The 56,028-nt window shown below is 55.2% G+C and carries 57 protein-coding genes (2 of these 57 cut by a window edge); 38 read left to right on the forward strand and 19 right to left on the reverse strand.

Features of this window, described 5'->3' with window-relative positions; all coding sequences use genetic code 11:
- The 5 genes in view from L1I42_RS02740 to paaA are tightly spaced (at most 13 nt apart) and all read right to left on the reverse strand, a layout consistent with a single transcriptional unit that may run on beyond the window.
- Positions 1-669, reverse strand: partial view of a 2Fe-2S iron-sulfur cluster-binding protein gene (locus tag L1I42_RS02740; RefSeq protein WP_236112970.1) — the 5' portion only. The gene continues 411 nt to the left of window position 1, outside the view; the window shows 669 of its 1,080 coding nt (coding positions 1-669); its start codon is at positions 667-669; its stop codon lies beyond the left edge, outside the window.
- A 13-nt stretch (positions 670-682) separates the two neighbouring features.
- Positions 683-1,195, reverse strand: a complete 513-nt coding sequence (gene paaD, locus L1I42_RS02745; protein ID WP_236112971.1) for a 1,2-phenylacetyl-CoA epoxidase subunit PaaD — start codon at positions 1,193-1,195, stop codon at positions 683-685.
- Between the two features lie 5 nt (positions 1,196-1,200).
- A complete protein-coding gene (gene paaC / locus L1I42_RS02750) occupies positions 1,201-1,953 on the reverse strand; it encodes a 1,2-phenylacetyl-CoA epoxidase subunit PaaC (protein ID WP_236112972.1) in 753 nt (250 codons plus the stop codon).
- On the reverse strand, positions 1,953-2,237 hold the full coding sequence (gene paaB, locus L1I42_RS02755; RefSeq protein WP_027834018.1) for a 1,2-phenylacetyl-CoA epoxidase subunit PaaB: 285 nt from the start codon (positions 2,235-2,237) through the stop codon (positions 1,953-1,955). The genes paaC and paaB overlap by 1 nt, the downstream gene beginning before the upstream one ends.
- 12 nt (positions 2,238-2,249) lie before the next feature.
- The gene (gene paaA, locus L1I42_RS02760) at positions 2,250-3,251 is read right to left on the reverse strand and encodes a 1,2-phenylacetyl-CoA epoxidase subunit PaaA (protein WP_236112973.1); all 1,002 of its coding nucleotides are present in this window, start codon (positions 3,249-3,251) and stop codon (positions 2,250-2,252) included.
- Between the two features lie 111 nt (positions 3,252-3,362).
- Here paaA and L1I42_RS02765 point away from each other — a divergent pair, with 111 nt between their 5' ends.
- On the forward strand, positions 3,363-3,797 hold the full coding sequence (locus tag L1I42_RS02765) for a PaaI family thioesterase (RefSeq protein WP_236112974.1): 435 nt from the start codon (positions 3,363-3,365) through the stop codon (positions 3,795-3,797).
- A 672-nt stretch (positions 3,798-4,469) separates the two neighbouring features.
- Here L1I42_RS02765 and L1I42_RS02770 read toward each other — a convergent pair.
- Genes L1I42_RS02770 through L1I42_RS02785 form a run of 4 tightly spaced genes read right to left on the reverse strand, consistent with a single transcriptional unit; the run spans position 4,470 to position 10,637 of the window.
- Positions 4,470-5,333, reverse strand: coding sequence for a PaaX family transcriptional regulator (locus L1I42_RS02770; RefSeq protein ID WP_236112975.1), 864 nt, complete (start codon positions 5,331-5,333; stop codon positions 4,470-4,472).
- Between the two features lie 5 nt (positions 5,334-5,338).
- Positions 5,339-7,378, reverse strand: coding sequence for a phenylacetic acid degradation bifunctional protein PaaZ (gene paaZ, locus L1I42_RS02775; protein WP_236112976.1), 2,040 nt, complete (start codon positions 7,376-7,378; stop codon positions 5,339-5,341).
- Between the two features lie 11 nt (positions 7,379-7,389).
- Positions 7,390-8,607, reverse strand: a complete 1,218-nt coding sequence (locus tag L1I42_RS02780; protein WP_236112977.1) for a cytochrome P450 — start codon at positions 8,605-8,607, stop codon at positions 7,390-7,392.
- The gene (locus tag L1I42_RS02785) at positions 8,604-10,637 is read right to left on the reverse strand and encodes an FAD-dependent oxidoreductase (protein ID WP_236112978.1); all 2,034 of its coding nucleotides are present in this window, start codon (positions 10,635-10,637) and stop codon (positions 8,604-8,606) included. The genes L1I42_RS02780 and L1I42_RS02785 overlap by 4 nt, the downstream gene beginning before the upstream one ends.
- A gap of 136 nt (positions 10,638-10,773) precedes the next feature.
- On the opposite strand from L1I42_RS02785, the gene paaG reads away from it, so the two are divergent.
- The 8 genes from paaG (at position 10,774) to L1I42_RS02825 (ending at position 18,117) form a co-directional block, all read left to right on the forward strand.
- A complete protein-coding gene (paaG, locus tag L1I42_RS02790; protein WP_236112979.1) occupies positions 10,774-11,565 on the forward strand; it encodes a 2-(1,2-epoxy-1,2-dihydrophenyl)acetyl-CoA isomerase PaaG in 792 nt (263 codons plus the stop codon).
- Entirely contained in the window at positions 11,565-11,999 is a 435-nt protein-coding gene (paaI, locus tag L1I42_RS02795) for a hydroxyphenylacetyl-CoA thioesterase PaaI (protein WP_236112980.1), read from the forward strand. Before paaG ends, paaI begins: the two co-directional genes overlap by 1 nt.
- Positions 11,996-13,198, forward strand: a complete 1,203-nt coding sequence (pcaF, locus tag L1I42_RS02800; RefSeq protein ID WP_236112981.1) for a 3-oxoadipyl-CoA thiolase — start codon at positions 11,996-11,998, stop codon at positions 13,196-13,198. The genes paaI and pcaF overlap by 4 nt, the downstream gene beginning before the upstream one ends.
- Before the next feature lie 20 nt (positions 13,199-13,218).
- A complete protein-coding gene (gene paaK, locus L1I42_RS02805) occupies positions 13,219-14,529 on the forward strand; it encodes a phenylacetate--CoA ligase PaaK (protein WP_236112982.1) in 1,311 nt (436 codons plus the stop codon).
- Between the two features lie 4 nt (positions 14,530-14,533).
- On the forward strand, positions 14,534-15,136 hold the full coding sequence (locus tag L1I42_RS02810) for a TetR/AcrR family transcriptional regulator (RefSeq protein ID WP_236112983.1): 603 nt from the start codon (positions 14,534-14,536) through the stop codon (positions 15,134-15,136).
- Positions 15,137-15,206: 70 nt separating this feature from the next.
- On the forward strand, positions 15,207-16,223 hold the full coding sequence (locus tag L1I42_RS02815) for a TRAP transporter substrate-binding protein (protein ID WP_236112984.1): 1,017 nt from the start codon (positions 15,207-15,209) through the stop codon (positions 16,221-16,223).
- 81 nt (positions 16,224-16,304) lie between these two features.
- The gene (locus tag L1I42_RS02820; RefSeq protein WP_236112985.1) at positions 16,305-16,811 is read left to right on the forward strand and encodes a TRAP transporter small permease; all 507 of its coding nucleotides are present in this window, start codon (positions 16,305-16,307) and stop codon (positions 16,809-16,811) included.
- A complete protein-coding gene (locus tag L1I42_RS02825; protein WP_236112986.1) occupies positions 16,804-18,117 on the forward strand; it encodes a TRAP transporter large permease in 1,314 nt (437 codons plus the stop codon). Before L1I42_RS02820 ends, L1I42_RS02825 begins: the two co-directional genes overlap by 8 nt.
- 31 nt (positions 18,118-18,148) lie before the next feature.
- Here the strand turns inward: L1I42_RS02825 and L1I42_RS02830 are convergent, their stop codons facing one another.
- Positions 18,149-18,883 carry an HAD family hydrolase gene (locus tag L1I42_RS02830; RefSeq protein ID WP_236112987.1) on the reverse strand — a complete coding sequence of 245 codons (735 nt, stop codon included), beginning with the start codon at positions 18,881-18,883 and terminating at the stop codon, positions 18,149-18,151.
- Positions 18,884-18,913: 30 nt separating this feature from the next.
- On the opposite strand from L1I42_RS02830, the gene L1I42_RS02835 reads away from it, so the two are divergent.
- The 3 genes from L1I42_RS02835 to L1I42_RS02845 all read left to right on the forward strand — a co-directional run bounded on the left by L1I42_RS02835 (position 18,914) and on the right by L1I42_RS02845 (position 20,520).
- The gene (locus L1I42_RS02835) at positions 18,914-19,450 is read left to right on the forward strand and encodes a DUF1697 domain-containing protein (RefSeq protein ID WP_236112988.1); all 537 of its coding nucleotides are present in this window, start codon (positions 18,914-18,916) and stop codon (positions 19,448-19,450) included.
- A 98-nt stretch (positions 19,451-19,548) separates the two neighbouring features.
- Positions 19,549-19,968 (forward strand): MerR family transcriptional regulator, encoded by a 420-nt coding sequence (locus tag L1I42_RS02840; RefSeq protein WP_236112989.1) that lies wholly within the window; start codon positions 19,549-19,551, stop codon positions 19,966-19,968.
- Positions 19,969-19,989: 21 nt separating this feature from the next.
- Positions 19,990-20,520 carry a hypothetical protein gene (locus L1I42_RS02845; RefSeq protein WP_236112990.1) on the forward strand — a complete coding sequence of 177 codons (531 nt, stop codon included), beginning with the start codon at positions 19,990-19,992 and terminating at the stop codon, positions 20,518-20,520.
- A 3-nt stretch (positions 20,521-20,523) separates the two neighbouring features.
- Here L1I42_RS02845 and L1I42_RS02850 read toward each other — a convergent pair whose 3' ends face one another.
- Complete coding sequence (locus tag L1I42_RS02850) at positions 20,524-21,294, reverse strand: GGDEF domain-containing protein (RefSeq protein ID WP_236112991.1); 771 nt, start codon at positions 21,292-21,294, stop codon at positions 20,524-20,526.
- A 281-nt stretch (positions 21,295-21,575) separates the two neighbouring features.
- On the opposite strand from L1I42_RS02850, the gene L1I42_RS02855 reads away from it, so the two are divergent.
- From L1I42_RS02855 to cobM, 7 genes are read left to right on the forward strand one after another with little or no spacing between them, the layout of a single operon-like run.
- Positions 21,576-21,764 carry a DUF6732 family protein gene (locus tag L1I42_RS02855; protein WP_236112992.1) on the forward strand — a complete coding sequence of 63 codons (189 nt, stop codon included), beginning with the start codon at positions 21,576-21,578 and terminating at the stop codon, positions 21,762-21,764.
- Positions 21,764-22,894: a sirohydrochlorin chelatase gene (locus L1I42_RS02860; protein ID WP_236112993.1), complete on the forward strand. Its 1,131-nt coding sequence runs from the start codon at positions 21,764-21,766 to the stop codon at positions 22,892-22,894. The genes L1I42_RS02855 and L1I42_RS02860 overlap by 1 nt, the downstream gene beginning before the upstream one ends.
- Positions 22,894-23,523, forward strand: a complete 630-nt coding sequence (locus L1I42_RS02865) for a precorrin-8X methylmutase (protein ID WP_236112994.1) — start codon at positions 22,894-22,896, stop codon at positions 23,521-23,523. The genes L1I42_RS02860 and L1I42_RS02865 overlap by 1 nt, the downstream gene beginning before the upstream one ends.
- Entirely contained in the window at positions 23,520-24,737 is a 1,218-nt protein-coding gene (gene cbiE / locus L1I42_RS02870; protein ID WP_236112995.1) for a precorrin-6y C5,15-methyltransferase (decarboxylating) subunit CbiE, read from the forward strand. Before L1I42_RS02865 ends, cbiE begins: the two co-directional genes overlap by 4 nt.
- On the forward strand, positions 24,734-25,438 hold the full coding sequence (gene cobI, locus L1I42_RS02875; RefSeq protein ID WP_236112996.1) for a precorrin-2 C(20)-methyltransferase: 705 nt from the start codon (positions 24,734-24,736) through the stop codon (positions 25,436-25,438). Before cbiE ends, cobI begins: the two co-directional genes overlap by 4 nt.
- Positions 25,426-27,222, forward strand: coding sequence for a bifunctional cobalt-precorrin 5A hydrolase/precorrin-3B C(17)-methyltransferase (locus tag L1I42_RS02880; protein ID WP_236112997.1), 1,797 nt, complete (start codon positions 25,426-25,428; stop codon positions 27,220-27,222). The genes cobI and L1I42_RS02880 overlap by 13 nt, the downstream gene beginning before the upstream one ends.
- Positions 27,219-28,025, forward strand: coding sequence for a precorrin-4 C(11)-methyltransferase (cobM, locus tag L1I42_RS02885; RefSeq protein WP_236112998.1), 807 nt, complete (start codon positions 27,219-27,221; stop codon positions 28,023-28,025). Before L1I42_RS02880 ends, cobM begins: the two co-directional genes overlap by 4 nt.
- Here cobM and L1I42_RS02890 read toward each other — a convergent pair.
- Both L1I42_RS02890 and L1I42_RS02895 read right to left on the reverse strand, forming a co-directional pair.
- On the reverse strand, positions 28,004-28,744 hold the full coding sequence (locus tag L1I42_RS02890; protein WP_236112999.1) for a cobalt-precorrin-6A reductase: 741 nt from the start codon (positions 28,742-28,744) through the stop codon (positions 28,004-28,006). The two genes, cobM and L1I42_RS02890, sit on opposite strands and share 22 nt — an antisense overlap.
- Before the next feature lie 21 nt (positions 28,745-28,765).
- On the reverse strand, positions 28,766-29,869 hold the full coding sequence (locus tag L1I42_RS02895; protein ID WP_236113000.1) for a cobalt-precorrin-5B (C(1))-methyltransferase: 1,104 nt from the start codon (positions 29,867-29,869) through the stop codon (positions 28,766-28,768).
- A 46-nt stretch (positions 29,870-29,915) separates the two neighbouring features.
- On the opposite strand from L1I42_RS02895, the gene cobA reads away from it, so the two are divergent.
- Genes cobA through cbiB form a run of 4 tightly spaced genes read left to right on the forward strand, consistent with a single transcriptional unit; the run spans position 29,916 to position 34,490 of the window.
- On the forward strand, positions 29,916-30,746 hold the full coding sequence (cobA, locus tag L1I42_RS02900; RefSeq protein WP_236113001.1) for a uroporphyrinogen-III C-methyltransferase: 831 nt from the start codon (positions 29,916-29,918) through the stop codon (positions 30,744-30,746).
- Positions 30,746-32,035, forward strand: a complete 1,290-nt coding sequence (locus L1I42_RS02905; protein ID WP_236113002.1) for a cobyrinic acid a,c-diamide synthase CobB — start codon at positions 30,746-30,748, stop codon at positions 32,033-32,035. Before cobA ends, L1I42_RS02905 begins: the two co-directional genes overlap by 1 nt.
- A 6-nt stretch (positions 32,036-32,041) precedes the next feature.
- Entirely contained in the window at positions 32,042-33,523 is a 1,482-nt protein-coding gene (locus tag L1I42_RS02910) for a cobyric acid synthase (RefSeq protein WP_236113003.1), read from the forward strand.
- Positions 33,524-33,533: 10 nt separating this feature from the next.
- Positions 33,534-34,490 carry an adenosylcobinamide-phosphate synthase CbiB gene (gene cbiB / locus L1I42_RS02915; RefSeq protein ID WP_236113004.1) on the forward strand — a complete coding sequence of 319 codons (957 nt, stop codon included), beginning with the start codon at positions 33,534-33,536 and terminating at the stop codon, positions 34,488-34,490.
- Between the two features lie 14 nt (positions 34,491-34,504).
- Here the strand turns inward: cbiB and cobU are convergent, their stop codons facing one another.
- A complete protein-coding gene (cobU, locus tag L1I42_RS02920; protein WP_236113005.1) occupies positions 34,505-35,029 on the reverse strand; it encodes a bifunctional adenosylcobinamide kinase/adenosylcobinamide-phosphate guanylyltransferase in 525 nt (174 codons plus the stop codon).
- Positions 35,022-35,411 (reverse strand): DUF1636 family protein, encoded by a 390-nt coding sequence (locus L1I42_RS02925; protein ID WP_236113006.1) that lies wholly within the window; start codon positions 35,409-35,411, stop codon positions 35,022-35,024. Before L1I42_RS02925 ends, cobU begins: the two co-directional genes overlap by 8 nt.
- Before the next feature lie 177 nt (positions 35,412-35,588).
- On the opposite strand from L1I42_RS02925, the gene L1I42_RS02930 reads away from it, so the two are divergent.
- The 5 genes from L1I42_RS02930 to L1I42_RS02950 all read left to right on the forward strand — a co-directional run bounded on the left by L1I42_RS02930 (position 35,589) and on the right by L1I42_RS02950 (position 41,226).
- A complete protein-coding gene (locus L1I42_RS02930; protein WP_236113007.1) occupies positions 35,589-36,455 on the forward strand; it encodes a glucosamine kinase nucleotide-binding domain-containing protein in 867 nt (288 codons plus the stop codon).
- Between the two features lie 45 nt (positions 36,456-36,500).
- Entirely contained in the window at positions 36,501-37,994 is a 1,494-nt protein-coding gene (gene zwf, locus L1I42_RS02935) for a glucose-6-phosphate dehydrogenase (RefSeq protein ID WP_236113008.1), read from the forward strand.
- 8 nt (positions 37,995-38,002) lie between these two features.
- The gene (gene pgl / locus L1I42_RS02940) at positions 38,003-38,704 is read left to right on the forward strand and encodes a 6-phosphogluconolactonase (protein ID WP_236113009.1); all 702 of its coding nucleotides are present in this window, start codon (positions 38,003-38,005) and stop codon (positions 38,702-38,704) included.
- A 51-nt stretch (positions 38,705-38,755) separates the two neighbouring features.
- Positions 38,756-40,582, forward strand: coding sequence for a phosphogluconate dehydratase (gene edd, locus L1I42_RS02945; RefSeq protein ID WP_236113010.1), 1,827 nt, complete (start codon positions 38,756-38,758; stop codon positions 40,580-40,582).
- A 62-nt stretch (positions 40,583-40,644) separates the two neighbouring features.
- Entirely contained in the window at positions 40,645-41,226 is a 582-nt protein-coding gene (locus tag L1I42_RS02950) for a hypothetical protein (RefSeq protein ID WP_236113011.1), read from the forward strand.
- A 5-nt stretch (positions 41,227-41,231) separates the two neighbouring features.
- Here the strand turns inward: L1I42_RS02950 and L1I42_RS02955 are convergent, their stop codons facing one another.
- Genes L1I42_RS02955 through L1I42_RS02970 form a run of 4 tightly spaced genes read right to left on the reverse strand, consistent with a single transcriptional unit; the run spans position 41,232 to position 45,639 of the window.
- On the reverse strand, positions 41,232-41,999 hold the full coding sequence (locus L1I42_RS02955; protein WP_236113012.1) for a class I SAM-dependent methyltransferase: 768 nt from the start codon (positions 41,997-41,999) through the stop codon (positions 41,232-41,234).
- Positions 42,000-42,002: 3 nt separating this feature from the next.
- Entirely contained in the window at positions 42,003-43,478 is a 1,476-nt protein-coding gene (locus L1I42_RS02960; RefSeq protein WP_236113013.1) for a hypothetical protein, read from the reverse strand.
- 9 nt (positions 43,479-43,487) lie between these two features.
- Complete coding sequence (locus L1I42_RS02965; RefSeq protein ID WP_236113014.1) at positions 43,488-44,417, reverse strand: DUF6384 family protein; 930 nt, start codon at positions 44,415-44,417, stop codon at positions 43,488-43,490.
- A gap of 34 nt (positions 44,418-44,451) precedes the next feature.
- Positions 44,452-45,639 carry a cell surface protein gene (locus L1I42_RS02970; protein WP_236113015.1) on the reverse strand — a complete coding sequence of 396 codons (1,188 nt, stop codon included), beginning with the start codon at positions 45,637-45,639 and terminating at the stop codon, positions 44,452-44,454.
- Between the two features lie 146 nt (positions 45,640-45,785).
- Between L1I42_RS02970 and L1I42_RS02975 the strand changes: the two genes are divergently transcribed.
- From L1I42_RS02975 to L1I42_RS03020, 10 genes are all read left to right on the forward strand, one after another.
- Positions 45,786-46,277 (forward strand): SRPBCC family protein, encoded by a 492-nt coding sequence (locus tag L1I42_RS02975; protein WP_236113016.1) that lies wholly within the window; start codon positions 45,786-45,788, stop codon positions 46,275-46,277.
- Positions 46,278-46,411: 134 nt separating this feature from the next.
- Positions 46,412-47,665, forward strand: a complete 1,254-nt coding sequence (locus L1I42_RS02980; RefSeq protein WP_236113017.1) for an ABC transporter substrate-binding protein — start codon at positions 46,412-46,414, stop codon at positions 47,663-47,665.
- Entirely contained in the window at positions 47,665-49,383 is a 1,719-nt protein-coding gene (locus tag L1I42_RS02985; protein WP_236113018.1) for an ABC transporter permease, read from the forward strand. Before L1I42_RS02980 ends, L1I42_RS02985 begins: the two co-directional genes overlap by 1 nt.
- Positions 49,384-50,028 carry an ATP-binding cassette domain-containing protein gene (locus tag L1I42_RS02990; RefSeq protein WP_236113019.1) on the forward strand — a complete coding sequence of 215 codons (645 nt, stop codon included), beginning with the start codon at positions 49,384-49,386 and terminating at the stop codon, positions 50,026-50,028. It abuts the gene before it with no gap.
- 208 nt (positions 50,029-50,236) lie between these two features.
- Positions 50,237-51,253 (forward strand): BMP family lipoprotein, encoded by a 1,017-nt coding sequence (locus tag L1I42_RS02995; protein WP_439651465.1) that lies wholly within the window; start codon positions 50,237-50,239, stop codon positions 51,251-51,253.
- A gap of 31 nt (positions 51,254-51,284) precedes the next feature.
- Entirely contained in the window at positions 51,285-52,862 is a 1,578-nt protein-coding gene (locus tag L1I42_RS03000) for an ABC transporter ATP-binding protein (RefSeq protein WP_236113020.1), read from the forward strand.
- Between the two features lie 23 nt (positions 52,863-52,885).
- Positions 52,886-54,004 carry an ABC transporter permease gene (locus L1I42_RS03005; protein WP_236113021.1) on the forward strand — a complete coding sequence of 373 codons (1,119 nt, stop codon included), beginning with the start codon at positions 52,886-52,888 and terminating at the stop codon, positions 54,002-54,004.
- A gap of 2 nt (positions 54,005-54,006) precedes the next feature.
- Positions 54,007-54,975: an ABC transporter permease gene (locus L1I42_RS03010; protein ID WP_236113022.1), complete on the forward strand. Its 969-nt coding sequence runs from the start codon at positions 54,007-54,009 to the stop codon at positions 54,973-54,975.
- Between the two features lies 1 nt (position 54,976).
- Positions 54,977-55,378 (forward strand): cytidine deaminase, encoded by a 402-nt coding sequence (locus tag L1I42_RS03015; RefSeq protein ID WP_236113023.1) that lies wholly within the window; start codon positions 54,977-54,979, stop codon positions 55,376-55,378.
- A 6-nt stretch (positions 55,379-55,384) separates the two neighbouring features.
- A protein-coding gene (locus tag L1I42_RS03020) for a purine-nucleoside phosphorylase (RefSeq protein ID WP_439651466.1) crosses the window boundary here: on the forward strand, positions 55,385-56,028 show its 5' portion. 157 nt of this gene lie beyond the right edge of the window; 644 of the gene's 801 nt are visible here — the first part of the coding sequence; its start codon is at positions 55,385-55,387; the stop codon falls past the right edge of the window.

Raw genomic sequence — 56,028 nt, forward strand, 5'->3', positions numbered from 1 at the left:
TTCAATCATTTCGCCCGGGCCGCACAAAAACACGCCATCAGCGGCTTTGGGATCGATCGCACCGGTGTTCACCAGCGCCTTGATTTTGTCCGCATCAATGCGGCCATTCAAAATCGGCACGTCCTGATCTTCACGGCTAAGAATATGGATCAGCGTAAAGCGGTCCATAAACCGGTCTTTCAAAAACTCAAGCTGCTCGCGGAACATGATGGTGCCGGTTTCCCGGTTGCCATAAACCAAGGTCACTTCGGCCTCGTCATCGCCTTCCAACAAGGATTGCGCAATGGACATCATTGGCGTGATGCCTGAACCGGCGGCAATCAACAGTGCGTTTTTCATGCCGCCAATATCGGCGACAAAACGTCCGTCCGGGGTCATCACCTCAAGCTGGTCGCCCACTTTCAGATCGTTGGCCGCGAAGCTGGAAAAAACACCGTCTTCCACCCGGCGAATGCCCACCGTCAGGTCGGTGCAACCAAGCGGTGAGGAAACGGAATAAGATCGCCGCACATCCTTGCCATCAATGGTGCTGCGCAGGGTCAAATATTGCCCCGGCTTGAACGCATAAGCCTCGCGTAAATCGTCATTAAGGGCAAAGCTGATGGCGCGTGCGTCTGGCGTCAGTTCTTCAATTTTCGAAATCGTCAGTGTGTGAAATTTAGGGGTCATCTTTTTAAGGCCCTCAAATGCATTTGAAATAATCGAAAGGTTCACTACAGCTCGTGCAGCGATAATGTGCTTTGCACGCGGTGGACCCAAATTCAGATAGCTTTTCCGTGTCGGTGCTGCCGCATTTGGGGCAGGCGACAATGGTTTCGCCAAATAGGGCCAGCTTGGAGTTGGAGCCATCAACCGGCGGCGCGATGCCATAGGCGCGCAATTTTTCGCGGCCTTCATCGCTGATCCAGTCTGTGGTCCAGGGCGGGGAGACAACGCGCTCAATTTTCGGGTCAAACCCGGCTTCACGCAGGGCCACCTCAATGGCCAATTCAATGGCCAACACGGCGGGACATCCGGTGTAAGTCGGCGTCACATAAGCCACCGCTTTGCCGTCTATCATTTGCACATCACGCAATATGCCAAGCTCGGCCACATTCACGCACGGCACCTCAGGGTCGGGCACCAGAGCGGCGGCCGCCCATGCCTTTTGCGCGTCGGCTGAGCGGGTTGGCTTAAGCTGATGTACGTCCGCCATTGCCCTTACCAGCTCATATTCGGATAGGCGCGCTGCATATATTGCAAGTCGCTGAGCAGATGGCCCATCTCTTCACCATGATGCCCGGTGCGGCCCCCCAATTGCGGGTACTCCACCTCTGGCATGGTCAATTTGGCCTGGTCAAACACATTGGAAACGGTGTTGGTCCATTGGGTGCGCATGGCTTCACGATCTGGCAACGCATCAGTGTCAGCCGCCGCTTGCGCATCGGAGGACATATGGAACTGCTCTTCCACATAGGGGTGCAAAGCTTCAACTGCCGCTTGCATGCGTTGTGCACTTTCCTCAGTGCCATCGCCAAGCCGCACCACCCATTCGCCCGCATGGCGAATATGGTAGGCCACTTCCTTGACCGATTTGCCGGCTATGCCGCGCACCGTCTCATCGCTGGAGTGCAGCGCCGCTTCCCAATAGGGGTGCATAAAGGCCGCAAAATAAAGCTGCTTGAGCATGGTGTGGGCAAAATCTTCATTTGGCCGTTCCACCAGCAGGCAGTTCTTATAGTCGCGGTCATAGCGCAAATAGGCGAGTTGATCCTCGTCGCGCCCTTCGCCTTCAAGTTCACCAGCATAGGTGTAAAGGCTGCGGGCGGCGCCGATCATATCAAGCGCCATATTTGGCATCGCCAAATCTTCTTCCAGCAAGGGGGCGTGGCCGCACCATTCTGAAACCCGATGGCCAAGGATCAAATGATCATCCGCCAGCTCGAGCAAAGCGTTGAACAAAGGCGCGCTCATTACATATGCCCCACTTCTTCTGGAATGTCATAAAAGGTGGGGTGGCGATAAACCTTGTCAACGCCGGGTTCAAAATTTTCAGCCGCCTGATCGGGATCAGACGCAAAAATGGCCTTTGAGGGCACAACCCAAATGGAAACGCCTTCGCCGCGGCGTGTGTAGGTGTCCCGTGCAGCTTGCAGCGCAAGCACTTCGTCAGCGGCGTGCAAAGAGCCGCAATGCTTGTGGGACAAACCGTTGCGTGGACGGATAAAAACTTCCCAAAGTGGTGTTTCGTTAGACATGAACATTTCTCCCTATTCGGCGGCCTGTTGGGTTCGGCGGGTGGCGCGTTTTTCAGCGTGCGCCAAGGCGGCTTCCCGCACCCATGCGCCATCGTCCCATGCTTTTTTCCGGGCTTTAATGCGGTCGACATTCATGCGGCCACCGCCCTTAACCACACGCCAGAATTCGTCCCAATCCAACGGGCCATGGTCATATCCGCCTTTGCCGCCATTCTTCTCCGGGTTCCACTTCAGTTCGGGATCCGGCACGGTCAGGCCCAGATATTCGGCTTGTGGCACGGTGGCATCGATAAATTTCTGCCGCAGTTCATCATTGGAAAAGCGTTTGATTTTCCATTTCATGCTCTGCTCAGAATGGCTGGACTCCGCATCATGTGGGCCAAACATCATCAAGGATGGCCACCACCAGCGATTGAGCGAATCTTGCGCCATTTGCTTTTGTTCTTCGGTGCCATTGCACAGTGAAATCAGAATTTCATAGCCTTGGCGCTGGTGGAAGCTCTCTTCCTTACACACGCGGATCATCGCGCGGGCGTAGGGGCCGTAAGAACAGCGGCACAGCGGAATCTGGTTCATAATCGCCGCGCCATCAACCAGCCAGCCAATGGTGCCAATGTCGGCCCAGGTTGGCGTGGGATAGTTGAAGATCGACGAATATTTTGCCTTGCCGGAAAGCAGTTCTTCGGTCATCTGTTCGCGGGTCACACCGAGCGTTTCGGCAGCGGAATAAAGATAAAGTCCGTGACCACCTTCATCCTGCACTTTCGCCAGCAACGCAGCCTTGCGGCGCAGGCTTGGCGCACGAGTGATCCAATTGCCCTCAGGCAACATGCCCACAATTTCTGAATGGGCGTGCTGGCCGATCTGGCGCACCAATGTTTTGCGATAGCCTTCCGGCATCGCATCATTGGGTTCGATCTTTTCTTCCCGATCAATGCGGGCCTGAAACTTGGCCAGAAACTCTTCAGTTTCTTCCGTCTTGCCGTCAGCGCCGATTAAACCTTGTGAATACATTTGAGCATCCTCCTACAGCATGCCTCTTGGCATCCCTCTCTCTCAGTGGTAATAATACGTCACGAAATTTCACATATCAAGTAATTTTCGTAACATATCGGAGAGATGGGGATGGAAAATCGTTTGGATGCAGCAGCGCTGGAAGCGCTGATTGTCGAAATTTGCGCGCCTTGGGTGCAAGAGCTTGGCATTGAGGTGCTGGACCTTGGGGAAAATGGCGCCCGATTCGTGATGCCAGCGACCGAAAAAATCTTGCGGCATAGGGGACCAAATGGTGGTTTGGTGAGTGGGCAGGCGCTGATGGCCGGGTCTGATACGGTCAGCTTTTTGGCGCTCAGTTACCTCAATGGCCGCTTCCGCAATTGCGTCACTGTGGATATGGCCACCAACTTTATGCGACCGCTGCCGGAAGGTAATGTGATTTTTGACGTCAAAGTCCTCTCCAACGGCAAACGCCTCGCCACCACCCGCATCGACATTATGGCCGAAGGCAGCGAAAAAGTGGCGACCACCTCGACAGGCGTGTTTGCTTATATTGAGGAGTGATGCATTAGGGGGCTGGAGAAGCCCACCACCCCGAACTTGATGCGGGGTCGGGTTGACGCATGATGAAGCCGGCTCGGGGCCGGGATGGTTTTGGCTGGTTGTGTAGGCGCTTAAGGACCCGGCTTCACCCCACCCCTAAATCCCTCCCCATCAAGGGGAGGGACTTTGTGGTTTGTAACGTTTCCAATGTACCGTCACAAACTCTCACGTCATTACCGGACCTGATCCGGTAATCCATTTCACGCCAGCCAAACGGCACGTGATTTAAGCTTTACGCTCTTCAGCAAGTGGACAGGTGGATTGGACCCCAAGATCAAGTCTTGGGGTGACGCAGTGCGTTGGTCGACTTTATGGCACACCATTGGCGTCAAAATGTCCCTCCACTTGATGGGGAGGGATTTAGGGTGGGGTGTGGCCTGCCTCTCCCCAGCCATAGTGCGTCCCCCGGACTCGATCCGGGGTCCAAGCAGGGGTGGAGGTTAGACACCTGCGCTATGACAGACGGAACGGCTGCATGGATTACCGGGGCAAGCCCGGTAATGACGTAAGAGTGGATTGTTGGAGGTGGAGAAAACCGAGGCGCATTTGCCGGTCTCTCTACACCACCCCGCATTTGATGCGGGGTCTTGCAACTTTTGGTCCCGGCTCAGGGCCGGGATGGTCTGCGTGAAACTAAAACCGCTCAGCTAACACCTTCCGCGCCGCAACGCCATTGCCGTTGGGCCACCAATTCTCAGAGGGTTCAATCAATTGCCGATAAAGCCCGCTCACCAGATGGTGGGCGGCAGCGCCGGGCCAGTTTTCAGGCAGTAAATGCGCGGGCAGGGGCGGTTGCTTCAAAATCAGCCGCCGCCACTCATGGATCAACAAAATGCGGGCGCATAGGGCATCGATCGGAGACAAGTCGGCCAGTTGTTCGGCCTGCTCACCCAGCGGCGTGAACCGATTGAGCAGGGCCTTATAATCGGCCTCGATTTCGGTCAGTTCCAATTTCTCCGCCACCCAATGCGGCAATTCGTTGAGGTCGGCATCGATCAGCAAAAGGTCGGCTTGCTGCAATTGATGCAGCAAATGCTCGCTTGGGTCAGCAAACAGCGCCACGCCGTTGCGCAGCGCCATGCCGCCAAATCCGGCAAGCAGCGCGTTCAGCTGTTCGCGGGCGGTGCCGATCACATCGGGGCCGACGGCAAAAACTAGCTTTTGCGGTGTCGGCGCATATTGGGCGCGGTAGATTTTTTCGGTGGCAGGGATAAAGCTTTTCAGCCCCGCTGGCGACAAGCGATAAAAGCTGTTGCGGCCCTGGCGCTCGCGCGTCACCCAGCCTTCTTTCGCCAGGCGCGACATGGCGGTGCGCAGGGCGCCATTTTCCACGCCCATATGACCCAATATATTTTGCAAATCAGCCATGGCCACCGTGCCCCCATGGGGCTGAACGGCATCACCAAAAATGGTGATGACCACGGACCAAACGCGCAATCGACCATCTGAATGCAGATGGTCGATCAAAGGTGAAATCAGTTTATGCGGTGCACTCATGCACCTTATGTACGCTCAAACGCCACCATGGTCAAAAGCTCATATTCGGCAACTTGTTCATCATCCTGATTGAACATATTCACGTGCCAGCGCACCTCGCCATATTCGTCGGTCCGCTTGGTTTTGCGCTTCACAGTCAGGGTTACGCGCACTTCATCGCCCGGGCTAACCGGCTTTTGGAAGCTGAGGCTGTTAAGGCCAGTATTGGCCAGAACAGGCCCGGGGTCAGGCTGCACAAACAGACCTGCCGCAAAGCTCAAGAGCAAATAGCCATGGGCGACGCGACCGGGGAAGAACGGATTGGCTTCCGCCGCTTCCTCATCCATATGGGCATAGAACGTGTCGCCGGTGAAATGGGCGAAATGCTCAATATCCTCAAGCGTCACGGTGCGTGATTTGGTTTGGATCGTTTCGCCAATTTCCAACTCGTGGAACGTGCGGGTGAACGGATGGGCCGGGCCTTCTTTAAAGCGCGCGCCTTTCACATAAGTGCCGCCAATGCCGGTCAACAGATCAGGGCTGCCTTGCACCGCGGTGCGCTGCATATAATGGGTGACGCCACGCACGCCGCCCAGCTCTTCGCCGCCGCCTGCGCGGCCCGGACCACCATGTACCATATGGGGCAGGGGAGAACCATGCCCGGTGGATTCTTTCATGCTGTCGCGGTTGTTGAAATACAACCGCCCATGCCACGCCGCCGCGCCCATGGTCATCTCGCGCGCCACATCGGCGTCGTGGGTGATGACCGACGCCACAAGCGAGCCGCCGCCCTTGTTCATCAATTCAATTGCATGGCCAAGATCACGATAGCCCATCACCGTAGCAACAGGGCCAAATGCTTCAGTGCTATGCACGATGGTGGCCTTGTCCGGGTCTTTACAATGGAACAACATCGGCGCAACAAAGGCACCATTTTCCAAACCTTCGCCGTTCAGTTGCAAATTGTCCTGATCGCCGAAAACAAGGTCGCACTCGGTGCCGATTTCGGCCGCTTTTTCCAACACATCTTTCTTCTGGTCCAACGACGCCAAAGCCCCCATACGCGTACCTTCAGCGGTGGGGTCACCAATCACATTTTTGGCCAGCTTGGCGCTCAAGGCATCAATCACATTCTGCACTTGCGCGTCCGGCACAATCATCCGGCGGATGGCGGTACATTTCTGGCCCGCCTTCGCGGTCATTTCGCGCAACACCTCTTTGACGAACAAGTCAAATTCTGGTGTCTCCGGCGTTACATCCGGCCCGAGCACAGACGCGTTCAAGCTGTCCTGCTCGGCGATAAAGCGCACGCCATTTTTCTGTATATTTTTATTAGATTTGAGGTAGGATGCTGTGGCGGCGGAGCCGGTAAAGCTCACCACATCCTGGCAATCCAAACGATCAAGCAAATCGCCCGTGCCGCCCATCACCAACTGGATCGCCCCTTCCGGCAAAATGCCACTTTCCACAATCATTTTCACGCACGCCTCGGTGACATATGAAGTGGAGGTGGCCGGTTTCACAATCGCTGGCACGCCCGCCAACAGGGTGGGGGCAAGCTTTTCCAACATGCCCCAGACCGGGAAGTTGAACGCATTGATATGCACCGCAACGCCCAGCAAAGGCGTGCAATAATGCTGGCCCAAAAACGTCCCATTGCGCGACAAGATTTCGAGATCGCCATCAGGATAAATATGCGCATCTGGCATTTCCCGGCGGCCTTTGGAGGCATAAACAAATACGGTGCCGATGCCGCCATCAATATCGATCTTATGGTCGGCCAGCGTTCCCCCTGTTTTATAGGACAATTCATAAAGCGGATCGCGGCGCTCATTCAGATAGGTTGCCAAAGCTTTGAGCATGCGCGCGCGATCATGAAAGGTCATTTTGCGCAGTGCCGGACCGCCCTTTTGTTTGGCAAAATCGATCATTTGCTGGAAGTCGAGTTTGTCAGAACCCGCTTCGGCGATCTCTTCGCCGGTCACAGCCGAATAAATCTTGCGCACCTTGCCGGAAGGTGCCACCCACTGGCCAGCCGCAAAGCTTTCTAATTGCATCAAAGTCATTTTAAACCCTTTTATTTTAATGTCGCAGGCAGTTTCGCATAGCCGCGGAAGCGGATGCGCCCGCCCAGCTCTGCTTCGCCCGTCAATTTGTAATCTAGATAGGCCTTGAGGAACCGATTGATCGCAATGCGGCCCTCCATCCGCGCCAATTGAAAGCCGACACAAAGGTGCGGCCCGCCCGCAAAGGCCAAGTGCCGATTTGGCTTGCGCGACAGGATCAATTGGTCTGGCTGATCAAACTGCGCCGGATCGCGATTGGCCGCGCCAATGCACAAATGCAGATTGGTGCCCTTGGGGAACTTGAACCCGTCGAGCTCAATATCTTCAGTGGTTTCCCGGTTGCCAAACTGGTTGGGCGACAGAAAACGCAAAAACTCATTAACCCCGGTTTTGATCAAATCCGGGTCCTGTTTCAGTGCCTGCATCTGCTCTGGAAAGTCATGCAGCACCGCCAAGGCATTGCCGATCAAATTGGTCGTGGTTTCGTGCCCGGCATTGAGAATGAAAATGCAGTTTTGCAGCAATTCTGTTTCAGACAATTGCCCTTCTTCGCTCTCAATCAAGCGGGTCAACACATCGGTTTCCGGATCGCCCGGATATTTGCGTCGATGGTCGGCAAGGTCTTTCAGATAAAGCTTAAAATCTTTGACCGATTGATTGCCCCACGCTTCTTGTTCTGGCGTGAGTGTCGGCTCCAACGCGCCCAGAATGGCCAAAGACCAGTCCCGCAGCGGCTCCCGATCTTCCATCGGCATATCGAACATATTGCCGATGATCTGGATGGGGATTTTGCTGGCAAAATCCTCGATCAAATCCACCTCATTGCGATCAGCCATCTCGGCCAACAACATATCGATGGTGTCGATCAGCCCTGGCTCCATATTGGCGATGGCGCGGGCATTAAGCGCGCCCACCATGATTTTTCGCACACGGGTGTGCAAAGGCGGGTCGTTAAACACCAGCGAGGTGGTGTGATGCTCATAAAGCGGTGCGTCGCCGCCGAATTTCGGCAGGAATGCCTGCTTCTTGTCCGACGAATAAAGCGTTGTGTCGCGATAGATGCGATCCAAATCGGCAAAGCGCGACAGGATAAAAGAGCCATCCGGCTGCGGCAAAACCGGTTGATGCGCCAGCATCGCGCGATAATAGGGAAACGGGTCTTGAATAAACCCGGCAGGGGGGTGGTTCAGATCAAACCCATCGATCAAATCACGTCCAATTTCACTCATGATAGCCTCCCTGCCACGCGCCAGCTATTGGGGCTTTGCGCCACCACATCGGCCATGGCCTGTTTCACCTTGTCCATGCCGATCTGTTCGCCATAATGCATGGGCCCGCCGCGCCAGCGCGGAAAGCCATAGCCATGGATTTTCACCAGATCGACATCTAGATCGCGCTCGGCAACCCCTTCTTCAACAATCAATGCGCCTTCATTGATCATCACCGCCATCAGTCGATCCACAATCTCCTGATCGGTAAAGTCGCGCCGCGTGACGCCTGCCTGCGCAGCTTCTTCCGTGATCAGGTCTGTCACAAACGGATCGTCCTGCGGTGTGCGGTCGCCATCTTCATATTGGTACCAGCCTTTTCGGCTGCGTTGGCCAAACCGCTCCGCCTCGCACAGCAAATCGCCAATGCGCACATAGCGCTCTTCAGCAGGGCGTGTCGCCGCTTGCCGCTTGCGGTTGGCCCAGGCAATTTGCAGCCCGGTCAAATCTTGAAGCTCATAAGGCCCCATAGGCATGCCAAAATCGCGCATGGCGCGGTCAATTTGGCGCGGGGTACAGCCATCCATCAGCAGATAATCGGCCTGCCGCCGATAAGCGGAAAGGATGCGGTTGCCGATAAAGCCGTCGCAAATGCCCGACAGCACGCCGACCTTACGCAGACGCTTGCCCAGATCAAAGCCCGTGGCCAGCACATCTTTTGATGTGGTGGGCAGTTGGACGATTTCCAGCAGCTTCATAATGTGCGCAGGCGAGAAGAAATGCAGGCCGATAAAACGGGCCGGATTTTCAATGCCCTCAAAGATTTGGGTCGGGTCCAGATAGGACGTGTTGGTGGCCAAAATCGCATCATCGCGCATATGCGCCGCCAGCGATTGGAATACGGCCTGCTTCACTGCCAAGTCTTCAAATACAGCTTCAATCGCCAAATCTGCCGGTGCCGACGCGGCATAATCTGATGATGCGGAGAGCGCTGTACGCAACTTCACCGCTTTTTCTTCTGAGATTTTGCCGCGCTTGATGCCGCCCTCGATCAGGCCCGCAATCCGGTCTTGCCCAGCTTTTGCAGCATCCTCATCCCGCTCAATCAAAACCACCTGATAGCCCGCTTGCAAACAGGCAAAGGCTATGCCTGCGCCCATCAGGCCGCCGCCGACCACACAGATTTTGTTGATCTCAGTCGGCGTGCCACCCTCGATGGCTTTTGGTTTGGTCACCGCGCGTTCCGCAAAAAACACATGCCGCAAGGCCTTGCTTTGGGCACTATCGCGCAAATCCAAATGCAATTGCCGCTCTTTGGGTTGACCCTCAGTAAAGGGCAGCGTGACCGCCCATTCAATGGCCGTCAGATTGTCGAGCGGCGACGATTGACCCTTGGCGCGTTTTTTGATCTCAGCCTGTTTTTGCGCGAAATAATCGCTGTCCACCGGCGCAACATTGCGAGCCCTGACCTTGGTTGGTCGCGCAGGCAAATCGGCGGCAAAAGCAAGGCCCGCTTCCAGCGGATCGCCTTCAAAAATGCCGTCTAAGCCACCCAGTTCTTGCAACTCGGCGGCATCAATCATTTTGCCTGTGGTCGCCAGGTCAATGGCGGCATCCACGCCAATCAAACGTGGCAAACGTTGTGAGCCGCCAGCGCCGGGCACAAGGCCCAAATTCACTTCCGGCAAGCCAAAGCGTGTGCCTTTTTGCGCCAACCGGAACGCGCAGGCCATGGCCAATTCAAAGCCGCCGCCTAAAGTGGTGCCGTGCACGGCCGCGATCCACGGCACACTGCTGTCTTCAATCGCTTGATACACATCTGGAAGGTGCGGCAATTGCGGGGGCTTGCCAAATTCTGAAATGTCGCCGCCCGCCACAAAAGTGCGGCCCGCGCCATAAACAATGGCCGCGTTCGCGCCAGCCTTCTCGATCTGCGCCACCGCATCCAGTAGCCCTTGGCGCACGGCTTGCCCCGTCGCGTTCACCGGCGGATTATTGATCTCCACCCGCGCCACTTGATCCTGAATATCGACCCGTACCACGTCTGACACTTGTCGCTCCCCCATCCTCGATCTTCGTTGAAACATATATTGACCAACCAGTCGGTTTATGTAAAGCTAATTTTCAAATGGAGATTGTTCTCGCTTGTTCGAGTTGGGAAAAAGCGAGTTCTTAGGGGAGGTTAGCGTGAGCGATACAATCATCGTCACCAAAAATGAGGATTGGGTTGAGATCGCACTCAACCGTCCAGATCGTCTAAATTCGTTCAATGACGAGATGCATGAGGCGCTGCGAAAGGCGCTGAATGAGGCAAAAAATGATGATGCGGTGCGGGCGATTCTGCTCACCGGGTCTGGTCGTGGTTTTTGCGCCGGGCAGGACTTGGATGCCCGCGATCCACGAAAAATGGAATTGCCGCCAGATCTACACGCCACCATTTCCAATTTCTATAACCCGCTGGTGCGTTTGATCCGGTCGATCAATAAACCGATCATCTGCGCCGTAAATGGCGTTGCCGCCGGGGCCGGGGTTAACATCGCGTTGGGCTGCGACATTGTGCTGGCGGCGGAGAGCGCCAAATTCATCCAAAGCTTTGCCAAGGTCGGGCTAGTACCGGACGCGGGCGGCAGCTGGATTTTGCCGCGCTTGATCGGCGAAGCGCGGGCCAAATATATCTGCATGACTGCCACGCCTGTAGTGGCCAAGCAGGCCGTAGAATGGGGCATGATTTGGCAAGCGGTAGCCGACGATCAATTGATGGATGAAGCCCGCAAGCTGACGGCGCAAATGGCCGATGGCCCAACCTTTGGGTTAGGGCAAATGAAGCAAGCGCTGCAAACGTCCCACGACCATACGCTCGACGAGCATTTGGATGTGGAAGCTGAAATGCAGGGCCGTTGCGGCCGCTCAAAAGACTATGCCGAAGGGGTGAGCGCCTTCTTGGATAAGCGGCCAACCCAATTTGGGGGCATCGAATAATGAGCCCGCAAGAGCGCGCAGAACGCGCCGCCAAAGCCATGTGGGACAATGATTCTGCTTCCCAACGGGTTGGGATGACATTGGACCATGTGGGGCCGGGCACAGCCACCTTGTCGCTGCCTTTGCGGCCTGAACATTTGAACGGCCATAAAATCTGCCATGGCGGCTATATGTTCATGTTGGCCGATAGCGCCTTTGCCTTTGCGTGCAACAGCTACAACCAATTGGCTGTGGCCTACCAAAATTCAATTACCTATGTGCAGCCCGGCATGGAAGGTGACGTGTTGACCGCGAAAGCGGTGGAAGTCAGCAAGGCCGGGCGCGCAGGCATTTATGATGTGACCATCACCAACCAGAACGGCGAAGCATTGGCGCATTTTCGCGGCCATTCGCGCACCGTGAAGGGAACCCATTTTGAGGAGAATGAGGCGTGACAGAAGCCTATTTGTGCGAAGGATTTAGAACGCCGATTGGCCGTTTTGGCGGCACGCTAGCGGCAGTGCGGCCAGACGACATGCTGGCGCATGTGATCAAAAAAACCATCGAGGCTGCGCCCGGGTTGGACCAGAGCGCCATCGACGATTGCTATATGGGCTGCGCCAACCAGGCGGGCGAAGACAACCGCAATGTGGCGCGCATGGCGACCCTTTTGGCCGGGCTTTCAACCTCAGTGCCCGGCACCACCATCAACCGCTTGTGCGGCTCCGGCATGGATGCAGTGGGCATGGCAGCCCGCGCCATCAAGGCGGGCGAAGCCGAGGTAATTTTGGCAGGTGGCGTGGAAAGCATGAGCCGCGCGCCCTTCGTGATGCCCAAGGCAGACACAGCCTTTTCACGTAAGGCAGAAATTTACGACACCACCATCGGCTGGCGCTTCGTCAACAAGCTGATGAAGGCGCAATATGGCATAGATTCCATGCCGGAAACTGGCGAAAATGTTGCTGAGGATTTCAACATTTCCCGCGAAGATCAGGACGCTTTCGCCCTGCGCTCACAGGAAAAAGCGGCCAAAGCCATCGCCTCTGGCCGCTTGGCACAAGAAATTGTGGCGGTGGAAATTCCACAGCGCAAAAAAGACCCGATTGTTTTTGATACGGATGAGCATCCGCGCCAAAGCACGCTCGAGAAACTGGCCAGCCTGCCCACGCCGTTCCGCGAGGGCGGTTCAGTTACCGCTGGCAACGCGTCTGGCGTTAATGACGGCGCGGCGGCCATGATCATCGCCTCAAAAGCGGCGGTTGAGAAATATGGATTGACCCCGAAGGCGCGGATCACAGGTCTCGCGACAGCAGGCGTTGAGCCGCGCATTATGGGCATCGGCCCCGCGCCAGCATCCGAAAAGCTGCTGGATCGGCTGGGGCTGAACATCACCGATGTGGATTTGATCGAGTTGAACGAAGCCTTCGCGTCGCAGGGCATTGCCGTGTTGCGCCAATTGGGCGTGGCGGAAGATGCGGATTTCGTCAATCCGAATGGCGGCGCGATTGCCCTTGGTCACCCGCTGGGGATGAGCGGCGTACGCCTTGCGCTGACCGCAGGTGTTGAGATGATGAACACAGGTGTTAATCGCGCTTTGTGCACCATGTGCATCGGTGTTGGCCAAGGCATTGCCTTGATGTTGGAGCGCCCTTAGGCGTTGATGGGGGGAGAGAGATGAAAGATTTATCGCCAAAGAAAGACGATCTGGACCCGATTGAAATTGCCTCGCGCGATGAAATCAGCGCACTGCAGTTGCAGCGGATGAAAAAAACACTCGCCCATGCTTATGACAATGTGCCGTTCTATAAGGCCAAATTCGACGAAGCGGGCGTGCACCCCAGCGATCTGAAAAGTCTTAGCGACCTGTCGAAATTCCCATTTACGGTGAAAACAGACCTGCGCGATAATTACCCGTTTGGCATGTTTGCCGTGCCGCGCGAAGAGGTGGTGCGCATTCACGCCTCTTCCGGCACCACGGGTAAGCCAACTGTGGTGGGCTACACCAAAAACGATATTGATGTGTGGTCTGATGTTGTGGCGCGGTCTTTGCGGGCAGCGGGCGTGCGCAAGGGCGATATTTTGCACAATGCCTATGGCTATGGCCTGTTCACTGGTGGTTTGGGCGCCCATTATGGCGCCGAGCGCTTGGGCTGCTCGGTAGTGCCTGTATCCGGCGGCATGACCGCACGGCAGGTGCAACTGATCGAAGATTTTAAGCCAAGCGCCATCACGGTGACGCCGTCTTACATGCTGGCAATTTTGGACGAGTTTAAAAAGCAGGGCATCGACCCGCGCGCCAGCTCACTTCAAGTGGGTATTTTCGGGGCTGAGCCATGGACCAACGCCACCCGCAAGGAAGTGGAAGACGCGTTCGACATGCATGCGGTGGACATTTACGGCCTGTCCGAAGTGATGGGCCCGGGCGTGGCCAATGAATGTGTGGAAACCAAAGACGGGCTGCATATCTGGGAAGATCATTTCTACCCTGAAATCATCAATCCGGAGACGGGCGAGCTGGTGGAAGATGGCGAAGAGGGCGAATTGGTATTCACCTCGTTGACCAAAGAGGCCCTGCCGATCATTCGCTATCGCACGCGGGATTTGACGCGGCTGTTGCCGGGCACCGCCCGCTCCATGCGGCGGATGGAAAAGATCACTGGCCGCTCCGACGACATGATCATCTTGCGTGGCGTAAATGTGTTCCCAACGCAAGTTGAAGTACAAGTGTTGGCCGTTGCGGGCCTTGCCCCACACTTCCAGATCGAGTTGACCCATCAGGGCCGTATGGATGAAATGACCATCCATGTCGAAGCAACGCCTGACGCGGCGACAGAAGAAAATCGGGCGCTATTGAGCAAAGCGTTGAGCAAAAAAATCAAAGACAATATTGGCGTTTCCGCACGGGTCGTCGCCAATGAGCCAGGTGGTGTACCGCGGTCTCAGGGTAAGGCCGTGCGGGTGATTGATAATCGGGATAAGGGATAGTCCAGTGGTTAGAACCATTGCCAAAGATCATGGCGAAAAACGCGACGCGATTTTGAAAACCGCTGCGAAATTCTTTGCAGAAAACGGATTCGATCGCGCGTCGATGAGCCAGTTGGCAAGCGAATGTGGGATATCTAAGGCGTTGATCTATCACTATTATGCCAGCAAGGAAGTGTTGCTGTACGATATTATCCACACCCACTTGAAAGACCTTGTGGAAGCAGTGGAAGCGGTGGAGCCAGTGGATGACCCCAAAACCCATTTGCGCAACTTGGTCCATGCCATTTTGACCCAATATCGCGATGCGGACGCTGAGCATAAATTGCAGCTGGAAGCGACAAAAGTTTTGCCACAATCGGACCAAGATACGTTGGCGGATTTACAAAGGCAGTTGGTAGTTACATTTTCAACTGTCATAAAATCAGTGTCACCTGACTATTTTGAGAATCGTCAGGAAACGCTGCGACCGGTGACCATGTCTTTGTTTGGCATGCTGAACTGGTTTTACATGTGGTATCGGCGCGGTAAGGGGATGACGCGTCCGCAATATGCCGATTTAGCCACCGACCTGTTATTGGGCGGCATCAAGGGGTTAGAGCAAGACTAGCCATTGATGTCCATAATTGATTCTCGGCCAGTCGGCCGGGTGTAAGTAGGGTTCATTTAGGGAGGAAGAAATGAACAAATTTATCAAACTCGCAGCGGCAACAGCGATTGCCGTCACCACCAGCACCAGCGCGTGGGCCGCGGATTACAACCTGACCATCTCAAGCTGGACAGGCCCCAACCACGGCATCAATGCCCTGATGTGGCCCGGCCTGATCGAGATGATTGAGGAAGCTACTGACGGCAAAGTGACCGCTGAGGTGAAGTTGGGCTTGGCCCCACCACCCGCGCAAATGGATTTGGTGATGGACGGCGCAGCCGACATGACCATTATCTTCCACGGCTATCAGCCTGGTCGCTTTGTGGGCACCAAGCTGATCGAACTGCCGGGTTATGAAGGCAATGCGGAAGCAGCATCTGTTGCATATTGGCGCGTCCATGAAGCGCATTTGGCCGCGCTTGATGAACATCGCGGCGTTAAGCTGATGGGGTTGACCACCCACGGTCCGGGTCAGGTGCACTCCAATAAGGAAGTCACGAGCCTTGAAGACCTTGACGGTTTGAAAACACGTCTGCCTGGCGGCGTGGCCAGCGATATTGGCCGTGAACTGGGCATGATCGGCATTCAGGTGCCTGCACCCAAAGTTTATGAAACTTTGGCCTCTGACGCCGCTGACGCGGTGACCATGCCTTATGAAGGTCGCGTGGGCTTCAAACTGACCGAAGTGGCCAAGAATGTTTATGAAATGCCAGGCGGTTTCTACCGCGGGTCTTTTGCCTTCTTGATGAGCCAGGAAACCTTCGACAGCTTGCCAGAAGATTTGCAAAAAGCTCTCGATGAAAAAGTGTTTGGCGAGCCAGCCAGCCGCATGTTGGGCCAGGCTTGGGACGAAATCGACCGTATCGGGCGCGAAGCCACCGAAGCGGCCGAGGACAACACCATCACCATTGCATCAGAAAATGATCAGAAGCTGTATGGCCAATATGCAAATCTCATCACCAAACAGGTGTTGGCCGAGCTGAACGCCGCCGGTATTGACGCTGAAGCGGCCTATGAGATGGTCAAGTCTGAAATGGCTGCCCAATAATCAGCTTCGGCTGACAACCTGAGACGATCTGGCGCGAGGCACAATTGTCTCGCGCCACTCCAAAGGTGCTTAGGAAATCACATGCATTCTGCCCTGAAACTCATTCGGCAGCTTTCGAAACTGCCCATCGCCCTGGCGTCCATTGTGTTGTTCGCCCTGATGGTGATGACCTTTACAGATGTGCTGTTGCGTTCGGCGCTAAACGCCCCCATCGAAGCTGCAACTGAACTCACCCGCTGGTTTATGGCCATCATCGTTTTCTTGATGTTGCCCATCATCTCCGGCCAGGAAGACCATATTGTGGTGGACCTGACGGACAGTTTTTTCACCAACAAATGGGCCGTGCGTTTGCGTGACGGCATCATCAACCTTGCCTGTGGGGCCATGCTGGTCTGGCCAGCACGCCAAGTTGTGGTGCTGGCCGAACGGGCGCGTTCATACGGCGATGTCACTGAATTTCTCGCTTTGCCGCAATTTTACATCGAGTGGTTTATCGCGATCATGACCTTTCTCACCGCCGCGGTTCTGGTGGTGCGTGGCTTGATCATCCTGATTGCCCCGCAACTTTTGGAGCCATCAAATGATTGAAGCCGCCATTGGATTTGCCATTGTTTTGGTGCTGGTGCTGCTGCGCATGCCCATCGCCTTTGCCATGGGGTTGGTCGGCATGGCCGGCTATATGTATGAAACCAGCTTTCGGGGCGCCCTCTCCATGGTGTCGCGCCTGATTATTGACACCTCTCAGGATTATGGGCTTTCAGTGATCCCGCTCTTTATCCTGATGGGTCTGTTCGTCAATAAGGGCGGTATTTCGCGGGAGCTCTATCAGGTCTCTTATGCCTTTTTGGGGCATTTGCGTGGCGGGTTGGCCATGGCGACCATCGTTGCCTGTGGCGGTTTTGCGGCCATTTGTGGCTCCTCGCTGGCGACAGCGGCCACCATGTCTAAAGTGGCGATGCCGCAAATGCGTAAATATGGCTATGCCGATAGCCTATCCACCGCTTCCATCGCGGCGGGCGGCACATTGGGCATTTTGATCCCGCCTTCGGTGATTTTGGTGATCTATGGCCTGTTGACCGAAACCTCGATCGGAAAATTGTTTATCGCCGGGATCATTCCAGGTTTGATGGGCATTATTTTCTACATCCTTGCCGTGCGCTATACGGTGGGGCGCAATCCCAAGGCCGGCCCTGCCGGTGAACGCACCGACTGGAAAGGTCGGTTTGCGGCACTGCGCGGCGTGTGGGCCGTATTGCTGCTGTTCTTCCTGGTGATTGGCGGCCTTTATGGCGTGTTGAATGTCTGGCCGATCTATTTGACCTTCTCGCCCACTGAAGCGGCGGGCATGGGCGCGGCCGGGGCCTTTTTGATTGCCCTGTTCCGCGGCAATCTGAACTTTGGCGAAGTGCGTGAGGTGCTCAAGGAAACCGCGGTCACCACCGCGTCCTTGTTCAGCGTGTTGATCGGGGCGTGGATTTTCTCCAACTTCGTCAATATTGCCGGGCTGACCGAAGGGCTGCGCGACCTGATCGCCACGCTCAATATGGCGCCGTGGATGGTGATGGCCGTGATCCTGTTGATCTATATCTTTTTGGGTATGATCTTTGAGAGCCTCTCCATGCTGCTCCTGACCGTGCCGATCTTCTTTCCGCTGGTTATCGGCCTCGGGTTCGATCCAGTGTGGTTCGGCGTGGTCGTTGTGGTGGTCACCGAGATCAGTCTGATCACACCACCCGTCGGGCTCAACGTCTTTATCCTCAAAAATGTGGTGGGCGACGTGACCACGGGCACGATCTTTAAAGGGGTTACCCCGTTCTGGCTTGCTGACATTTTGCGGTTGGCGCTGCTGGTGGGCATTCCGGCGCTATCGCTGTTCCTGCCCAGCCAGATGTAACAAACTTGAAGGGGCCGCTTTTGCGGCCCTTTTACTTTTGTGCCATCGGCACAAAGAAATGATCCAACTCTGTTTTGAAATGCAACAGCGACGGCATAATCGCAGCACAACGCTGAGCAATCTCGTCAATGGGTAGCAAAATATCTGGGACCATGATGGTCGCCATCCCTGCGCTGTGCGCCGCGCGCACGCCATTGTGCGAATCTTCGAACGCAATGCATTGCTCCGGTGCCAGCCCCAACCGCTTGGCCGCGGTCAGAAATGGTTCCGGATTGGGCTTGCCGTGCGTGACATCATGGCGAGTGACAATTTGATCGAAATGCTGTTTCAAACCAGCGCGTTCCAGAAAGCCGTGCGCCATATCACGGCCCGTCGAGGTGGCCACAGCAATGGGCACTTGCCGTTCACTTAGCTGTTCCACCAATAGTTTTGCGCCAACCTTAAGGGGCACAACCACTTCGCACAGGGCTGAAATCCGCTCAAAGCAAAGCGTGTTGAACCGAGCCACATCAAAATCTCGGCCATAATGTCGGTAATAGATGTCAGCGCTTTTATCGCCCGGAATGCCCACCAGCGAGATGAATATCTCTTCGCTCATATGCAATCCCCATTCGGCGCAAATCTCGAGCATCACCTGTTTGTAAAGTCGCTCGGTGTCCAGCAGCAGCCCATCCATGTCGAACACCACGCCCTTAATCGGATGGGGCCAGTCCGTCAGCAACGGGGTGACGATGGGACTGTCGATTTCTAGCGAGGCATGTGACATATTCGGCTTTCAATTGTTGAGGTGGGTCAGATGATTTATATTGCGCTATTTCGTGGCCTAAATGTGGGCGGTCACCACAAAATAAAGATGGCCGATTTATGTGCCTTTCTCAACCGCCATGGTGGGGAAAACACCAAACACTATATTCAGTCTGGCAATCTGGTGTTTCACCATGATGACAGTCTGGCTGCGCTGGCTCAAAAATTGGAACCTGCCTTTGCAGATACATTTGGTTTTCAAAGTCAGATTGTGTTGCGCACCTTGCCTCAACTTCAAGCGGCACAAAAGGCGTATCCCTTCGACCGGGAAGATCGTGAGCAGAAATTTATGATGACGGGGTTCGCCCGCGCCACGCCAAATGATGATGCCCTTGAACTGCTCACATCATTGGCGACAGAAAAGGAACTGGTCGCGCAGCAGGGCGAAGCATTTTTCTTCTATTTTGGCGACGGCTCAGGCCGATCAAAAATTGCCAATCTGAATTTTGAGAAAAAGATCGGCACCGCCCTCACAATTCGCAACCGCCGCACCATCAGCAAGCTAATCGAAATGGCAGAAAAAATCTGATCCACTTGATTTCAACCCTGCTAAATGCTCTAGTCTCTGGAGGTTTTATGATCGCTGGCGAGAGGCGTCGCGAATCTGTTTTGAGATAGAAGGACACAATGAAAGAATATTCCATCGGGCAATTGTCGCAACAGTGCGATGTGAAGGTGCCCACTATTCGCTATTACGAGGAAATCGGTTTGTTGGAACCGCCCGCGCGCACGGCTGGCGGGCAGCGACGTTATCCGCAAGCGGCACGCGATCGATTGTCGATGATCGCTCATGCCCGCGATCTCGGCTTTTCTATTGACTCGATTCGTGAGTTTATCCGCATGTCTAACCATCCCGCCGCGCCGTGCGACGACCTCGACCTTATCACCGAAAAACACCTAATGGATGTGCAAAACCGGATTAAAAAGCTCAAGGCGCTGGAAACGGAATTGACCGCTATGTTGAAATCTTGTGATCATGGCCGAGTGGCAGACTGTCGAATTTTGCAGGTGCTGTCAGATCATGATCAGTGCCAGACCCAGCACTAGAGCCTATAGAGAAGGGGCCATATGACTGCACTTGTTTCAATCTCGGATATTCATAATGGCCCGGATATGGATCACTGCCTCGCTGGTTTTCTGGCGGCCAAATATAATTTGTCGCATAAACGCTTCTCACTGGCCGAGCTTGCGGATAAGCCCGATCTCGATCCTGAATCTCTGCACCAGATGCTGTTTTTGGAAGGCGGTGCGATCGATGCGGCAGAGCGCCTGATCGCGCAAGTGGACGTACCCTCTTTATTGATCGGCTATAGTGCTGGCGGCACAGTGGGCGCCATGGCCAACAGTGTTGTGCAGATATTTGAAGCGCAGCTATTTGTGTCGTCCACCCGTTTGCGGCACCTTACGGCAAGCCATTTTAAGGTGCCATCATTATGTTTGTTCGGCCAGCATGATAACCACCAGCCCAAGCCCGACTGGCACAAAGAGGCGCAGGTGGAGCGCTATGAGGTGGCGGACTATGGACATGATTTTTATAAAGAACTACCGGTGGAAAGCTGGGCACCGCTGGCTGAGCAGTTTTTCGAATTGTCGCGCTAGGCGCTACGCGGCAATGCAGTTTCGACCGTTGCTTTTGGCCAAATAAAGGTTCCTGTCGGCAATTTTCATGAAGACTGACGGCTTTTCTCCGGCCGCATGTGTTGCGATGCCGATGGATACAGTCAGCGTATACCTTTGCTTCTTATTATCGAATTTGAGATGCATCACATCTTGGCGGATATTTTCGGAAACGGTTTTGGCCAATTCCTCATTGCCGCCGTTCAAGTAAACTCCGAACTCTTCGCCGCCTAAGCGTCCTGCCAAATCAGTTTCGCGGATATTCTGGCTAATTACCTTTCCGATATAAGCGATCGCCTCATCGCCGGCCGCGTGACCAAAATCGTCGTTGAGCGCTTTGAAATGGTCCGCGTCGATGTAAAGAAACGCACCTCGGCCGTCCGCCGTGACCGGGTGCGCGATGCGGTGGCGTATGGCCTCAATGAGACTGGTACGGTTCAATAGGCCCGACATTTGATCCACGCTTGCCATACGCGCCAATTGAACACTCAAGCTGTTCAATTTCAGTCGCTGGACAGACAGATATACGGCAATGGGGAATGCAACAACGACGGTGATGATTCCTGTCAGCAAAAGATTGAGCAGGACATAATCCCAAGTGGAACGCACAATATATTGGTAATAGACAAACGTCAGTACCTCTGCGCCAAAAAGTGCCAGAAATGTGATGTTTATGGCTTTGCGAAAGGCTGGCTGGACGAAATTGCGATCACCTAGATTTAGACCTGTCAGTGATTTTATTTGCCGCAACATCATACTTCCCCTTGCACATTTCTGGTGAAACCCCGGATCAAATATGCAGTAACTCGTTTAAATATTATGAGCGGAACTTGATAAAATTTTATCTATCGCAGGTGGCTGTGTTGACGGGACAAAATGCAATCCCTAAGACTAGCAGCTGCGCAGCGTTCCAATGAAGGAACTGAAAGCGATTCTGGTGAGGCTGACCCAAACAGGGAGCCAAGCCCGGAGCTGCTCGACGTTGATTTTTTGCGAACTCTGCCTCTCCCGATTTTAAAAACCGAAGAGGTAGAATAATGAAATATTTCCTAGCATCCGTTTTTGCCCTGTTGCCCAGCTTTGCGTTGGCCCATCCCGGCCATACTGAAGAAGTGGCAGGACACAGCCATACATTGATGGATCTTGTCGCCTATGGCGCCATTCCCGCTCTCGCGTTGATCGCCTTTGGGATTGGTTTTGCAGTGCTACGGCGCGGCAACAAATAATGAATTTCACATTGGATAAAGACACAGCGGTGATGCTGTGTGGCCATGGCAGCCGTAACAAGCTGGCCGTGGATGAATTCGCACACCTGAAAGATCGTTTGAAACAACGCTTGGGCGATGTGCCGGTTGAATATGGCTATTTGGAATTTGCCGATCCGGTGATCCATCATGGCCTCAACCAGCTCAAAGAGCAGGGCGTAAAAAAAGTGATCGCTGTGCCGGGCATGTTGTTTGCCGCAGGCCATGCGAAAAACGATATTCCATCGGTGCTCAACACATATCAGGCGCAAAATCCTGATATGGAGGTCATCTATGGCCGCGAGCTTGGCGTGGATTTGAAAATGATCCGTGCCGCAGGTGCCCGCATTGAAGAGGCCTTGGAACAAGCCGGGGGCGATGTGCCGCGCGAGGAAACCTTGCTCGTGGTTGTGGGCCGTGGCGCGTCAGATCCGGATGCCAACTCCAACGTGGCCAAAGTGATGCGCATGTTGTGGGAAGGGATGGGCTTTGGCTGGGCCGAAGTGGCCTATTCTGGCGTGACCTTCCCGCTCACCGCACCTGCGCTGCAACATGCGGCAAAGCTGGGCTACAAGCGGATCGTTGTGTTTCCCTATTTCCTCTTCACCGGCGTGCTGGTGAAGCGGATTTATAAATATACCGATGAAGTGGCCGCCGAACATCCCGATATTGAGTTTATCAAAGCGGGCTATTTGAACGACCATGACATGGTGGTGGAAACCTTCATCGAGCGCATTCGCGAAGTGGTGGATGGCGAAAACAATATGAACTGCCAGATGTGTAAATATCGCGAGCAGGTTCTGGGGTTTGAAGCCGAAGTGGGGCTGGCGCAAGAAAGCCATCACCACCATGTGGAAGGTATTGGCGGCGGCATGGAAGATTGCCCCTGCAATGGCGATTGCGATGCATCCTGCCGCGATGAAGAGTTCTGCAAAAAGCATGGACTGCCCTTCACTCCGGTGCATAAGCATGACCACGATCATCATCATGATCACGGCCACTCACATGACCATGGTGATGGGCACCACCATCATCATGATCACCATCACCACCCTTATCCGTTTAAGGACCATCCATTGGGTCCGAAAACCATGGAGAAAAAGGGGCCCTGATGGACCATTTGCGTGACCCTAAAGCCATTTACGAAATGAGCTTTAAGATCATCGAAAAGGAGACGGCGCTGGATCAGTACCCGCCTTCTTTGCGGCCTGTCGTGGTGCGCATGATCCATGCGTGCGGCATGGTGGATTTAACGAACGATATTGCCTTTCGCGGCGACGTGATGAAGGCCGGGCAGGCGGCGCTTGCCGCAGGCAAACCCATCCTATGCGACTGCGAAATGGTCCGCTCCGGCATCACAAAGCGGTTTTTGCCCGATGTGGAGCTGGCGCAGTGCTACCTCAACGATGAGCGCACGCCAGCGTTGGCTAAAGAGCTGGGCACTACCCGCTCGGCAGCCCAGGTTGAGCTGTGGGGCGACGCGGCAGAGGGCGCAATCATCGTGATCGGCAACGCGCCAACCACCTTGTTCAAAGTGATCGAGATGGTTGAGGCCGGGCACATGCAGCCTGCCGCCATCATTGCCACACCGGTTGGCTTTGTCGGTGCGGCAGAATCGAAAGATGCACTCACCCAAAGCCGTGTTAGTGTGCCCTATATCACCGTAACGGGCAGACGTGGCGGCTCGGCCATGGCCAGCGCCGCGATGAACGCGATTGCACTGGGAGGGCAGCAACTATGAGCAAATGGTTAGATGTGGTGGGCGTCACTGCTAAAGGATTGGCGTCACTCAATGGCGAACAGCAACAAATGGTCGACGACGCCGAAATCGTGGTCGGCCCACCACGCAGCTTGCCGAAATTGCGCGGCGATGACCCGCGTTATGTGGAATGGCAGGCCCCGCTCGACAATATGATCGAGCAAATCCTGTCGTTCAGCGGCAAAAAGACCGTGATTTTGGCCACTGGCGACCCCACCTGGTACGGCATTGGCGCCACGCTAACCCGCTATATCCCCTTGGACGAATTTGAAATTCACCCGGCACCTTCGGCATTTTCCCTGGCCGCTGCCCGGATGAAATGGCCGCTGCAAAACACCGCCTGCGTCTCGGTACATGGCCGCCCCGTTGACTTGCTCAATGCGCATATTGTGCCGGGCAACCGGATTTTGGCCCTCACCAGCGATGCAACCACTATTGAGGCCATTGCCAAATTGTTGGTGCAACGCAAGTTTGGCCAGAGCCAAATGACGGTGTTAAACGCCATGGGCGGCGACACCGAAAGCAAGGTGGAATTTACCGCCAACGCTTATGAAAGCCGCGGCATTGGCAACCTCAACACCGTCGCCATTGATTGTGTGGCCGATGAGGACGCCGCCCTGTTACCTCCTTTGCCGGGCTTGCCGGACAGCGCTTTTGTGTCCGACGGTCAATTGACCAAGCGCGAAGTCCGCGCGGCGACGTTGGCCAAGCTGGTGCCGCTGATGGGCCAGCATTTGTGGGACATCGGCGCAGGTTCCGGCTCTGTCGGCATTGAGTGGATGCGCGCCGCCCCCCGCGCCACGGCCACAGCATTTGAGAAAAGCACCGCCCGTATCGAAATGATCAAAAAGAACAGGGACGTGCTGGGCACACCCGGCCTCAAAATCGTAGAAGGCGAGGCGCTGGCGCATTTGAACGAAGCGCCGCCAATGCCGGACGCGATTTTTATGGGTGGTGATGTGGGCAACACAGAATTGTTCGACGCGCTTTGGGCCGCCCTGAAACCCGGTGGCCGCTTTGTCGCCAATGCGGTAACGTTGGACGGCGAAGCCGCACTGATGCAGCGTTTGGAGCAAAAAGGCGGCGATTTGGCGCGTATCGATGTCTCCCACCTTGATCATGTGGGCGCCCATAAAGTGCTGCGCCCGAAAATGACCGTGACCCAATGGTCCATCGTGAAAAAGGCAGATGAATGAGCGGCACGCTTTATTTGATCGGCACCGGGCCGGGCGATCCTGAATTATTGACCCTGAAAGCCGCGCGTGTGCTGAGTGCGCTGGATGGCGTGGCCTATCCGCAAAAGCCGGGCGCCACCTCGCAAAGCCTTACCATTGCTGAAACGCATTTGAGCGAAAGCGTCGAGCATTTCGCCTTTGACGTGCCGATGGCGGTGGACCGTGGTCCGGCGCAAGCGGCCTATGATCAAATGGCGGAACACCTTGCACCCAAACTGGCTGCCGGACAGGATATTGGCTATCTGTGCGAAGGCGATCCGCTCTTTTATGGCTCGGCCATGTATTTGCTGCACCGCTTGCCAGATGCCCAAATAGAAATCATCCCAGGCATCACCTCATTGACCGCCGCCGCCGCTGAAATCAAACGGCCACTGGCCGCGCGCAATGAGCGGCTGAAAGTTCTACCCGCACCCATGGAAAGCACGGCGCTGGAAGCCGAGCTAGTGGCCAGCGAAGCCGTGGCGCTGATCAAGATCGGCCGCCATTTTGACCGGGTGCGCCACGCGCTCAACAAAACCGGGCACGGCGAAAGCGCGATGGTGGTGGAACATGCCACCCGCGACACGCAAAAAATCACCAAACTGGCCGACTACCCGCAGGGAGAACGGCCCTACTTTTCGATCATCCTCAGCTATAAAGGCGACGAAGCATGGGGCAGCTAAACCAAAATCCGCCATTGGTGATTTCATTTTCTGAAAGCGGCAATGAGGTCGCCGAGAAAATCGCGACCGCGCTTTCAGTCGAAGCACAGCCCTATAAAAAAGGTGAAATGGACCCCGCCCGCGCCGCTGTCGAGCGGGGCTTTCAGCAGGGACGTCCCATCATCGGCATTTGCGCTGCGGCAATCCTGATCCGCTTTCTCGCGCCGTTTTTGGCCGACAAAAAGACCGATCCACCGGTGTTGGCCGTGTCCAGCGATGGCAAAAGCATTGTGCCGCTTTTGGGCGGGCACCATGGCGCCAATCAACTCGCCAATGATCTCGCACATGATTTGAACGCCCATGCGGCGATCACCACGGCGAGCGAAAACATCTTTGGCGCCGGGCTGGATGAGGTGCCTTTCGGCTGGACCCTGGTCAATCCCAAATCCGCCAAACGGGCCATGGCGTCTTTGCTCGCAGGGGCAAAATTCCACATTAAGGGTGAGGCTGACTGGCTGGCCCAACACCCGGCCCACGATCCTGACGGCGAGGTGCAATTGCTCGCCCATATTCACCATCGTGAAGAGCAGGACGCGCCGCATTATGTGCCGCAGAAGCTGGTGGTCGGCGTGGGATGCGAGCGCCATTGTCCGGCAGACAAAATCATCGACCTGATCAAATCGACGATCAAAGCCAATAAGCTGCACCCTAAAGCCATCGCGGCACTTGCCAGCATTGACTTGAAAGCGGATGAGGTGGGCTTGCAGCAAGCCGCCGCCCATTTCGGCGTGCCTTTGCGTGTGTTCACAGCTGAAGAATTGGCGGCAGAGCGCGAGCGCGTGCCGAACCCTTCCGCCATTGTGGAGCAGGAAGTGGGCACCCCCTCCGTGGCCGAAGCCGCTGCGTTGAAAGCCGGGACTTTGCTGGTCGAGAAGCAAAAGAACAAACAAGCCACCTGTGCCATTGGCATCGCCGAAGAGGTGATCGATCCCCAGCTTTTGGGTCGCGCTTTGGGCACAGTTTATCTTGTTGGATTGGGGCCGGGCACCGCCACTTTGCGCACACCAGAGGCAGACCGCGCCTTGCGGGTTGCAAGCGATTGGGTCGGCTATGGCCTCTATCTGGATTTGGCCGCGGACGCCAAAACCCACCAAACTGAACATCGGTTCGATTTGGGCGAGGAAGAATTGCGCGTGCGTCACGCGTTGGAGCTGGCAGGCACCGGCCGCGACGTGGCGCTGATCTGCTCTGGCGATGCGAACATCTTTGCCATGGGCGCGCTGATCTATGAATTGCTGGTGGCCGAAGGCGACCGCGCCATTTCCGATGCGGCAAAGCGCGTGGCGATTGAAACCTGCCCCGGCATTTCCGCCTTCCAAGCGGCAGCGGCCAAGTCTGGCGCGTTGATCGGCCATGATTTTTGCTGCATTTCGCTGTCGGATTTGCTGACCCCGCGCGACGATATTTTGAAGCGGCTGGACGCGGCGGCGACCGGCGATTTTGTGACCGCCTTTTACAATCCGCGCTCCATGCGCCGCACCGATCTGATTGAAATCGCGAAGGACAAATTCCTCGCTGAGCGGCCAGACGACACCCCGGTGATCATCGCCTCCAACCTTGGTCGCCCGGCGGAAAGAGTGCGGGTGGTCACATTGGCCGAGTTCAACCCGGAAGAAATCGATATGCTCACCATCGTGCTGTTCGGATCTTCCCAATCCAAAAGCTTTGTGCGCGGTTCCGGCGAACGGGTCGCCTATACCCCGCGCGGATACGCCAAAAAAGCAGCAAAAGAGGCCGCACAATGACCGTCTATTTTATCGGCGCTGGCCCCGGCGCCCCTGATTTGATCACCGTACGCGGCCTGAAATTGATCGAAAACTGCAAAGTGTGCCTGTTTGCAGGGTCACTGGTGCCCACTGAGATTGTCGAAGCCGCACCCAGCGATGCCTTGGTGATGGACACAGCGCCCATGCATCTGGATCAGATTATTGAAGAAATCCAAAAGGCGGATGCCCATGGATTGGATGTGGCGCGGGTGCATTCGGGTGACCCTTCGCTTTATGGTGCCATTGCTGAGCAGATGCGGCGGCTGGATGAAATGGGCATCGACTATGAAGTCGTGCCCGGCGTGCCTGCCTTCGCGGGGGCTGCGGCGCGGTTGAAAACCGAGCTGACCTTGCCCGAAATCGCACAAACGGTGATTGTCACCCGCACCAGCGGCAAAGCTTCGTCCATGCCCGAGCATGAAACGTTGGAGATTTTGGGTCAATCGCGCGCGACCTTGGCGATCCACCTCTCCATTCGCAATCTCAAATATATCGAAGAAACACTCTCACCCTATTATGGCGAAGATTGCCCCGTGGTGGTGATTTACCGCGCCACCTGGCCGGACGAACAAATCATCCAAACCACACTAAAAGACATGCGTGCTGATGTGCGGGCGGCGAAAATCACCCGGACCGCGTTGATTTTTGTGGGCCGCGTGTTTGATGCCAAAGGCTTTAAAGATAGTGAGCTTTATTCAGCCGACTTTGCCCATGTGCTGCGCAACAAGGGCAAAAAGAAGGATCGCGCCAAGACCAAAAGTCAGGCGGCAGAGGCGGAATGATCGGCCACAAACTTCACCGCGCCGTCAACCGAAAACACTTCCGGTGCCCTGGGCAGGGCGGGGCGCTCGATCATGATCACTTCAATGCCCAATTGCCGCGCGGCTTCAAGTTTGGCCACCGTCTGATCGCCGCCCGCATTTTTGGTCACCAAATGGGTGATCTTATGCTGACGCATCAACGCCATCTCACCTTCAAGGCTGAAAGGCGGGCGCTCCAACATAACTGTCACCCGAGCTGGCAGCACCATTTCGGGATGCTCTATGGCGCGCAGCACAATGTGACAATCATCGCGCAACACAAAAGGCTCGATATGCTGGCGACCGATGGTGACCAGCGCATGGGCTCCTTCGGGCAGACGTTGCGCTGCTTGCGTCAAATCTTCCACCTGCTGCCACTTGTCGTCCGGGCCCGCTCGCCATGGTTGCCGCGTCAGGCGCAAATGGCTTTTATTGAGCTGTTCGCACGCTTCAACAATATGATGAGACATGGTGGCGGCAAAAGCGTGGGTCGCATCGATAATCAATTGAAAATCATTGCGGCCAATATAATCCTTCAGCCCGTCCACGCCGCCAAAGCCGCCGCGATGCACATGCCCATTGGGCAGGCGCGGCTTGCGGGTAACCCCGGCAAGAGAGGTGGTGACTTCATGGTCCCGGCGCACCAGCGCATTAGCCAAATCGATCGCTTCGCCTGTGCCGCCAAAAATCAAAATGCGCATAAACCTGCCTCCCATTTATTGTTAGCTTTCAGCGATTATAACGCCTTTTCGGTCTGTCACCAAAACGTTCACATGGATATCCTCGTTCCGCAAAACATTTTGCGCAACCTCAGCAGCCAAAAATGCAATGCGCCGTGCGATATCAATATCTGCATCGGTGCAAAGTTCGAGTACGTGCTTGGCCGTATTCGCCGCGCGAATTTCATCGCACAACGCCGCGTCCGCACCAAGGCTTTGCGCCTGTTCGGCCAACCAATCAAAGCCAACTTGGGAGCGGCCTGAATGCAAATCCAGATGGCCCTCCGCGAGCTTGGTGATTTTGGCAAACCCGCCGCAAATGGTGAGGTTGGGCACGGGGTTGGCTTTAAGATATTTCAGCAGACCGCCGGCGAAATCACCCATATCCAAATAGGCTTGCAACGGCAGGCCAAGGCGTTTCTGCGCCGCTTTTTCCGAGGTATCGCCGGTGGAGCCGACCACATGGGTCAAGCCTTCGGCGCGCGCCACATCAATGCCGCGATGGATCGAGTGAATCCATGCTGCGCAGGAAAAGGGCACAACAATGCCCGTGGTGCCCAAGATGGAGAGGCCGCCGACAATGCCCAAACGCGGATTCCAGGTTTGCTGCGCCAGCGCTTCGCCATTGTCCACGCTGATGGTGATTTCAATGTCGGCCCGTGTGCCAAGCTCGGCGCAGATTTTTTCGCAATGCTCAATCATCATCTTGCGGGGCACCGGGTTGATCGCAGGCTCGCCGGGCGGGATGGGCAGACCCGGTTTGGTCACCATGCCAACGCCTTTACCGGCCTTAAACTGAACGCCGCTGCCTTCGGGCAGTTGCCGAACCGTCGCACGCACCATCGCGCCATGGGTCACATCGGGGTCATCGCCCGCATCTTTCACAATGCCGCACATGGCAAAATCATCGCCGCGTTCTTCGGTGGCGAGGGCGAAGTCAGGCGTTTGACCGCCGGGCAGGGTGATTTGAATGGGGTCTTTAAACGCGTCGGAAAACAAGCCATAAAGCGCCGCGCTGGTGGCCGCCGTGGCACACGCGCCGGTTGTCCAGCCGCGTTTCAGGGCCGTACCTTTTTCATTGACGCTATCTTGTGTGGACGCAACCATATATTCTCTATAGGTCACACACCTTTAAAGGCAAAGGGCTAATTAAATGCGGAATTGGTTTAAGCACCTCTTTGGCAAAAAACAGGATCATTTTGCGCGGCTCGATTCCCGCGCTTTTCCGCATTTTGCACCAGGCAGTGTGTGGTTGGTGGGCGCGGGGCCAGGTGATCCGGGCTTAATGTCGCTGCACGCTTTTTATGCCCTCGGCCAAGCCGACGTGATCGTTTATGACGCACTGGTGGGCGAAGAAATTCTTACCTACGCCAACCCACGGGCTGAATTGCACTATGCGGGCAAGCGCGGCGGCAAACCTTCGCCCAAGCAAAATGACATTTCGCTCAAGCTGATCGAGTGGGCCAAGCAGAATAAGCGCGTGCTGCGCCTTAAGGGCGGCGACCCGTTTATGTTTGGGCGGGGCGGCGAAGAAAGCGAAACGCTGCACAATGCGGGCGTGAAATTCCGCATCGTGCCGGGCATCACCGCAGGCATTGGCGGGCTGGCTTATGCGGGCATTCCCGCCACCCACCGCGACACCAATCAGGCGGTGATTTTCCTCACCGGCCATGACGAAACCGGAAATGTGCCGCAAGCGGTGGATTGGCATGCGGTGGCCACAGCGGCCCCGGTGATCGTGATGTATATGGCGGTGAAACATTTGCCCTCGATCGCTCAAAAGCTGGTGGAGGGTGGGCGTAATCCGCAGGATAAGGTGGGCATAGTTTCCAACGCCACCTTGCCGCACCAGAGCCTGATGGTCACCCAACTTGGCGAGGCAGGCGAATTTGTGCAGCAAAATGAAGTACCCACCCCCGCTATTGTGGTGGTGGGCCCAGTGGTGGACTACGCAAAAATTCTGAATTGGCAGGACAAGGACTAATGGCCATAGGATTGATCATCGCCGCCACCCAATCGGGTTCCGGCAAAACCTTGCTCACCACCGCGCTTTTGGGCGCGCTGAAAGAGCGGGGCATGAAAGTCGCCTCAGCCAAAACCGGACCGGATTATATTGACGGGCAGGTGCATGGCCTCGCCACCGGCCAAAGCGCCATCAATCTCGACCCGTGGGCCATGAGCCAATCGCGCCAGCGCAGCCTGTTTAGCCAGCAAGCCGGCGGCCAAGATCTGGTGCTGGTGGAAGGCGTGATGGGCCTTTTCGACGGCGCCGCCAGCGGCAAGGGCTCCACCGCCGATCTGGCGAAAAATCTGAATTTGCCCGTGGTGCTGGTGGTGGATTGTGGCTCGATGGCCCAATCTATCGCGGCCCTTGTATATGGATTTCAAAATCTGCGCGCCGATATTGATGTGGTCGGTGTCATCCTCAACCGTGTCGCCAGCGACAAGCATGAGAAAATGCTGAAATCAGCGCTCGCCAAGCTGGACATTGAAGTGCTGGGGGCCTTGCGCCGTAATCCGGAATTGGACATTCCTTCACGCCATTTGGGGCTGACCTTGCCAGAGGATTTTGCCAAAAGCCGCACCGTGGCAGCACTGGCGATCAGCGAGGTAAAAAAGCGGTTAGATATGGAGGGGTTGTTGCAGTTGGCCAAACCTATCCTGCCGACAAAAGCACCGCCCAAATTAGCACCCCTGGGCCAAATTATCGCTATTGCTAAAGACGCGGCCTTTGCCTTTCTCTATCCGCACTTGCTGGCCGATTGGCAGGCGCAAGGCGCCCAATTAAAGTTCTTTTCGCCGTTGGCCGATGAAGCGCCTGCCGAAGACGCAGATGCGGTGTTTCTGCCCGGCGGCTATCCCGAATTGCATGGCGCGCTATTGGCCGATGCGCAGAATTTCAAACGGGGCATGCACAAGGCGGCAGAGCGGGATGCGCTGATCTATGGCGAGTGCGGTGGCTATATGGTGCTGGGGGAAAGCCTAACCGATAAATCCGGCAACAGTTTTGAAATGACCGGCCTGCTGCCGCTGCAAACCGCAATCAACCGACCGCGCCGCCAATTGGGCTATCGCCGACTGAGCCATAAGAGCATTTTGCCTTGGCCCAGCGATTTGCTCGGCCATGAGTTTCACTATTCGACCGAGCTGAAACGCGATGGCGATCCGCTGTTCCGCGCCAGCGATGCGGAAGCCAATGCGGTGGGGCAAATGGGCTTACATCGCAACCGTATTTTGGGCTCCTATGCCCACATCATTGATGTGCGGGAGTAGCGGCGCGTGACGGCCAAAAGCATGATGTTTATGGGCACCGGCTCGGATGTGGGCAAAAGCCTCGTGGTCGCCGGGCTGTGTCGCTTGTTGCACAATCGCGGCTTCGCTGTGGCACCATTCAAGCCGCAAAATATGTCCAACAATGCCGCCGTCACCGCCGATGGTGGTGAGATTGGTCGCGCCCAGGCCCTGCAAGCGCGCGCCGCAAAAATTGCCCCCACCACCGCAATGAATCCGGTCTTGCTTAAACCGGAGCATGAAACGGGTGCGCAAGTGGTCGTGCGCGGCCAGCGCGTTGCGTCCATGAGTGCGCGAGAATATTTCAAGCGCCGCATTGAATATCTGCCCGAAGCCATCAAAGCCTTTCAGGAACTGAGCGCAGCTCATGATTTTGTGCTGGTGGAAGGCGCAGGCAGCGCCTCCGAAGTGAATTTACGCGACAGCGACATCGCCAATTTCGGCTTTGCCCAAGCGCTCAATCTGCCCGTGACTTTGATCGGCGATATTCACCGCGGTGGCGTGATCGCCTCGATCGTTGGCACCTTCGCGGTGGCCCAGCCTGAAGATGCCGCGCTGATCAAGGCAAGTCTGATCAACAAATTCCACGGCGACCCATCGCTCTTTGATGAGGGCAAAACCTTTATCGAAACCCACACCCAACGCCCCTGCTTTGGCCCGCTGCCATTCTATGCGGATGCAAAATTGCTGCCGCCTGAAGACGCGTTGGCGTTAGATGACACCGAACTGGTCAAACGCGATGGGTTGAAGATTGTGGTGCCGCGCCTGCCGCGTATTTCCAATTTTGACGATCTCGACCCGCTGCGGCAGGAAACCAATGTGAGCGTCGAGATCGTGCAGCCCGGCAATCCGCTGCCCCGCGACTCCGACTTGATTTTGCTGCCCGGCTCCAAAGCCACCATCGCCGACTTTGAAGCGCTTAAAGCCCAGGGGTGGGACATTGATATTCTCGCCCATGCCCGTGCAGGTGGTGCCGTTTTGGGCCTGTGCGGTGGCTATCAAATGCTGGGCAGAAAAATCCACGACCCAGAGGGTGTCGAAGGCACGCCGCGCTCAATCGATGGGCTGGGCCTGCTGGACATTGAAACCACCATGGCCAGCCAGAAGCAGCTGCGCGAGGAAGAGGCAATCCACCTGGCGACCCAGCAATCTATGCGTGGCTACCATATGCATATGGGCGAAACGCAGGGACCTGATCGGGCGCGGCCCTTTAGCCAGATCGATGATGAAACGGACGGGGCGATGTCGCGCAGCGGTCGGATCATGGGCACCTATCTGCATGGCTTATTCGCCAGCGACCAGTTCCGCCGCGCCTTTTTGCAAAATCTCGGGGCCATGATGAGCACCGACCTTGAATATGAGGCGCGCATTGACCAAATTCTAAATGGCTTTGCGGACCATATTGAACGCCATATTGATGGCGACAAGCTGATCAGCCTGTTCGCCACCCCGCGCAACATGACATTATAGGAAATTGATCATGAGCTTTGCCATCGCTTTTCTCGCCATACTGTTAGAACGAATGGTGGGCTATCCCCGGCAGTTGCTGGACGCCATCGGGCATCCGGTGATGTGGATGGGTAAGCTCATCACCATTCTGGAAGAGCGCGGCAATCACCCGGATTTGCCAGATCAAAGACGACGGCAGAACGGGTTTGCCATGATCGGGTTGGCATTGGCCGTGACTTTGCTGATCAGCCTGATCATCATCGCGATCACCCGCAGCGCGCCCTTTGGATTGATTTTCGAAATCTTCTTCGCCAGCACACTGATTGCACAAAAGGAACTGGGTCGCGCGGTGAAAGCCGTGGCTGAGGGCCTGCGCAGCTCGCTGGAGGAAGGACGTGAGGCTGTATCTCATATTGTCGGGCGTGACCCGCACAATCTGGATGAGGATGGTGTTGCCCGCGGCGCGGTGGAATCGCTGGCCGAAAATGCGTCAGACGGTGTGGTTGCCCCGATTTTTTATCTCATGCTGTTCGGTCTGCCGGGCATCGCGCTCTATAAGATGATCAACACAGCCGACTCGATGGTTGGCCACAAAAATGCGCGCTTCAAAGATTTTGGCTATGCCAGCGCCAAGCTTGATGATCTCGCCAATTTTATTCCGGCGCGGATCACCGCGTTTTTTTTTACCGTCGCGGCAAAGTTCAAAGAGGGGTTCGACGCAAAAGCCGCCTGGCGATCTGCCCGACGGGATGCCATGTGGCACAAATCACCAAACGCAGGCTGGCCCGAAGCGGCAATGGGTGGTGCCATCGGCGTCAAACTGGGCGGCCCGCGCGATTATGATGGGGAAACAGTGGAACTGGCCCATATGGGCGAGGGCAAAGAGCGGGTGGACGCCGACGATATTGATCGTGCGGTCGCGCTCTATTGGTTTGCCCTAACCTTGATTTTGGGCACCTTGTTGGTGCTGGCGGCGTTCTTTAACTAGCCAGGGGCGCGTGGCTATGCCAGATCGCCCTTCAGATTCTGCGCGATACCTGCGGTGACAAACACCACATTCTGGCAAAGGCGAGCCAGTTCCTGATGGGCGATGCCAGCATGGTCAACAAACTCACGCGCCATCTTGTTATCTGGGATAACACCTTGGCCGACTTCGTTGGAAACCATGATCACCATCAAATCATCATTGGTGCTTAACCAATGGGCGAGGGCCTCAACGCTTTCATCCACATCATAATCGGCCATCATCAAATTGGTGATCCAAAGGGTCAGACAATCCACAAGCACGCGATCATATTTGCCCCGCGCGCGCTCAAGGGCTGAAATCATGTTGATCGGTTGTTCCACTGTATCGAAATGGTCGGCGCGGGCTTGCTGGTGTGCCGAAATGCGCAGCTTCATTTCCTCATCAAAAGCGCGGCCCGTGGCCACATAGAGCGGCTTTTTATTACCTTTAAGCGCAAGACCTTCGGCAAAGCCGGTTTTGCCTGACTTGGCGCCGCCAAGAATAAGGGAGTGTCTAATCATCTTCTTTTTCTTTCTTTATTGTGGGCAGGCGCGCAATAAAATGACCCAACATGGCCTGTGGCCATTCGGCAAATGGCACATCGCCATCTGTTGTGCGCTGATGCGCGAACACCCAATCTATTATGGCTGCAGCGGTCGGCTGGTCTGGGGTAAAACCGCCCGCGTGATAGCCCGTTCTTTCATCATCCTGCAATTGTATCGCGCAGGACTGTTTGCAACTCCAAAGGCACGGATGGCGCACAATGTCTAAAGACATGCCTTGCCTGTCGCATTCCGCTTCCACCAGATCGGCCAGCAATTCGCCACCGGTCTCGCCTTTTTCATTAAATGCACTGGTGGGGCTGAACTTGCATGTGGAACAGATAATCAAACGCGGCGCCAAATCATCACCTTTTTCAATCGAACGCCCTCAATAAATCATGCGGACCCTATTGCCAATGGCATGCAAATGCATTTTTGCGCAAAAACGGGCGAATTTGCGCGGATTAATACTTTCGTATAAGACGAATTGTGGTTATGGTCCGCGCAAATTTCAACAGTTTGAGTAAGGATGGTCGGGGTGCAAAACTTGTTTCTCGGAATTGATGGCGGCGGCACCAATTGCAGAGCGCGGCTCGCAGACGAGAATCTCAATATTCTGGCGCAGGTGCGCGGCGGCCCCGCCAACACCACCATTGGCGATGGCTCCCAAGCCTATAATTCAATTATTGACGTGAGCCATAAGGTCTTTGAAGAGGCAGGGCTAGGGCAGGCAGATATGGCGCGCACCATCGCATGCCTTGGATTGGCTGGCGCGCATTTGGAAAGCTCTCGCCGGGATTTTGCCGCCCGTGACTATCCGTTTGCCAAAACTCTGGTGCACAATGATGTCGAGACTGCCCGTGAAGGTGCCCATTTGGGCGAAGATGGTGCCGTGCTGATTGTGGGCACCGGTTCGGCGGGGCTGGCCAAGGTGAAGGGGGAATATTTCCCCGTTGGCGGTTGGGGTTTTCATATTTCAGACACAGCCTCTGGCGCGATTTTGGGGCGTGCGCTGGCGCGGCGCTCGATCGAAGTTTTGGACGGGTTGAGCGAAGGATCACCGCTCACGCAAGTCGCAATTGACCATTTGGGTGGCGATCAGAATAGCCTGATGGCCTGGTCCTTCAAGGCGTGGCCAAAGGATTTTGCCAGTCTCGCGCCGTTCGTGGTGGAATATTATGAAAAGAATGACCCGATCGCCGAGGAACTGATGCAGTTTGAATTTGATCAGATCAAACAGTTCATCAATTGGTTCAAAGCCCGTGGCGCCCAAAAACTGGCCATTGTGGGCGGTTTGGGCGAACGTCTGATCCCGATCTTGCAGCACCGTTTCGGCGATTACATACAAGCAGCAAAATCAGATGCGCAGAATGGGGCGCTTTTGATGGCCCAAAAAGCAGCTTAGCAACGCTGCGACCCGCGCCTTTGGCGCGAACAGAAAGGAAATTTTATGTCCGCCCGTATTATTCCGGTCGATCCTTTTGATTATGTGGTGTTTGGCGCCACAGGTGATCTCTCGCAACGCAAGCTGATCCCCGCGCTCTATTATCGCTTTTATGATGGGCAATTCGACACCAATTCCCGCATCATTGGTGTCTCGCGGTCAGAAATGAGTGATGAAGAATTTCAAAAATTTGCACGTGACGCGGTGAATGAATTTGTCGATTCCGATCACATTGAGCCGCAAATGCTGGACGATTTTATCGGCTGTTTCACCTACATCGCCAATGATGTGACAGACCGGGACGGCTGGGCTGAACTGAACGCGTGCCTGCGCGATGATCCAAACGTGGTGCGAGCTTTTTATCTGGCCGTTGCGCCGTTCCTGTTTGCCCCAATTTGTGACTATCTCTCCAGCCAAAACTATTGGACACCCGATGCGCGCGTCGTGCTGGAAAAGCCGCTGGGGCACGATCTGCAATCATCAGTCGAAATCAATGACACGGTGGCGGAAGTGTTCCGCGAAGACCAAGTCTATCGGATCGACCATTATTTGGGCAAAGAGACGGTGCAAAACCTGTTGGCCCTGCGTTTTGCCAATGCCCTGTTTGAGCCGATCTGGAATTCGGCCCATATTGACCATATCCAGATCACGGCCGCGGAATCTGTGGGTGCTGGTGGCCGCTCCTATTATGAAAAGTCCGGAGCGCTGCGCGATATGGTGCAAAATCATTTGCTGCAGCTCTTGTGCCTTGTGGCGATGGAGCCACCTGCTTCGGACGAGGCCAATGCGTTGCGAGATGAAAAGCTGAAAGTGTTACGGGCGCTTAAGCCGATCGTTGGCGAAACGGTGCACAAGCAAACCGTGCGGGGTCAATATCGCGGTGTGAGTTCAGAAGACACAAAGGTGCCCGGCTATCTGGAAGAATTGGGTGAGGGCGCCACGTCCAACACGGAAACATTTGTTGCCATTAAAGCAGAAGTGGAGAACTGGCGCTGGAATGGTGTGCCCTTTTATATGCGCACCGGCAAGCGCATGGCCCGCCGTGCATCCGAGATTGTGATCCAGTTCCGCGAAATTCCCCATTCAATCTTTTCGCGCACGGAAGGGGTGCCCGCACCCAACCGGCTGGTGATCCGCCTGCAACCCGATGAGGGCGTGAAACTGTTCCTGATGATCAAAGATCCTGGTCCAGGCGGCATGCGCTTGCGTCAAGTGCCGTTGAACCTTAGCTTTGCTGATACGTTTACCCAACGGACCCCGGAAGCTTATGAGCGGTTGCTCATGGATGTGGTGCGCGGCAACCAGACCCTGTTTATGCGCCGCGACGAATTGGAAGCGGCATGGGCATGGATCGACCCGATCCGCGAAGCGTGGGACAATGACGCCACGCCATTACATGGCTACACCGCAGGCACATGGGGCCCAACAAGCTCCGTTGCGCTGATCGAGCGCGACGGCCGCACATGGCACGAAGAGCTGGATGACCCCAAAGCGATATAGGTGAAAAAATGGCAGATGTGATCGACCAGAAATTCAACGGCAAAGACCAGTTGGCCCGCGCCTTGGCTTATCGCGTGGCCACCGAACTAAAGCGGGACATTGAAGCGGCTGGCAAAGCCAGCATGCTGGTCTCAGGCGGTTCAACGCCAAAAGCTTTTTTCGAAGCGCTAAGCGAAGAAGAGCTGGATTGGACCCGCGTCACCATTTCATTGGTGGACGAACGCTGGGTGCCCCCAAGTTCTGACCGGTCCAACGCCAAACTCGTCGGCGAACATCTGTTGCAAAACAAGGCCAATGGCGCTGCCTTTATGCCGCTCTATATAGATGGCGTGTCGGCACAAGAAGGCGCGAAGGCGCTAGGCGAACAATTTGCAGGCGTGCATAAACCCTTCACCGTAGTTATTCTGGGCATGGGCACTGATGGGCACACGGCATCCTTTTTCCCTGAGGGCGACCAGTTGGCGGAAGCCATCGACATGAAGAACCCCAACACATTCGCCGCCATTGAAGCCCCTGGCGCTGGTGAACCGCGCATCACCTTCACCTTGCCGCAATTGCTGCAATCCAGTTTCTTGGCATTGCATATTGAAGGCGATGAAAAGCGCGATGTGTTGAAAAAAGCATTGGGCGAGGGCGAGACCGAAGAAATGCCCATCCGCGCGGTGCTGCGCCAGACCATGAAAGAAGTGAACATCTTCTGGTGTCCCTAAACTGCCGTGCCTGATTAAAGGTCGCATCGATAAATCCGAAGGAGAACGAGCATGAGCGTCAATCAAACGATCCGTGAGGTCACCGATCGCATCACCAAGCGCAGCGAGAAAACCCGCCGGATTTATCTGGACCGCATGGACGCCGCCGCCAAGCAGGGTGTGCACCGCACCGCCCTTTCTTGCGGCAATCTGGCCCACGGCTTTGCGGCCTGCGGCGCTGGTGACAAAGCCAAGTTAAGCGACGAGGTGACGCCCAATATCGGCATCATCACCGCCTATAATGACATGCTCTCCGCCCACGCGCCCTATAAAGACTATCCTGATCAGATCAAAGCCGCGGCCGAAGAAGCGGGCGCGGTGGCGCAAGTGGCCAGCGGCGTGCCTGCCATGTGTGACGGGGTGACCCAAGGCCAGCCCGGCATGGATTTGTCGCTGTTCTCGCGCGATGTGATCGCCTTGGCCGCCGGCGTTGGCCTCAGCCACAATATGTTTGATGCGGCCATGTTCCTCGGTATTTGTGACAAGATCGTCCCCGGCCTGGTGATCGCGGCATTGAGTTTTGGCCATATCCCGGCGGTGTTTGTGCCTGCCGGTCCTATGCCGTCCGGCATGCCGAATGATGAAAAGGCCCGCATCCGCCAGCTTTATGCCGAAGGCAAAGTGGGGCGTGATGAGTTGCTGAAAGCCGAAAGCGAAAGCTATCACTCGCCCGGCACCTGCACCTTTTATGGCACCGCCAACACCAACCAGATGCTGATGGAAATTATGGGCTTGCAATTGCCCGGCTCAAGCTTCGTCAATCCCGGTACCCCCATGCGCAACGCCTTAACCAAGGAAGCCACGCGCCGCGCGCTGGCGATCACAGCCTTGGGCAATGAATTCACACCGGCCAGCCGTGTGGTGGACGAAAAGGCCGTGGTCAATGGCATGATCGGCCTGCACGCCACCGGCGGCTCCACCAACCACACCATCCATTTGATCGCCATGGCCGCGGCGGCCGGCATTCAAATCACCTGGCAGGATATGTCCGACCTTTCGGACGTGGTACCGCTACTCACCCGCGTTTACCCCAACGGCATGGCTGATGTGAACCATTTCCACGCCGCGGGCGGCATGGGCTTTTTGATCGATCAGTTGCTGAATAATGGCTTGGCCCACGACGATGTGAAAACCGTTTGGGGCGCTGGCTTGCACGTTTATGCGCAAGAGCCGAAACTGATTGATGACCGCATTATGATGGAACCGGCGCCTAAAGAGTCCGGCAATGAAAATGTGCTCACCCCCTGCAACAAGCCCTTTGCCAAAAATGGCGGCCTGAAACTGCTGAAAGGCAATTTGGGGCAGTCAGTGATTAAAATCTCGGCTGTGAAACCGGAGCATCGATTGATCGAAGCCCCTGCGCGGGTTTTCCATTCGCAAAATGAGCTGAATGATGCTTTCAAGGCAGGTGAACTGAATGAAGATGTGGTGGCCGTCGTGCGCTTTTCTGGACCAAAGGCCATCGGCATGCCCGAATTGCACAAGCTGACGCCGCCGCTGTCCGTGCTGCAAAATCGCGGCGTCAAGGTGGCACTGATCACGGATGGCCGCATGTCTGGTGCCTCGGGCAAAGTGCCTGCTGCAATTCATATGACGCCGGAAGCGGTGGATGGCGGCCCCATTGCCAAAATCAAAGATGGCGATATCATCCGCTTGGATGCTGAAAATGGCGTGCTGGAAGCCTTGGTTGATCAGGCTGAGTTTGATGCACGCCCCGTCGCCACGCAAGATTTGAGCGAGTCGCATTACGGGCTGGGTCGTGAACTATTCACCGGCATGCGCCAATTGGTCGGCGCCGCCGACAATGGTGCCAGTGCCTTAGGCGAATTGATCAAGTAAGACTTGAATTTTTTAAAATAAAAGCTAAATATCCTCTCAATAGGTTTTGAGAGGATATTGTAATGTTTAAATTTTTGAGGACCAGCGGTTTGCTGCTCCTGCCCTTTATGCTCACCGGCTGTGTATCGCTCAGCACGATTGGCACCATGCAGACCATGTCCAAGCTGGATGTGGTCAATGACCCCATTGAAAAGATGGTTTTTGCCGTGGAGGCTGATCAGAATCTGAAGCCGGTTCCGGAAAAAACCAGGTTCGTCTTCTCTTTGACTCCGGAAGGCGGCCAAACACAAAAGACTTATGTCGGGCTGCGCCTGGCTGAACCAGGAGAAGTGCCGGGGGCCAGCAAGCTGCCAGCCGCAGGGCAAAATTTGCATGTATTTGTGTTTCCCGACGCAGAGCAAGAAAAATTACGGGCGATTCAAGGCCAAGTCCGCACATATAAGGCGCAAAACATCAAGGGCAGTCTCGCTATGGGCGTTGAGCCGGAATTTTGCAAAACCACAAAGCAAATTGCGCCCAACTCAAAATTCAGCGTCTATGTGGCGCGCACGCGACATGAAAATCTGATGCCGCTGCTGGCGGGCATGAAGGTGCGTGAGCTGGAAGAAAAGGGCGGACCGGACTTTCTGCTGCCTTGCAAATAACGAGATTAGAGCCGGGTGGCGCTATAGGCTTCAGTGACATAAGGGAAAGAGATGTGCTCTTTCCCTTTCAGCGCCTTGTGGCTGGCCACCAACTCGCGCAATTGGCGTTCAATATCGGCCTGCACCGCCTCAGATTGCGCCGCGATAAAGCTCGCCGACATAAAGCGATTGATGATGACGTCATCTGCCAAGCCGTCATGGGTTTGGTCAAAGCGCTGCAGCTCCAGCGGCGTGAAATGCGGGGAGGGGAAGGGCTTTTTCCAATCGCCCTTATAATAGCGTGGCGCATCGCCCTCATAGGGGGTGATTAATCGGGTGATCGCTGCCACCCAATCTGTGCGCTCGTCCCGCACATTCCAGATCAGCCCCAATTTGCCGCCGGGGCGCAACACCCGCGCCATCTCATTCACTGCCTCATCGCTGGCAAACCAGTGAAACGCCTGGGCGCAGATCACGGCATCCACACTTTCATCGGGCAGGGGAATATGGGTTGCATCGCCATCCAGCGCTTCGACCTGCGGCAAGGTTTGTTGCAACGTGTGCCGCATGGCCGTCACAGGCTCCACCGCAATCACATGGTCACAAATCGCGCAAATTCGCTCGGTGAATTTGCCCGTGCCCGCGCCCAAATCCAGCACCATACTCTGCTTGCCAATGGCCAGTTTATCCCGCACCCAATCCAGGCTGGCGGAGGCATAGCCGGGGCGACCAGACTGATATTTATCGGCACTTTTTTGATAGCCGGTGCTGGCACTTTTATGGATAGGGGGCACCCACTAAAACTTTCCGCCGGTTTTAAAGCCGCCATGATCGCGTTTGCCTTTGGACCCGCGCGGCGTACTGCGGGGACGAGAGAAGTCGGAAGAGCTGGAGCCAAACACACCATGATCTTTCGATTTGCGCCGCTTTCTACCGCTATAGGAACTTGCGCCCCAAGGATTGCTATATTGATCTTTGGATCGACGCCGTTTTGGCCCCTTATATTTTTGCGCCTGTTGCCATTTGCCCCAATAGCTGGCGGCGCTAACAGCGCCCTTCAAGAAATCTTCCAGCAGGTCTTCCACCAGATCGTCATCAAAATCAAAGGAGGGGCGATCATAACGCTTCTGCTTGAACTCCCATTCAATATCTTCCAACTCCCGACGGCGTTCAGCTAACAGTTTTAGCCGATCCTTTGTGGCATTGATCTCTGTCTCGAGGGTGACAATTTCAGACCGCACCGCATCAATTTTGCGCACGATCTGATCATCTTCGCGCGTGGCGGTTTGCCGGGCGGCGGCGTAGAGGTCTTCCAGCCCCTCGCGCTGAAGGCCGGAGGCCAACATATCTACCGCTTCCCGAAAGGCCGGGTTCTGGCCCTCGGAAAACTTGCGTTGCCGATGCACCAGTTCATCGCGCTGATCTTCAAGCTCCACCAGGCGGGCATCAATGGCGGAGATGATCTCCTCTGACCGGTCGGCCAGTTCCCGCGCTTCCTTGCCGCCATGGGCGTCAAAGGCGGCATCTTCAAGCGCATCAAGTTTTTGCCGTTCGGTCTCAATGTCATCTTGTAGATGCTCTGCGTGCTCGCGCAAACGCATCGGGATTTCGTTCAGAATGACGAAGTTCGGCTTGGCATCATGATAACGCACCATGCGGGCCACCCACCCATCCAACAAACGGGTGATGTTGCTGGCTTTATACGCATTGGTGCCATAGCCGCGCTCAAACAAATACATGAACAAGGGATCATTGCGATAGGGCGCGCCTTTTTCTTCGCGGTCCTTTTCTGCCACGCCTGCCTTTTCGTCAGCGTGATTAAAGGTGGCGACAGCGTCGTCAACAGCTTGTTTTTGCGCCTGATAGTTTGCGTCTTTATCCAGATCCGCAAAAACGTCAGCGCTTAACTGGTCAAGTTTTTTCTGGGCCGCCTCGTAATCCGCCATGGCCGCGTCGCGTTTGTCGCGGGTGGCTTCAATGTCTTTGTCCACGTCTGCCAGCAAACCGGAGAGCTCATCCAACTTGCTCCCATGACGTTGCAACATCTCGTTGGCGTCCTTTTCCGCCCGCGAAATATAGTCTGTAACTTCCGCTCGCCGTTTTGGATCCAGACGCAATTTTGCAAGGGCTAAAAATTGCTCGCTTTCCACTTCGCGCAAGCGCGCAATTTTGGCGGAGGCATCTGCCGAGGATCGGGTGAGCGAGATTTCCTCATCCCGAATGTCGCGCATCGAGCGATCGAGCCGACGCAGTGCTTCTGGACCTGATACCATGCTAATGCCCTACCACTTTGTTATTGCGCCGCCCAAAACCGGCTGCGTGTAATCCACATTGAGATAGCCGAATTCTTTCAGGCCCATTATGTTGTTTTGAATGATCCCATCATCCAGCTTGTCGTCGCGGATCGCTTCAAATTGCACCTCGCTAACCCGCACACCCCATTGCTCCACGGTTTCAGCAATGCCGGTTTCCTCGTTGGTGATGGTCTGAGGTAAAATATTGCCATCTGGTCCAATGGCTTCGACAATGATGTAATAATTGCGCGCGTCCTGATTGACATCGGGATAAGTCCACACGCCAGTGTCTGCGCCTTCCCGGTTCACCACTTGAACCCGATATTCGCTTTGCAGCGTGGAGAGAAGATTGTTGAGGTCAGCCAAGAACTTTTCGGCCGCAACCTGATCGCCAGCAGTCGCCGCCAATTTGCCGCGGTCAGCCAGTTCAGATGCCTGCGCATTGGCCGCCTCCACCTTCGCAGTGGCCTGTACTTGCGTCACCAGCTGATCAAATTGTTCGGGCAGTTCCTGGGTGAGATAGGCCTGCGTCGCCGCCTGTTGGCTGGCCTGCATTGGCTGATACACCAAAAAATAGCCGGAAAGACCGAGGCCAAGGGCCAAGCCAATGCCCAGGGCCCATTTGCCCCAACGGCCGCGCGAGACATAGGCACGCGCCAGCATATAGCCAAACCCGCCCGTTGGCGGATTGTAGGTAAAACGGGATTCCTTGAGCGCGTTGACCCCTTCTTGCAAAATGTGATCCGGCACATCAATGCCTTGCTGGTGATAGATCTCACGCAAGCGATCTACCAATGTAGAGGCCCGGTTTTCTTCATTCAGTTCCCGCGCCACCAGATCATTGCGATGGCGCAGTGTGTCCACCACGTCCATCGCCATCATCACATCGTCAAGCGGTAAAGACTTGTCTTTGTTCAAAACGCTTTTCCCGTTTCGTCTCTATGCCGTTTGTTTAGCTTTGCTTTTGTTCCACCAAAAGCGTGTTGCCCTCAGCGGCCAGTTTGGCCAAACGCTGTTTGCCGTCTTCAACAGCATCGCGGATTTCAGCTGAATTCTTCGTGGATTGCTCACGCATTTCATTGATGATTGTGCGGGATCTTTCCTGGAAATTCACAACGCTGTCCACCAGCTTTTTGACGGCATCGGCGCGAATGGTCGGGCCGTACCCGGCTTTAAGCGCTTCTTCTTGAACGGTGTCGCCCACCTCAGCCAATGTTTCAAGGCTTTTGGACATGCCTTCCTTCATCGCGTTCAATGTTTCGGTGCTTTCATGCAGGCCAAACAGCCCGGTGAAAGACGCACTCAACGCGGTCAGGACAGTTTCGTTGGTGGAGAAGAACGAGATCGACTGCTGATAAACCCGCTCTTTGGCATTGGTGGTTTGCATCAACCGCGCCATGATCACTTCAGAGGTGTTGTAAGAAATGGTCAAATTATCCGAGAGATCTTTGGCAATCTGGTAGCGCCGCTCCTCCAACTGCATTTCACGCAAACGTTCGTCGCGGGCCATCTCCAGCCGCGCCCGATCCGCCGGGGTGCCATCGGCAAAGTTTTCCAGCTCCTTAGTGGCATTGCTCAAATGCTGTTTGCGCTCCTCCAATTTTTGCTCGGCTTTTTCCAAAACCTCAAGCGCCATCACTTCGGCTTGCTTCAGTGCACCTCTAAAATCGCGATAGGCCTCCAAAATGGTGTGTTCGCGGTCCACCTGATCCTTGGTGTCTTTGGTCACCTCCAAATAGGTGGAGCGAATCTTTTCGAACCGGGTGGGAATGTCGCCGCGGGTGACCTTCATCCAAACGTTCGAGGCCCGCTCCAAAATGTCCAGCTTGCCGTCTTCCAGTTGGTCGACCATGGCCTTGGCATCATCGCGGATGCTATCAAATCCGTTGGTGATGTCCTCATAGCGCTCGCCAATATTCATGGCCGCAATTTGCTCGCGGACCACATCATTAAACACGCTGGCCTGGTTTAAGGTGCGCCCGATCAAAATGACACGCGTCTCATCCAGATCAGTAATTTCCTGCAGTAGCCCGGTGATCGGTGCTTCTTCCACAGTTTCCGGCCAAAGGCCCATTTCGCGGATTGCCCCCATTGCCTTGTCTAAATATTGCAATGGTTTTTCAGCGACGTCATTTGTCATAATTGTCTCCCCGTTGAGCCCTTGGACCAAATCTAATAGCTTTTATACGCCCGTTAATTCTTTTATCGTCATCAATTGACACTGCGCAAGCATGTTACCATGTGTTGAAGATATTGGAATTGTTTCGCTCAAGGTAAAGGCCTTTTATGAAATTTGTTGGACATTACCGCATCACGGCCCCGCGTTTGGCGGTCTGGGAGGCGCTGAATGACACCGAAGTGCTGAAGGCCTGCATTCCCGGTTGTGACCGGATTGAATGGGTGGACAGTGAAAATCTGGAAGCGTCGATCACGGTGAATCTGGGCTTGATGAAACCCACATTTGTCGGCGACCTTAACCTGTCAAACGTTGAACCAGCGCGCGCTTATACCCTTTCTGGTGGTGGCCGCGGCGGGATTTTGGGGCTCGCGCGCGGTGCAGCCGATATTGAACTTCAGGATTGGGGCTTGGGCAACGAGGCCTGTATCCTAAAATTTGAAGCCCATGGCGAAGTATCCGGCTCAATCGAAAAACTGGGGTCTAAGATCGTTGGCAAAAGCGCCCAAGGCGTCATTGATCGATTTTTCAGTCGTTTCGCGGCGCAAATCGATGCAGAGGCCATACCGGTTGAAACGGTAGAAACCACAGGCACGGAATAAAACGAATATGATCGCCCCTTTCACACTTATGTGAGCAAGAGTTGTAACGGCTAGGGGCTGTACTTCTTGCGCCAATCGCGTATCAAATATCTTCAAAGCTCTATCATTATGCATCTGCGTGCGAAGGATATTTTATGCGTAAAAGCCGGCTATTCAGAACACTATCCGCAAAGCAATTGGCGTTGGCCTCTGTGTTGACATTGGGCGCTTCAGGTCCGGCTTTGGCTGAGGATCACGCACCAGACCCCACCAATTGGCAAGCGGTGCTCAATCAAGCAGAGGGCCAAACGGTCTATTTCAACGCCTGGGGCGGCGCGCCCAACATCAATAATTACATTGCCTGGGTGGGCGACAAGGTGAAGGTCGAATATGGCGTGACTCTGGAGCATGTGAAACTTGAAGATACGGCAAGCGCCGTGAGTCGGGTGATTACAGAAAAAGCCGCTGGGCGTGATGAGGGCGGTTCGGTTGACCTCATCTGGATTAACGGCGAGAACTTTGCTGCCATGAAAGAGCAGGGCTTGTTGATTGATAACAATTGGGCTGAAAAATTGCCCAACTATCAATATGCTGACATTGAGGGCAAACCGACCCTGACCTATGATTTCACCGTGCCGGTAGACGGCCAGGAAAGCCCTTGGGGCATGGCGCAGCTGACCTTTTATTATGACAGCGAGATTGTGGCCGAACCGCCGACCACGCTGGACGAACTGTCCAATTGGGTGGAAGAGAATCCCGGTCGCTTCACCTATGCCGCGCCGCCAAACTTTATCGGCACCACTTTCTTGAAACAGGTGCTTTATGGCGTGGTGGAGGACCCCGCCATATTGCGCGAACCTGCCACCAAAGAAATATTTGACAAGGTGACTGCCCCGCTGTGGACCTATCTGGAAGAGATCAAACCGCATTTATGGCGCGATGGGGTGGTCTATGCCAAAGACACGACCCAACTGAAAAATCTGCTCGCCGATGGCGAGATCGATATCGCCATGACCTTCAATCCCGGTGAAGCCTCGTCTGCGATCAACGCAGGCGAACTGCCACCCAGCGTGCGGTCGTTCGTCATGGATTATGGGTCCATGGGCAATTCCCACTTTGTCACCATTCCTTATAATGCGAACGCCAAGGCTGGGGCCATGGTCGTGGCCAATTTCCTCCTCTCACCAGAAGCGCAAGCGCGCAAGGCGGATGAAAATATTTGGGGCGACCCGTCTGTTTTGGCCATCAATGACCTGCCTGCAGAAGAAAAGAAATATTTTGACGCGCTGGAGCTTGGGCCAGCCACCTTGCAGGGCGAAGAATTTGGCAAAACCTTGCTGGAACCGCATGCCAGCTGGGCCACCATGCTTGAAGAAGAATGGGCCAAGCGCTTTATGCGTGACATGTAATGACCATGATCAACCGGGCGCTGAACTTCCTGTTCTGGGCAGCGCCCGCACTTGTTATCTTGCTGTTGATGGGCCCGCTATTGGCGGGCCTACTTGGTGTGGGCGCTCCCGCCTTGGGCTATTTCCCCGCCCTCGGCGGCGTGGAGTTGACCGTTGACTATCTGCACAAGGCCCTGCATGTGCCCGGTTTCTGGCATTCGGTGCATTTGTCAATCTGGATCGGGCTGGCCACCACGCTGATCTCCTTCGTCATCGTCATCGGTTTTTTCGCTGCCTTTTGGGATGCGCCGCTATTTGGCAAAATCACCCGTTTTGTGTCGCCGCTTATGTCGGTGCCCCACGCGGCCGCCGCCTTCGGCTTCGCCTTTCTGTTCGCGCCTTCCGGGTGGTTGATCCGCTTGCTGTCTCCCTGGGCCACGGGGTTTGATCGTCCGCCAGACTGGTTGATCATCAACGACCCGTTGGGCTATGCCTTGCTGGCCGGGCTGGTGCTGAAAGAGATACCTTTTTTGTTTCTGATGAGCCTTTCTGCGGCCTCTCAGATCAATGTGGATCAACGTTTGAAGCTCGCTCGTTCCCTCGGCTATGGTCGCATTTGGGCATGGATCACCGTGGTGATGCCCGCACTCTACCGCCAGATTCGATTGCCGATTTTTGCAGTGATCGCCTTCTCCAGTTCGGTGGTGGATGTGGCGCTGATCCTCGGGCCTAACCTGCCGCCCAGCCTCCCGGTGCAAATTCTGCGCTGGATGAATGATCCCGACATCGAAATGCGCTTTGTCGCGGCGGCGGGGGCTGTGTTTCAGCTCGGCGCTACCCTTTTTGCCCTATTGGTCTGGCGTTTTTTAGAGATTGTTTGCAGCTATTTGATGCGCCAGATGCAGGCCAAAGGCATGCGCCATCAAAATGATGGTGCCGTAAGAGCGCTATTCAGCCTTGCCATGCTGACCATCGTGCTGATCTCGCTCGCCAGCCTTATTATTCTTGGTATCTGGTCTTTAGCGGGCTATTGGCGTTTCCCCGAAGCGTTGCCGCGCACCTTGGGCCTCAACCGTTGGATGGATAATGCATCCTATCTTTGGGGGCCCACGCTGAACGCGGTGAACATTGGCGTCGCTGCCACTTTGATTTCGGTGGGGCTTACCTTGATCTGCCTTGAAAATGAATGCCGCCACAATATCCGACTGACACAAAAGGCATTGCGCCTGATCTATCTGCCCCTGATCGTGCCCCAAATCGCTTTCATTTCCGGAATTTCTATCTTGCTGGTGCGCTATGGGCTAGATGGCAGCTTCTGGCCGGTGACGCTGATGCATGTGGTGTTTGTTTTTCCCTATACCTATCTGGCGCTTGAGGCGAGTTTTCACGATCTCGACCCGCGCTACATGCAAACCGCAACCGCTTTGGGGAAGTCGCAAAACCGGATTTTCTTTCACATCAAACTGCCCATGCTGCTGCGCCCGATCCTCACCGCATTGGCGTTGGGCTTTACCATTTCGGTGGCGCAATATATCCCCACATTGCTGATCGGGGCAGGGCGCGTGCCCACCATCACCACCGAGGCTGTTGCATTGGCTTCCGGCGGCGACCGTCGACTGATCGGCATATATGCATTGGTGCAGACTTTGCTGCCCGCCATCGGTTTTGTCTTGGCCTTGGCCTTGCCCAAATTGCTTTATCCCAACAAAATATATTTCGCCAAACAGCAGGAGCGCTAAGTGGCCGACCACAGCTTGAACCTAAAAGACCTGACAATCTCTCTGGGCGATCAAGTGTTGTTTCACTTGAATGCCGAGATTAAGGCGGGGGAAGTGCTGACGGTGATGGGGCCATCTGGTTCGGGCAAATCCACCTTGCTCAACGCGATTTCCGGCTTTCTGTCCCCGCGCTTCACCTGTCAGGGCCAGATTATGCTGGATGGGGAAGACATCACCCATAAAGACCCCAGCGCCCGCCATGTGGGGCTGATGTTTCAAGAACCGCTCCTGTTTCCCCATATGAGCGTGGAGGAAAATTTGCTGTTCGCGTTGCCCCGTGGCGGCAGCAAGCAGGAGCGCTGCGAAAAGGTGCGGGAAAAGTTGCGGGCGGTGCGTTTGGAAGAGCTTGGCGCGCGAGACCCACTCACCCTTTCAGGTGGCCAGCAATCGCGTATTGCGTTGATGCGCGTTTTGCTGTCGAATCCCAAAGCCTTGTTGCTCGATGAGCCGTTTTCCTCGCTCGATGTTGACCTGCGGTCGCGGGTTCGCCAGTTTGTTTTTACACAGGCCCGGGAAAACCAGCTGCCTGTCTTGATGGTCACCCATGATCAGGCCGACGCAGAGGCTGCAAATGGTCCCATTATTAACCTATTGAATCACAAGTAAAAAATTCGTCCGTCTGGTCAAAAACGCTTTTATTTTTACCATCTGGTTAAAAAAATCTTGAATTTTTTGTGGGGGATAGGTATCGATTGCATGGGGATTTAGGCGTTTTTACTTGCGGAGGGACCAAGAAAACGCTTGAATTAAAAACACCACATTTGGGCCTTAGGGTTGGCCCGTTCGTGTGGATAAGTTGACAAGGGAGATATTCATGTCAGTCCAGAATAAAAAGTTCACCGGCGCAAAAGCCGTGCTTGGTACAGCCGTATTTGCTGCCTTGATGACAGGCACCGCATTGGCAGAACCTGCATTGATCTATGATGCTGCCGGCAAAAACGATAAGTCATTTAACGAAATGGCTTGGAATGGCGCCGAAGCATATAAAGAAGAAACCGGTAATTCTTATCGCGATTTTGAAATTCAAACCGACGCGCAGCGTGAGCAAGCTCTGCGTCGTTTCGCCCAACAGGGGCAAAGCCCAATCGTTGTGCCCGGCTTTACATGGGCAGAGCCACTGAATGTTGTGGCCCAGGAATTCCCGGACACGCATTTCGCCATCATCGACTCTGTCGTTGATCTGCCAAATGTGCGTTCAGTGTTGTTTAAGGAAGAAGAAGGTTCATACCTTGTGGGCGCCTTGGCGGCGATGAAGTCTGAATCGGGCACTATCGGCTACATCACTGCTTTTGACTTCCCATTGCTTCAAGCCTTCGGCTGCGGCTATGTGCAAGGTGCAAAAGCTGTTGATCCGGATATTGAAGTGCTGCAAAACTTCATCGGTACAGACTTTGCGGCCTTTAACGACATCAATACTGCAGGCGAAGTTGGCCGCTCACAGCTTGAGCGTGGCGCGGACGTGATTTACGCCGCAGCAGGTGCTGCAGGTGAAGGTGCGTTGCAAGCTGCAGCGGATGCCGGCAAATACGGCATTGGTGTGGACAGCAACCAGAACTATCTGTTCCCCGGCAATATGCTGACTTCAATGGTGAAGCGTGTTGACGTGGCGGTTCAGGATGCCTTTATGGACGAGCTGAATGGTGAGTGGACTTCTGGCATTGTGTCCCTCGGTTTGGCAGAAGGCGGTGTTGGTGCTGCGATCGATGAGCACAACCAAGATCTGATTACAGACGAGATGCAAGCCAAGCTCGACGAGTTGACCGCTAAAATCAATTCAGGCGAGATTGAAGTGCATGATTACCGGTCAGACAATTCCTGCCCAGTATCATAAGCTAACCTGAAGATTGGATTGGTAACTCGACATGGTTGAGCACCAGACAACTAACGCCCAGCAGCCTTCACAAGCTGCTGGGTCTGAATTTGCCATTGATTTGAAAAGAGTGTCCAAAGCTTTTGGGCCCGTGCAAGCCAATAAGGACATTGATCTGGCGGTGAAGCGCAATTCCATCCACGGCATTGTGGGGGAAAATGGCGCAGGCAAGTCCACCCTGATGTCCATTCTTTACGGCTTCTACACGGCGGATAGCGGTGAAATCTGGGTCAATGGGCAATTGGTGAAAATCAAAGATTCCAGCCATGCGCTGGAGTTGGGCATTGGCATGGTGCACCAGCACTTTATGCTGGTGGAAAATTTCACTGTTTTGGAAAACATTATTCTGGGTGCTGAAGGCGAATATCTTCTGGCCTCCAGCATGGCAAAGGCGCGCGAAGAACTGACGCGACTGGCCACCGATTACGGGTTGAATGTGGACCCGGATGCGCTGATTGAAGACCTCTCTGTGGGGCAAGAGCAGCGCGTTGAGATTTTGAAAGCCCTTTATCGTGGTGCTGATGTGCTGATTTTGGACGAGCCGACCGGGGTGTTGACCCCGACAGAGGCTGACCAATTGTTCCGCATTCTCGAGCAATTGCGCGATGAGGGCAAAACCATCATTTTGATCACCCATAAATTGCGCGAAATCATGGCCGTGACCGACACGGTTTCGGTGATGCGCCAGGGTGAAATGGTGGGCACCTTGGCGACGAAGGATACATCGCCGGAACAGTTGGCGGAACTGATGGTTGGCCGCCGTGTACTGTTGCGCGTGGATAAAACCCCGGCAGAGCCAAAGGATGTGGTTTTGGACGTAAAAGGCTTGTCGGTAACCGATGACATTGGTGTGCCGCGGGTGAAAGATGTCAGCTTCAATGTGCGCGCTGGCGAGATTGTCGGCATCGCAGGCGTTGCGGGCAATGGGCAATCGGATCTTTTGCGGGCCATATCCGGTATGGAAGCTCCCCTTTTAGGCGAAATTCGTGTGAATGGCGAATTGGTCCGTTTTCACGGGGATGACAGCGCGTCAGATGCCCGCAAAATGGGCGTGGCCCATGTGCCGGAAGACCGGTTGAAAATGGGCCTGGTGACGGCGTTTGAAGAATGGGAGAACTCCATTCTTGGCTATCACGAGTCCGAAAAATATGGCACAGGCATGTTTCTATCGCCCAAGATGGCGATTGCGGAAGCTGAAAAGCGGATCGAAATGTTCGATATACGCCCACGCAATCCGCGCCTGAAAACAGCGAACTTCTCTGGCGGCAACCAGCAAAAAATCGTGCTGGCCCGAGAGATGGATCGCGATCTTGATGTGCTGATCGTGGGCCAACCCACACGCGGTGTAGACATTGGTGCGATTGAGTTTATCCATAAACACATCATTGAGCTGCGAGACAAGGGGATCGCGGTTCTGCTGGTGTCCGTGGAGCTTGATGAAATTCGCGCGCTGTCTGATCGGGTGCTGGTGATGTTCGATGGTGAAATCGTGACCGAACTAAGTCCGGATGCCAGCGAACGCGAATTTGGCCTGTCCATGGCCGGGGTTGATCCCAAAGAGGGGGCATAGCAAATGTACGGGGTGTGTAAAAAATGAGTGCGCGTCAGCCTTTGCCCAATTGGGTAACAATTGTTTTGATGCCGGCGCTCAATGTGTTGCTGGCATTTATTATCGGCGGTTTGGCCGTGGCCATCATTGGTGAAAACCCGCTGACCGCCATGTGGGCCCTGTTCTATGGCGCCTTCGGCACCGGTATGGGCTGGGGCTTCACCCTGCATTATGCCACAAACTTCATCTTCACCGGTTTGGCCGTGGCCATCGTCTTTAAGGCGGGCATGTTTAATATTGGTGGTGAGGGGCAAGCCTATGTGGCGGGCCTTGGCGCCATTATGGTGGCGCTCTGGCTTGACCAGACCCACTGGGTTTTCGTGCTGTTCGGCTCTACAATTGCTGCGATGATGATGGGCTCTTTGTGGGCGATTATTCCAGCGTGGCTACAAGCCAAACGCGGCAGCCACATCGTGATCACCACCATCATGTTCAACTTTATCGCCTCGGCCTTTATGAGCTATATGCTGGCACAGGTGATCACTGCGCCCGGGGCCAACGCCGAGACACGCACCATTGCCGAGCAGGGCCGTTTGCCCCTGCTGTCCGACTGGTTTGATGCGTTCCAATATTCTCCGTTGAACATAACCTTCTTCTTCGGCATTGCCGCGCTGATCTTCACCTATGTACTGATCTGGCGCACCAAGCTCGGCTATAAAATCCGCACGCTGGGGGCCAACCCCGAAGCGGCGCGCTACGCTGGCATTTCCGCTGTCTATGTGATCATCATCTCCATGGCGATTGCCGGGGCGATGGCTGGTTTGATGGCGGTCAACGAAGCCGTGGGCGTGCAAAAACGCTTGGTGGTCGGCTATGTGCATGGCTTCGGCTTTGTGGGCATCGCCGTGGCCTTTATGGGTCGCTCCCACCCGGTGGGCATTGCCTTGGCGGCCCTGCTGTTTGGCGCACTTTATCAGGGCGGGCAGGAACTGGCCTTTGAATTGCCGGCTGTGCCGTCTGACCTTGTGGTGGTGATCCAAGCGCTCGTCATTCTGTTTACAGGCGCCATGGGTGAAATGTTCCGGCCGCTGCTGGAACGCATTTTTGCCCGTAGGGTCAATCCCGCACCAGAAGCACCCACCACAGCGGAGACGGAGGCATAATCATGAGCCCAACTGATATCATCCTCTTGCTCGATTCCAGTGTCCGCTTTGCGGTGCCGCTGATGTTGGCCGCGTTGGCGGGGCTTTATTCTGAGCGTTCCGGCATCGTAGATATTGGCCTTGAAGGCAAAATGCTGGGCGGGGCGTTTGCCGCCGCCGCCACGGCAGCTGTCACAGGGTCCGTCTGGCTGGGGCTGGCTGCCGCGATGGGCGTGTCCGTCGTCATGTCTATGATCCACGCGCTAGCCTCCATCAACTTCCGCGGCAACCAGATTATTTCTGGTGTGGCGCTCAACTTCCTCGCTGCCGGGTTCACGGTATTTCTGGGGCATGCCTGGTTCCGCCGCGGCGGCACCACTCCAAACTTGCGACCAGATGAGCGCTTTTCAAATATCGAATTGCCGTTTGCGGCGGAGATCGGCCAGGTGCCGATCGTTGGCGAGATCTATCAGCAATTGCTTTCGGGCCATTCGATCATCGTTTATTTTGCCTTCTTGATGGTACCGGTCACTGCCTTTGTGCTCTACCGCACCCGATTTGGCTTGCGCCTCCGGGCCGTGGGGGAAAACCCCAAAGCGCTGGATACAGCAGGCATTTCCGTTGCCTTGTTGCGCTATCGGGCGTTGGTGGTCACCGGGTTGTTGTGCGGCGTTGCCGGGGCCTTTTTGTCTACGGCGCAGGGGGCAAACTTTTCGGAAAACATGACGTCAGGTCGGGGCTTTATCGCGTTGGCCGCATTGATTTTCGCCAAATGGCGCCCTTGGCAAGCCATGTGGACCTGTTTGCTGTTCGGCGTGCTCAGTGCCTCGCAAATCCGGTTGCAGGGGGTCGAGTTCCCCATGATCGGCGAAGTGCCAGTGCAGGCCATTCAGGCACTGCCATATATTCTCACCGTGGTGCTGTTGGCTGGCTTTATTGGCCGCGCCAATCCGCCAAAGGCCATCGGCCAGCCTTACATTAAGGAGCGCTAAGATGGATGCGGTGACACAGGCGCTTTATGATGCAGCTCAGGCCGTGCGTAAACATGCGCACGTGCCTTATTCAAACTTCCCCGTTGGCGCGGCCATACTGGCCGACGATGGAGAGATCTACGCCGGCTGCAACATAGAAAATGCAGCTTATCCGCAAGGCAATTGTGCCGAAACCGCCGCTATTTCGGCCATGATTGGCGGCGGGGCGAAAAAGATTCATCGCATCTTTGTGATTGGAAAGGGCGTTGATCCGGTTACGCCTTGCGGCGGTTGCCGCCAGCGCATTCGCGAATTTGCCACGCCAGACACGCAGATTATTTGCACCGGCGAAGATGGCGACGCCAAAAGCTATACCATGGAAGAAATTCTGCCAGATTCCTTTGGTCCTGAATTTCTGGAGTAAAGCGACATGACCGCAAAATTCAATATGCGCGTGATTCAGGAACGCGCAGGCAACGAGCCGATTGCTGCCGCACTGGTGCTGGGGTCGGGCTTTGCCGCGCTGGGCGATATGTTAAACGATCCGATCACCATCAATTATGATGATCTGCAGGGCTTTCCCGGCGGCGGCGTGACCGGCCATGGTAAAAACCTGCTGATCGGCGAGCTGGAAGGCAAGCGCGTGGCGTTGCTGACCGGTCGGGCCCACTATTATGAACACGGCCATGCCGGCGCGATGAAAATGGCGATTCAAAGCCTTGCCGGGCTGGGCATTGATACACTGATGCTCACCAATGCTGCGGGTTCGATCACAAATGATATTCAACCCGGCGATCTGATGTTGATTGAAGATCACATCAATTTCTCCGGACTTAACCCGTTGATCGGGTTGGAAGGCGATAAGCGGTTTGTCGATATGGTGAACGCTTATGATCCGGTCCTGCGCCAAAAGGCCCTTGATATCGCGGCCCGCGATTCTTTGGACCTTAAACAAGGCATCTATACATGGTATTCTGGTCCCTCATTTGAAACGCCTGCTGAGATCAGAATGATCCAAGGCTTCGGGGCTCGGGCGGTGGGCATGTCCACCGTGCCGGAATGTATTTTGGGCCG

It is taken from the genome of Maritalea mediterranea, assembly GCF_021568695.1.
Lineage (GTDB): Bacteria > Pseudomonadota > Alphaproteobacteria > Rhizobiales > Devosiaceae > Maritalea > Maritalea mediterranea.

What these genes read in the sequence shown, in the direction of transcription:
- paaC (WP_236112972.1), bottom strand. Translation starts at nt 1,953, where the DNA reads ATGAGCGCGCCTTTGTTCAACGCTTTGCTCGAGCTGGCGGATGATCAT.
- cobA (WP_236113001.1), top strand. Translation starts at nt 29,916, where the DNA reads ATGCGGAATTGGTTTAAGCACCTCTTTGGCAAAAAACAGGATCATTTT.
- paaI (WP_236112980.1), top strand. Translation starts at nt 11,565, where the DNA reads ATGAGCCCGCAAGAGCGCGCAGAACGCGCCGCCAAAGCCATGTGGGAC.
- L1I42_RS02970 (WP_236113015.1), bottom strand. Translation starts at nt 45,639, where the DNA reads ATGACAAATGACGTCGCTGAAAAACCATTGCAATATTTAGACAAGGCA.
- L1I42_RS02815 (WP_236112984.1), top strand. Translation starts at nt 15,207, where the DNA reads ATGAACAAATTTATCAAACTCGCAGCGGCAACAGCGATTGCCGTCACC.
- L1I42_RS02860 (WP_236112993.1), top strand. Translation starts at nt 21,764, where the DNA reads ATGAATTTCACATTGGATAAAGACACAGCGGTGATGCTGTGTGGCCAT.
- L1I42_RS02845 (WP_236112990.1), top strand. Translation starts at nt 19,990, where the DNA reads ATGACTGCACTTGTTTCAATCTCGGATATTCATAATGGCCCGGATATG.
- cobM (WP_236112998.1), top strand. Translation starts at nt 27,219, where the DNA reads ATGACCGTCTATTTTATCGGCGCTGGCCCCGGCGCCCCTGATTTGATC.
- L1I42_RS02865 (WP_236112994.1), top strand. Translation starts at nt 22,894, where the DNA reads ATGGACCATTTGCGTGACCCTAAAGCCATTTACGAAATGAGCTTTAAG.
- L1I42_RS02995 (WP_439651465.1), top strand. Translation starts at nt 50,237, where the DNA reads ATGTCAGTCCAGAATAAAAAGTTCACCGGCGCAAAAGCCGTGCTTGGT.
- paaA (WP_236112973.1), bottom strand. Translation starts at nt 3,251, where the DNA reads ATGTATTCACAAGGTTTAATCGGCGCTGACGGCAAGACGGAAGAAACT.
- L1I42_RS02765 (WP_236112974.1), top strand. Translation starts at nt 3,363, where the DNA reads ATGGAAAATCGTTTGGATGCAGCAGCGCTGGAAGCGCTGATTGTCGAA.
- L1I42_RS02820 (WP_236112985.1), top strand. Translation starts at nt 16,305, where the DNA reads ATGCATTCTGCCCTGAAACTCATTCGGCAGCTTTCGAAACTGCCCATC.
- L1I42_RS03000 (WP_236113020.1), top strand. Translation starts at nt 51,285, where the DNA reads ATGGTTGAGCACCAGACAACTAACGCCCAGCAGCCTTCACAAGCTGCT.
- L1I42_RS03005 (WP_236113021.1), top strand. Translation starts at nt 52,886, where the DNA reads ATGAGTGCGCGTCAGCCTTTGCCCAATTGGGTAACAATTGTTTTGATG.
- L1I42_RS02950 (WP_236113011.1), top strand. Translation starts at nt 40,645, where the DNA reads ATGTTTAAATTTTTGAGGACCAGCGGTTTGCTGCTCCTGCCCTTTATG.
- cobI (WP_236112996.1), top strand. Translation starts at nt 24,734, where the DNA reads ATGAGCGGCACGCTTTATTTGATCGGCACCGGGCCGGGCGATCCTGAA.
- L1I42_RS02985 (WP_236113018.1), top strand. Translation starts at nt 47,665, where the DNA reads ATGACCATGATCAACCGGGCGCTGAACTTCCTGTTCTGGGCAGCGCCC.
- L1I42_RS02850 (WP_236112991.1), bottom strand. Translation starts at nt 21,294, where the DNA reads ATGATGTTGCGGCAAATAAAATCACTGACAGGTCTAAATCTAGGTGAT.
- cobU (WP_236113005.1), bottom strand. Translation starts at nt 35,029, where the DNA reads ATGATTAGACACTCCCTTATTCTTGGCGGCGCCAAGTCAGGCAAAACC.
- L1I42_RS02835 (WP_236112988.1), top strand. Translation starts at nt 18,914, where the DNA reads ATGATTTATATTGCGCTATTTCGTGGCCTAAATGTGGGCGGTCACCAC.
- L1I42_RS02830 (WP_236112987.1), bottom strand. Translation starts at nt 18,883, where the DNA reads ATGTCACATGCCTCGCTAGAAATCGACAGTCCCATCGTCACCCCGTTG.
- cbiB (WP_236113004.1), top strand. Translation starts at nt 33,534, where the DNA reads ATGAGCTTTGCCATCGCTTTTCTCGCCATACTGTTAGAACGAATGGTG.
- L1I42_RS02880 (WP_236112997.1), top strand. Translation starts at nt 25,426, where the DNA reads ATGGGGCAGCTAAACCAAAATCCGCCATTGGTGATTTCATTTTCTGAA.
- cbiE (WP_236112995.1), top strand. Translation starts at nt 23,520, where the DNA reads ATGAGCAAATGGTTAGATGTGGTGGGCGTCACTGCTAAAGGATTGGCG.
- paaB (WP_027834018.1), bottom strand. Translation starts at nt 2,237, where the DNA reads ATGTCTAACGAAACACCACTTTGGGAAGTTTTTATCCGTCCACGCAAC.
- L1I42_RS02840 (WP_236112989.1), top strand. Translation starts at nt 19,549, where the DNA reads ATGAAAGAATATTCCATCGGGCAATTGTCGCAACAGTGCGATGTGAAG.
- paaZ (WP_236112976.1), bottom strand. Translation starts at nt 7,378, where the DNA reads ATGACTTTGATGCAATTAGAAAGCTTTGCGGCTGGCCAGTGGGTGGCA.
- L1I42_RS02825 (WP_236112986.1), top strand. Translation starts at nt 16,804, where the DNA reads ATGATTGAAGCCGCCATTGGATTTGCCATTGTTTTGGTGCTGGTGCTG.
- zwf (WP_236113008.1), top strand. Translation starts at nt 36,501, where the DNA reads ATGTCCGCCCGTATTATTCCGGTCGATCCTTTTGATTATGTGGTGTTT.
- paaK (WP_236112982.1), top strand. Translation starts at nt 13,219, where the DNA reads ATGAAAGATTTATCGCCAAAGAAAGACGATCTGGACCCGATTGAAATT.
- L1I42_RS02980 (WP_236113017.1), top strand. Translation starts at nt 46,412, where the DNA reads ATGCGTAAAAGCCGGCTATTCAGAACACTATCCGCAAAGCAATTGGCG.
- edd (WP_236113010.1), top strand. Translation starts at nt 38,756, where the DNA reads ATGAGCGTCAATCAAACGATCCGTGAGGTCACCGATCGCATCACCAAG.
- L1I42_RS02905 (WP_236113002.1), top strand. Translation starts at nt 30,746, where the DNA reads ATGGCCATAGGATTGATCATCGCCGCCACCCAATCGGGTTCCGGCAAA.
- L1I42_RS03010 (WP_236113022.1), top strand. Translation starts at nt 54,007, where the DNA reads ATGAGCCCAACTGATATCATCCTCTTGCTCGATTCCAGTGTCCGCTTT.
- pgl (WP_236113009.1), top strand. Translation starts at nt 38,003, where the DNA reads ATGGCAGATGTGATCGACCAGAAATTCAACGGCAAAGACCAGTTGGCC.
- L1I42_RS03015 (WP_236113023.1), top strand. Translation starts at nt 54,977, where the DNA reads ATGGATGCGGTGACACAGGCGCTTTATGATGCAGCTCAGGCCGTGCGT.
- L1I42_RS02855 (WP_236112992.1), top strand. Translation starts at nt 21,576, where the DNA reads ATGAAATATTTCCTAGCATCCGTTTTTGCCCTGTTGCCCAGCTTTGCG.
- L1I42_RS02895 (WP_236113000.1), bottom strand. Translation starts at nt 29,869, where the DNA reads ATGGTTGCGTCCACACAAGATAGCGTCAATGAAAAAGGTACGGCCCTG.
- paaD (WP_236112971.1), bottom strand. Translation starts at nt 1,195, where the DNA reads ATGGCGGACGTACATCAGCTTAAGCCAACCCGCTCAGCCGACGCGCAA.
- L1I42_RS02890 (WP_236112999.1), bottom strand. Translation starts at nt 28,744, where the DNA reads ATGCGCATTTTGATTTTTGGCGGCACAGGCGAAGCGATCGATTTGGCT.
- L1I42_RS02780 (WP_236112977.1), bottom strand. Translation starts at nt 8,607, where the DNA reads ATGAGTGAAATTGGACGTGATTTGATCGATGGGTTTGATCTGAACCAC.
- L1I42_RS02975 (WP_236113016.1), top strand. Translation starts at nt 45,786, where the DNA reads ATGAAATTTGTTGGACATTACCGCATCACGGCCCCGCGTTTGGCGGTC.
- L1I42_RS02960 (WP_236113013.1), bottom strand. Translation starts at nt 43,478, where the DNA reads ATGGTATCAGGTCCAGAAGCACTGCGTCGGCTCGATCGCTCGATGCGC.
- L1I42_RS02770 (WP_236112975.1), bottom strand. Translation starts at nt 5,333, where the DNA reads ATGAGTGCACCGCATAAACTGATTTCACCTTTGATCGACCATCTGCAT.